This is a genomic window from Woronichinia naegeliana WA131 (assembly GCA_025370055.1).
Lineage (GTDB): Bacteria > Cyanobacteriota > Cyanobacteriia > Cyanobacteriales > Microcystaceae > Woronichinia > Woronichinia naegeliana.
In genome coordinates, this window is record CP073041.1 from 980,417 (window position 1) to 1,038,087 (window position 57,671).

At 40.9% G+C, this 57,671-nt stretch carries 44 protein-coding genes and 15 pseudogenes; 34 read left to right on the forward strand and 25 right to left on the reverse strand.

The annotated features are described in order from the left end of the window. Positions 1-119 precede the first annotated feature (119 nt). From KA717_05195 to KA717_05215, 5 genes and pseudogenes are all read left to right on the forward strand, one after another. Positions 120-1,394: a glycosyltransferase family 4 protein gene (locus tag KA717_05195; protein ID UXE62229.1), complete on the forward strand. Its 1,275-nt coding sequence runs from the start codon at positions 120-122 to the stop codon at positions 1,392-1,394. Positions 1,395-1,427: 33 nt separating this feature from the next. Beyond that, positions 1,428-2,120 carry an orotidine-5'-phosphate decarboxylase gene (gene pyrF / locus KA717_05200; GenBank protein UXE62230.1) on the forward strand — a complete coding sequence of 231 codons (693 nt, stop codon included), beginning with the start codon at positions 1,428-1,430 and terminating at the stop codon, positions 2,118-2,120. After that, positions 2,120-2,695, forward strand: a complete 576-nt coding sequence (locus KA717_05205) for a hypothetical protein (GenBank protein UXE62231.1) — start codon at positions 2,120-2,122, stop codon at positions 2,693-2,695. Before pyrF ends, KA717_05205 begins: the two co-directional genes overlap by 1 nt. Positions 2,696-2,873: 178 nt before the next feature. Further along, positions 2,874-4,211: pseudogene (locus KA717_05210) on the forward strand (IS5 family transposase). Between the two features lie 428 nt (positions 4,212-4,639). Further along, positions 4,640-5,017: a hypothetical protein gene (locus KA717_05215; protein ID UXE62232.1), complete on the forward strand. Its 378-nt coding sequence runs from the start codon at positions 4,640-4,642 to the stop codon at positions 5,015-5,017. A gap of 72 nt (positions 5,018-5,089) precedes the next feature. Here the strand turns inward: KA717_05215 and KA717_05220 are convergent, their stop codons facing one another. Continuing rightward, positions 5,090-5,404 (reverse strand): hypothetical protein, encoded by a 315-nt coding sequence (locus KA717_05220; GenBank protein ID UXE62233.1) that lies wholly within the window; start codon positions 5,402-5,404, stop codon positions 5,090-5,092. Here KA717_05220 and KA717_05225 point away from each other — a divergent pair. Beyond that, positions 5,395-6,676: pseudogene (locus KA717_05225) on the forward strand (ISKra4 family transposase). The gene KA717_05220 and the pseudogene KA717_05225 sit on opposite strands and share 10 nt — an antisense overlap. A gap of 159 nt (positions 6,677-6,835) precedes the next feature. Here KA717_05225 and KA717_05230 read toward each other — a convergent pair. Next, positions 6,836-7,186: pseudogene (locus KA717_05230) on the reverse strand (transposase). A gap of 238 nt (positions 7,187-7,424) precedes the next feature. Between KA717_05230 and KA717_05235 the strand changes: the two are divergent. After that, positions 7,425-8,706: pseudogene (locus KA717_05235) on the forward strand (ISKra4 family transposase). A 15-nt stretch (positions 8,707-8,721) separates the two neighbouring features. On the opposite strand, the gene KA717_05240 reads toward KA717_05235, so the two are convergent. Continuing rightward, positions 8,722-9,660 carry a transposase gene (locus KA717_05240; GenBank protein UXE62234.1) on the reverse strand — a complete coding sequence of 313 codons (939 nt, stop codon included), beginning with the start codon at positions 9,658-9,660 and terminating at the stop codon, positions 8,722-8,724. A 129-nt stretch (positions 9,661-9,789) separates the two neighbouring features. After that, on the reverse strand, positions 9,790-9,945 hold the full coding sequence (locus tag KA717_05245) for a hypothetical protein (GenBank protein UXE62235.1): 156 nt from the start codon (positions 9,943-9,945) through the stop codon (positions 9,790-9,792). 166 nt (positions 9,946-10,111) lie between these two features. Here KA717_05245 and KA717_05250 point away from each other — a divergent pair. The 4 genes and pseudogenes from KA717_05250 to KA717_05265 all read left to right on the forward strand — a co-directional run bounded on the left by KA717_05250 (position 10,112) and on the right by KA717_05265 (position 13,610). After that, positions 10,112-11,393 (forward strand): annotated as a pseudogene (locus KA717_05250) (ISKra4 family transposase). Between the two features lie 63 nt (positions 11,394-11,456). Further along, entirely contained in the window at positions 11,457-11,984 is a 528-nt protein-coding gene (locus tag KA717_05255; protein ID UXE62236.1) for a hypothetical protein, read from the forward strand. Between the two features lie 70 nt (positions 11,985-12,054). After that, positions 12,055-13,380 (forward strand): IS4 family transposase, encoded by a 1,326-nt coding sequence (locus KA717_05260; protein UXE64556.1) that lies wholly within the window; start codon positions 12,055-12,057, stop codon positions 13,378-13,380. Positions 13,381-13,391: 11 nt separating this feature from the next. Beyond that, positions 13,392-13,610: pseudogene (locus KA717_05265) on the forward strand (IS1 family transposase). Between the two features lie 742 nt (positions 13,611-14,352). Here the strand turns inward: KA717_05265 and KA717_05270 are convergent. Next, a pseudogene (locus tag KA717_05270) lies at positions 14,353-14,529 on the reverse strand (ISAs1 family transposase). 211 nt (positions 14,530-14,740) lie between these two features. On the opposite strand from KA717_05270, the gene KA717_05275 reads away from it, so the two are divergent. Further along, positions 14,741-16,168 (forward strand): transposase, encoded by a 1,428-nt coding sequence (locus KA717_05275; GenBank protein ID UXE62237.1) that lies wholly within the window; start codon positions 14,741-14,743, stop codon positions 16,166-16,168. A gap of 135 nt (positions 16,169-16,303) precedes the next feature. On the opposite strand, the gene KA717_05280 is transcribed toward KA717_05275, so the two are convergent. After that, the gene (locus tag KA717_05280) at positions 16,304-17,299 is read right to left on the reverse strand and encodes an ISAs1 family transposase (GenBank protein UXE62238.1); all 996 of its coding nucleotides are present in this window, start codon (positions 17,297-17,299) and stop codon (positions 16,304-16,306) included. 131 nt (positions 17,300-17,430) lie between these two features. On the opposite strand from KA717_05280, the pseudogene KA717_05285 reads away from it, so the two are divergent. Beyond that, positions 17,431-17,646, forward strand: a pseudogene (locus tag KA717_05285) (IS4 family transposase). Between the two features lie 122 nt (positions 17,647-17,768). Continuing rightward, a pseudogene (locus tag KA717_05290) lies at positions 17,769-19,105 on the forward strand (IS5 family transposase). A gap of 303 nt (positions 19,106-19,408) precedes the next feature. On the opposite strand, the gene KA717_05295 reads toward KA717_05290, so the two are convergent. Further along, a complete protein-coding gene (locus KA717_05295) occupies positions 19,409-20,059 on the reverse strand; it encodes a DUF6444 domain-containing protein (protein UXE62239.1) in 651 nt (216 codons plus the stop codon). A 261-nt stretch (positions 20,060-20,320) separates the two neighbouring features. Next, the gene (locus KA717_05300) at positions 20,321-20,833 is read right to left on the reverse strand and encodes a hypothetical protein (protein ID UXE62240.1); all 513 of its coding nucleotides are present in this window, start codon (positions 20,831-20,833) and stop codon (positions 20,321-20,323) included. 220 nt (positions 20,834-21,053) lie between these two features. On the opposite strand from KA717_05300, the gene groES reads away from it, so the two are divergent. The 4 genes from groES to KA717_05320 all read left to right on the forward strand — a co-directional run bounded on the left by groES (position 21,054) and on the right by KA717_05320 (position 25,521). After that, positions 21,054-21,365, forward strand: a complete 312-nt coding sequence (gene groES, locus KA717_05305) for a co-chaperone GroES (GenBank protein ID UXE62241.1) — start codon at positions 21,054-21,056, stop codon at positions 21,363-21,365. A 151-nt stretch (positions 21,366-21,516) separates the two neighbouring features. Continuing rightward, a complete protein-coding gene (groL, locus tag KA717_05310) occupies positions 21,517-23,145 on the forward strand; it encodes a chaperonin GroEL (protein ID UXE62242.1) in 1,629 nt (542 codons plus the stop codon). 192 nt (positions 23,146-23,337) lie between these two features. Further along, on the forward strand, positions 23,338-24,381 hold the full coding sequence (locus KA717_05315) for an IS630 family transposase (protein UXE62243.1): 1,044 nt from the start codon (positions 23,338-23,340) through the stop codon (positions 24,379-24,381). A 42-nt stretch (positions 24,382-24,423) separates the two neighbouring features. After that, on the forward strand, positions 24,424-25,521 hold the full coding sequence (locus tag KA717_05320) for a hypothetical protein (GenBank protein UXE62244.1): 1,098 nt from the start codon (positions 24,424-24,426) through the stop codon (positions 25,519-25,521). A gap of 12 nt (positions 25,522-25,533) precedes the next feature. Here the strand turns inward: KA717_05320 and KA717_05325 are convergent, their stop codons facing one another. Genes KA717_05325 through KA717_05335 form a run of 3 tightly spaced genes read right to left on the reverse strand, consistent with a single transcriptional unit; the run spans position 25,534 to position 28,077 of the window. Next, positions 25,534-26,724: an IS66 family transposase gene (locus tag KA717_05325; GenBank protein UXE62245.1), complete on the reverse strand. Its 1,191-nt coding sequence runs from the start codon at positions 26,722-26,724 to the stop codon at positions 25,534-25,536. Then, positions 26,684-27,865 carry an IS4 family transposase gene (locus KA717_05330; GenBank protein UXE62246.1) on the reverse strand — a complete coding sequence of 394 codons (1,182 nt, stop codon included), beginning with the start codon at positions 27,863-27,865 and terminating at the stop codon, positions 26,684-26,686. Before KA717_05330 ends, KA717_05325 begins: the two co-directional genes overlap by 41 nt. A 17-nt stretch (positions 27,866-27,882) precedes the next feature. Then, complete coding sequence (locus KA717_05335; GenBank protein ID UXE62247.1) at positions 27,883-28,077, reverse strand: transposase; 195 nt, start codon at positions 28,075-28,077, stop codon at positions 27,883-27,885. A 403-nt stretch (positions 28,078-28,480) separates the two neighbouring features. Between KA717_05335 and KA717_05340 the strand changes: the two are divergent. Continuing rightward, a pseudogene (locus KA717_05340) lies at positions 28,481-29,095 on the forward strand (transposase). 25 nt (positions 29,096-29,120) lie between these two features. Next, positions 29,121-29,438: a transposase gene (locus tag KA717_05345; protein ID UXE62248.1), complete on the forward strand. Its 318-nt coding sequence runs from the start codon at positions 29,121-29,123 to the stop codon at positions 29,436-29,438. 167 nt (positions 29,439-29,605) lie between these two features. Here the strand turns inward: KA717_05345 and KA717_05350 are convergent. After that, positions 29,606-30,887, reverse strand: a pseudogene (locus tag KA717_05350) (ISKra4 family transposase). Positions 30,888-30,962: 75 nt separating this feature from the next. Here KA717_05350 and KA717_05355 point away from each other — a divergent pair. From KA717_05355 to KA717_05370, 4 genes and pseudogenes are all read left to right on the forward strand, one after another. Continuing rightward, positions 30,963-31,658: pseudogene (locus KA717_05355) on the forward strand (IS3 family transposase). Positions 31,659-32,135: 477 nt separating this feature from the next. Further along, positions 32,136-32,582: an Hsp20/alpha crystallin family protein gene (locus tag KA717_05360; GenBank protein UXE62249.1), complete on the forward strand. Its 447-nt coding sequence runs from the start codon at positions 32,136-32,138 to the stop codon at positions 32,580-32,582. Between the two features lie 292 nt (positions 32,583-32,874). Beyond that, entirely contained in the window at positions 32,875-34,065 is a 1,191-nt protein-coding gene (locus tag KA717_05365; protein UXE62250.1) for an ISAs1 family transposase, read from the forward strand. Positions 34,066-34,166: 101 nt separating this feature from the next. Then, positions 34,167-35,210, forward strand: coding sequence for an IS630 family transposase (locus KA717_05370; GenBank protein UXE62251.1), 1,044 nt, complete (start codon positions 34,167-34,169; stop codon positions 35,208-35,210). A gap of 491 nt (positions 35,211-35,701) precedes the next feature. Here KA717_05370 and KA717_05375 read toward each other — a convergent pair. The 11 genes and pseudogenes from KA717_05375 to ntcA all read right to left on the reverse strand — a co-directional run bounded on the left by KA717_05375 (position 35,702) and on the right by ntcA (position 47,431). After that, positions 35,702-36,646, reverse strand: a pseudogene (locus KA717_05375) (IS5 family transposase). A 276-nt stretch (positions 36,647-36,922) separates the two neighbouring features. After that, positions 36,923-38,259, reverse strand: a pseudogene (locus tag KA717_05380) (IS5 family transposase). A 121-nt stretch (positions 38,260-38,380) separates the two neighbouring features. After that, positions 38,381-38,752, reverse strand: a pseudogene (locus KA717_05385) (transposase). Positions 38,753-39,108: 356 nt separating this feature from the next. Beyond that, the gene (locus KA717_05390) at positions 39,109-40,188 is read right to left on the reverse strand and encodes an IS1 family transposase (GenBank protein ID UXE62252.1); all 1,080 of its coding nucleotides are present in this window, start codon (positions 40,186-40,188) and stop codon (positions 39,109-39,111) included. 333 nt (positions 40,189-40,521) lie between these two features. Next, a complete protein-coding gene (locus KA717_05395) occupies positions 40,522-41,460 on the reverse strand; it encodes a GDP-L-fucose synthase (protein UXE64557.1) in 939 nt (312 codons plus the stop codon). A 37-nt stretch (positions 41,461-41,497) separates the two neighbouring features. After that, positions 41,498-42,586 (reverse strand): GDP-mannose 4,6-dehydratase, encoded by a 1,089-nt coding sequence (gene gmd / locus KA717_05400; GenBank protein UXE62253.1) that lies wholly within the window; start codon positions 42,584-42,586, stop codon positions 41,498-41,500. A gap of 196 nt (positions 42,587-42,782) precedes the next feature. Continuing rightward, positions 42,783-43,514 (reverse strand): sugar transferase, encoded by a 732-nt coding sequence (locus tag KA717_05405; protein ID UXE62254.1) that lies wholly within the window; start codon positions 43,512-43,514, stop codon positions 42,783-42,785. 106 nt (positions 43,515-43,620) lie between these two features. Continuing rightward, positions 43,621-44,751, reverse strand: coding sequence for a glycosyltransferase (locus KA717_05410; protein UXE62255.1), 1,131 nt, complete (start codon positions 44,749-44,751; stop codon positions 43,621-43,623). Positions 44,752-44,778: 27 nt separating this feature from the next. After that, positions 44,779-45,138 (reverse strand): single-stranded DNA-binding protein, encoded by a 360-nt coding sequence (locus KA717_05415; protein UXE62256.1) that lies wholly within the window; start codon positions 45,136-45,138, stop codon positions 44,779-44,781. Between the two features lie 132 nt (positions 45,139-45,270). Continuing rightward, the gene (locus KA717_05420; GenBank protein UXE62257.1) at positions 45,271-46,743 is read right to left on the reverse strand and encodes a DUF3084 domain-containing protein; all 1,473 of its coding nucleotides are present in this window, start codon (positions 46,741-46,743) and stop codon (positions 45,271-45,273) included. A gap of 10 nt (positions 46,744-46,753) precedes the next feature. Next, complete coding sequence (ntcA, locus tag KA717_05425; protein ID UXE62258.1) at positions 46,754-47,431, reverse strand: global nitrogen regulator NtcA; 678 nt, start codon at positions 47,429-47,431, stop codon at positions 46,754-46,756. Positions 47,432-47,619: 188 nt separating this feature from the next. On the opposite strand from ntcA, the gene dxs reads away from it, so the two are divergent. The 3 genes from dxs to KA717_05440 all read left to right on the forward strand — a co-directional run bounded on the left by dxs (position 47,620) and on the right by KA717_05440 (position 51,735). After that, positions 47,620-49,530: a 1-deoxy-D-xylulose-5-phosphate synthase gene (dxs, locus tag KA717_05430; protein UXE62259.1), complete on the forward strand. Its 1,911-nt coding sequence runs from the start codon at positions 47,620-47,622 to the stop codon at positions 49,528-49,530. A 164-nt stretch (positions 49,531-49,694) separates the two neighbouring features. Continuing rightward, positions 49,695-50,066, forward strand: coding sequence for a hypothetical protein (locus tag KA717_05435; GenBank protein UXE62260.1), 372 nt, complete (start codon positions 49,695-49,697; stop codon positions 50,064-50,066). A gap of 91 nt (positions 50,067-50,157) precedes the next feature. Then, positions 50,158-51,735, forward strand: coding sequence for a DUF4070 domain-containing protein (locus tag KA717_05440; protein UXE62261.1), 1,578 nt, complete (start codon positions 50,158-50,160; stop codon positions 51,733-51,735). Between the two features lie 373 nt (positions 51,736-52,108). Here the strand turns inward: KA717_05440 and KA717_05445 are convergent, their stop codons facing one another. After that, positions 52,109-53,587: a glycosyl hydrolase family 57 gene (locus tag KA717_05445; GenBank protein UXE62262.1), complete on the reverse strand. Its 1,479-nt coding sequence runs from the start codon at positions 53,585-53,587 to the stop codon at positions 52,109-52,111. A gap of 197 nt (positions 53,588-53,784) precedes the next feature. Continuing rightward, complete coding sequence (locus KA717_05450; GenBank protein UXE62263.1) at positions 53,785-54,087, reverse strand: DUF2499 domain-containing protein; 303 nt, start codon at positions 54,085-54,087, stop codon at positions 53,785-53,787. 343 nt (positions 54,088-54,430) lie between these two features. On the opposite strand from KA717_05450, the gene KA717_05455 reads away from it, so the two are divergent. The 7 genes from KA717_05455 to KA717_05485 all read left to right on the forward strand — a co-directional run bounded on the left by KA717_05455 (position 54,431) and on the right by KA717_05485 (position 57,288). After that, on the forward strand, positions 54,431-54,877 hold the full coding sequence (locus KA717_05455; protein UXE62264.1) for a hypothetical protein: 447 nt from the start codon (positions 54,431-54,433) through the stop codon (positions 54,875-54,877). Between the two features lie 200 nt (positions 54,878-55,077). Further along, entirely contained in the window at positions 55,078-55,425 is a 348-nt protein-coding gene (locus KA717_05460) for a rubredoxin (protein UXE62265.1), read from the forward strand. 79 nt (positions 55,426-55,504) lie between these two features. Continuing rightward, a complete protein-coding gene (locus KA717_05465; GenBank protein UXE62266.1) occupies positions 55,505-56,509 on the forward strand; it encodes a photosynthesis system II assembly factor Ycf48 in 1,005 nt (334 codons plus the stop codon). Between the two features lie 84 nt (positions 56,510-56,593). Then, a complete protein-coding gene (psbE, locus tag KA717_05470; GenBank protein ID UXE62267.1) occupies positions 56,594-56,839 on the forward strand; it encodes a cytochrome b559 subunit alpha in 246 nt (81 codons plus the stop codon). A 22-nt stretch (positions 56,840-56,861) separates the two neighbouring features. Beyond that, complete coding sequence (gene psbF / locus KA717_05475) at positions 56,862-56,996, forward strand: cytochrome b559 subunit beta (GenBank protein ID UXE62268.1); 135 nt, start codon at positions 56,862-56,864, stop codon at positions 56,994-56,996. Between the two features lie 12 nt (positions 56,997-57,008). Further along, a complete protein-coding gene (locus tag KA717_05480; protein UXE62269.1) occupies positions 57,009-57,128 on the forward strand; it encodes a photosystem II reaction center protein L in 120 nt (39 codons plus the stop codon). A 40-nt stretch (positions 57,129-57,168) separates the two neighbouring features. Further along, positions 57,169-57,288 (forward strand): photosystem II reaction center protein J, encoded by a 120-nt coding sequence (locus KA717_05485; protein ID UXE62270.1) that lies wholly within the window; start codon positions 57,169-57,171, stop codon positions 57,286-57,288. Positions 57,289-57,671 lie beyond the last annotated feature (383 nt).

The window sequence follows — 57,671 nt, forward strand, 5'->3', positions numbered from 1 at the left end:
GATTTAGGGGACTAGAAAAGGTTAAACAGAAAATCAAAAACTTGTGTGTACACAGTAGCTTGATAAGGGGGGTGTCCGTAAGACAGAGGGATCTTATCAATTTTAAGACCCACCTACTTATGTCTGCTAATCCTAATTTGAAGTTCACAAACGGCCACCCTATTTCCTCTCTTATTCAGAAAGGTAGAAGCAATCTAGTTAAAAAATTATCTAAAAGTCCTAAAATTTCAATCATTGTCAGTGATTTATCTAGCAAAGGAGCCGGACGTTGGGGAGGAGCCAGTCGCCCTTTTCTATTGAAACAAGCCTTAGAAAAATTAGGTTATCAGGTGAATTTAGTCGGTTTAGCCTATGATCACGGTTTGCCGCTAGAATTTCCTACTCATTTTGCCTATATTTCTCCCTGTGCTTACTATACTGGTGGCATCACTTTTTACCGAAAAATACAGGAGTTATTGCCCTACCTAGATGGTGATATTATCTATGCCATTAAAGTAAAGCCCAGTAGTTTTGGGATTGGCCTCATTCGGAAATATTTAAGCAAGCGACCCTTAATTCTAGATATTGATGATTGGGAAATGAGTTGGTATGGTGGAGATGCCTATCGATATATTAATCATTGGAAAGGGTTCGTTAATGATTTAATTTTACCCCAGGGCAGTTTAAAACATCCAGACCATCCTCTCTATTTACAGTATTTAGAAAAATGGATTAATCAGGCTGATCGCCTGACAGTGCATAGTCAATTTATCCAGAAGCGTTTTGGCGGTGTTTATCTTCCCAATGGCAAAGATATTGAGCATTTTAACCCTCATAATTATTCGCCAGAATTAAGCCGTCAAAAATATGATTTAACTTCTTATCGTTTACTGATGTTTCCGGGTGCGCCTCGTCCTTACAAGGGATTAGAAGATGTTTTGATGGCTTTGGAAATTCTCAATCAACCTGACCTGAGATTAGTGATTGTGGGAGGCAGTCCCTACGATGATTATGATCGGCAATTACATGCAAAGTGGGCTAAATGGTTGATCATTTTACCGAAATTGCCCATTGAAAAAATGCCAGAAATCGTCGCTGCGGCCCATATTATCGTTATTCCCCAACGGGATCATCCGGCAGCCTTGGCCCAATTTCCCCTCAAATTAACGGACGGGATGGCCATGGCCAAACCTATTCTTTCGACGATGGTTGGCGATATTCCTGCTATTTTAAGCAATGCGGGTTATTTAGTTCCACCCCAACAACCAGCAGCGATCGCTCAACAAATTGACTGGATTTTTAATCATTGGTCAGAAGCCGAAGAAAAAGGACAAATGGCTAGACAACGCTGTGTTGAACATTATAGTATTGAAGCGATGAGCGAAATTTTGGCAACTTTAATAACCCAATTGTAAGTCCTATTTTCTAGCGACAAACCGGTGAGTGTCATGAATTCAGACCGTATTATTGTTCCCCTAGATGTTCCGACCCTAGAAGCGGCGATCGCCTTGGTGGAACAATTACCCCAGGTCAGTTTTTGGAAAGTCGGACTAGAATTATTTGTCAGTACGGGGCCAGAAATTCTACAGATTTTGAAGGAACAGGACAAACGCATTTTTCTGGATTTAAAATTCCATGACATTCCTAACACAGTAATGAGTGCCTGTCGCTCGGCCAGTCAGTATGGAGTCGATTTATTGACCATCCATGCTACCGCCGGTCGGAGTGCTTTAAAACTAGCCGCAGAAGCCATGCACCAGAGCCAATCCCCCACAAAATTGGTGGCAATTACCCTATTAACCAGTCTCATTTCGCGAGATTTAGCCTTTGATCTGAAGGTTCCCCTCGAACTCCCCGATTATGTACTACAAATGGCCCTATTAGCTCAGGAATCAGGTATTCATGGAGCAGTGTGTTCTCCCCAAGAAGTCAACCAATTACGGGAAATTTGTGACCCTGATTTTCTGCTTATTTGTCCGGGGGTTCGTCCTAGTTGGTCAATCACAGGCGATCAACGTCGGGTTATGACTCCGGCAGAAGCGATCGCTGCGGGGGCGGATTATTTAGTCATTGGTCGTCCGATTACGGCGGCTCCTTCTCCTCAAGACGCTTGGGAAAAAATTTGTCAAGAAATCGCCTAATGTTGCCCGTTATCCAACCATTGGCCAAACGACGGGCCAAACGATGGTTAGGACTGGGAATTTTAGGGCTAGGAATTGGGATTGGACTGGTCTGGCCGTTAAGGGCCGAAGAGCCGTCTGTCAGCACTTGTTCCCAACCCTTAGAAACTTTGACAGCAAGGATGTTAACCGATCTACCGAGTTATGCCAATCGAGTCATCCAACGTTCCAAAAGCAGTCCAGGAGAAATGAGAGGTTATATTCTCTTAGCGGGTCAAGCGGAATTTGATCCCTTACCCCTAAGCTCATTACAATATCAACCCATTTTTCCGAATACTTTACACCAAGTTTTCTTTACCACCCTGGAACGCCATTATAACGACCAAAAAGCCTATCAACTCCAAAATTATTACTGGGCTTTTTTTACCCAGACTGATCAAGGTTGGCAGTTATTCATGCTCTATTCCCAGTTGGCTGCTCTCAGAAAAGACGATCCTCCCTTACCGCCCATAGAAGCTACCCAGGGTGCGATCGGACAAGCCATGCAACTGTGGTTACGAGATTGTCAAGCCGGTGCTAAGCTGTTGAGCATCTAAACTGCATTGACAGCGTTACCTTTGTTTTTTAGCTTCCGCCCCCAATTGATAACTAGGGCTTGCTGAAAAAAGCTGAAACCTTTACGGAGAAAAATAGTAGGCGAATTAAGAACCGCTAGAATGCACGAAAATAGGGTAGAATGCCTCAAAACCATTGCATTAAGAAGAGAGAAAGCAGATGTACCGAAAGCAACAGTACTCAATTGAAACACCAGAAAACTTGAAAAATCTGTTCGGCGGGCAGTTAGACGAAGAAAATCGTTGGATAGAAATGTCAAAAATGATTCTTTGGGAAGAATATGAGGAAGAATATGCAAAAAACTTCACAGAAAAAAAAGGAGCCCCAGCCAAATCATTTAGAATGGCATTAGGAGCATTAATTATCAAAGAAATTTCAGGAAAAAGTGACAGAGAAACAGTAGAACAAATAAAAGAGAACCCTTATTTACAGTACTTTATAGGAATGGAAAGCTATAGTAGCAAAGAAGCATTTAATGCGTCAATGATGGTTCATTTTCGTAAAAAAATAGGAATGGAATTAATAAATAAAATTAATAAAGAAATAGAAAAAAAAGCGACGGGTGTAGCGTCAGAAAAAAAAGAAAATGAAGGAAAGTTATTGTTAGATGCGACTTGTACACCAGCAGATATAAAATATCCAACGGATATAGGAATATTGAATGATGCCAGAGAAAAAACAGAAAAAATAATAGATAAGCTGTATGAAGAAATAAAAGAGAAAAGGAAAGAAAAGCCGAGGACTTATAGGGAAGTGGCAAGAAAAGAGTACTTAGCTATAGCAAAAAAACGTCGTGTGTCAAAAAAAGAAAGAAGAAAAGGAACAAAAAAACAACTAGGATATATAAAAAGAAACTTGTCTCATATAGAAAAAATGATAGAAGAGGGAGCAAAGTTAGAAAAACTAACGAAAAAAGAGCAAGAAGAGCTTGTAACGATAGGAAAAGTGTATGAGCAACAGTTAGAAATGTATGAAAAAAAGACAAATAAAGTAGAAAACAGAATTGTGAGTGTAAGCCAACCTCACGTGCGTCCAATAGTGCGTGGAAAAGCGGGAAAAGCAGTAGAGTTTGGAGCTAAAATATCGGCAAGTAATGTGAATGGCTTTGTCTTCTTAGACAAATTAAGTTGGGATAATTACAACGAATCGGGAGATTTACAAGCGCGAATAGAAGAATATAAAAGGGAAACAGGATGTTATCCGGAATCGGTTCATGTGGATAAAATCTATCGAACAAAAGCGAATCGAGCTTATTGTAAAGAAAGGGATATAAGAATGAGTGGTCCCCGATTGGGAAGACCGCCGAAAGAGGTGAGCAAAGAAAAAAAGAAAGAGGCACGCTCAGATGAAAGAGTGCGTAATGCCATTGAGGGTAAATTCGGACAGGGAAAGAGGAAATTTAGTCTTGGTCGAGTGATGGCCAAACTACCTGAGACCTCGGAAACGGTAATTGCGATGAACTTTTTGGTAATGAATCTTTCTACTCTACTTCAGAAGACAAAAAGTAAAAAGTTGTAGAGTCGTTTTTCTTGTGAAAAATGGTGTTAATTTTCCTCTCTTTTGTGAGGAGTGATTTGTGTTGACCTTTTTAGACAGAAAGGAACAATAGATTAAACAAAATCTGTATTTTGATTTGTTTCCATAAGGATAAGTTATCTATGCTTTTTCAGTCCATACTTCCCTAACCCACATTTCTTTCGTTTTTTGACTTTTTCAGCAAGCCCTAACTAGCTCTCCCTGATTTAGTAATCGGTTAAGCAGTTCTTCTAGTTCTTCTAGGAACTGGTATCGTCTGATCAAAGTTGGAAAAAGTTATGGTGTAAGGCTTTGAGAAAATAGAAAAATAGTTTAAGACTAGACATCGGCCCGTTTTTATTATACTATTATTATTGTCATTATATCAAAGAAGAAGGAAATAGAAAACAATGTCAATATTAAAGAAAAGCTCTATGGAAATCCTGAATGATGTTGGCTTGTGCCAAGAGAAAGAGGATGCCTTATTCAAGAAAAACTGTCCTCATTGCTATAGTGAAAAAGTAAAAATACATTCTCATTATCAAACGAAAGGTAACGGGGAACGTAAAATGTTCATTTGTCAAGAATGTAGTTCTTGTTTTGCTGAGACTTATGGTAGCGTAATCGCTGGCTTAGAAACCCCATTAAGTGAAATTGTAAAAGTATTAAAAGCCAGAATGGAAGGAATAGGATTAAATGCAGCAGCCCGAGTATTCGGCTACGCGAAAACAACAATATTGAATTGGGAAAAGAAATTATCAGGATTACAAGAGGGGTGCGACCTTTAGTTGATGAAGAAAAAGAAAAGTGTTAACATGACTGGACAGTGGGAAGTTTATGGATGCCAGATAAGGTAATGACTATGCGACGAAAGTAAGCATATCAGGGCTTGGGGAAGAGGCAAGTTTAGCGGTAAGGAATTTAGGCAAAAGCAGACTGGGTGGACTTTGAGGAAAAATCATTTGGGCTTGATGTTGAAGGGCTAGTTGAGCAATCCGTTCACTAGGGTAGCCATGGGATGGTAATGTCCGAAACCATCGAGGAAAATTAGCCCAAATCCCCTGGGGTAACTCTAAGGCGAGAATTTGAAGGGGTGTGACCTTTAGTTGATGAAGGAAAAGAAAAGTGTTAACATGGGATGAAAAGTGACAAAGAGGAAACAATGATGACAGCAAAACTAATTAATGTAGAGGGTTCAAAGATAAAAATAGAACTAACATTAGAACTCAGTCGTTCAATGTTGGATACAGAAATAAATATTCAAAAAGGCTTAAACGAAGTAGGTTGCATCGCCAGCAAAGAAGCCTTGAAATATTTAGATACAGATGGTTCACCCTTAAAAATCGGTGAAGAAATCTGGAAGAGTAAGGGAGAGCAACCGAAAGAATATCAAACACCTTATGGTGAGGTTATAGTGAATCGTCATGTATATCAGCGTTCACCTTTGAGGAAAAACGTATTGCCCCTTAGAAAGAGAAGCAAGGATAATCATAACATCAACGCCATTATTGGCAAAACAGGTATCCTCAAAAATGTCAGGGATGGCAGGCAAAGAGGTGAAAAATGATTTATTAGAAAATCATGGTAGAAAAGTAGCGCTATCCTATATCCAAAGATTGAGTGAAGCAGTAGGAAGTGTGGTACAGGCAAAAGAAGAAGCGTGGAGTTATGCCCCGCCCAAGGAGGATAGCCAAATTGCAACAGTGGGAATAGGATTAGATGGAACCTGTATGCTGATGTGTGAGGATGGCTACCGTGAAGCAATGGTGGGAACCGTTTCCCTATACGATAGTGAAGGCGAACGTCAACCTACAATCTATCTAGGTGCGGCACCAGAGTATGGAAAAAAGAGTTTTCTAGAAAGATTAGAAAGAGAAATTGAGCGAGCGAAAAACCGTTATCCAGAGGCAACATTGGTCGGGATAGCAGACGGGGCAGAATCAAATTGGAAGTTTTTAGAAAAGCAAACGGAAGAACAGATATTAGATTTCTATCATGCCTCTGGTTACTTAGGTGCCTTGGCAGAAGCGTTGCATCCGAATACCGTGTCAAAACAAAAAGAATGGTTGACTGAAAATTGTCGAGAACTCAAGCATGAAAAAGGAAAAGCAGGAGAACTGCTAAATCTGATGAAAGAAGTCAAAGAAGAAAAAAGTCATTCTAAGAATCTTACCGAGAAACTACAAGCGGCGATTACTTATTACGAGAATCATCAGCATCAAATGGATTATGCTGAATACATAGAGAAAAAGTATCCGATTGGTTCAGGTGTTACGGAAGCAGCTTGTAAGACGTTGGTCAAACAACGATTATGTTGTTCAGGGATGCGATGGAAGGAAAAAGGAGCAGGAATTATTTTGAGCCTACGAGCTTTGGTATTGACCAAGGAACGATGGAGTCAATTTTGGGCAAAACTTGATCAATATGGGTTCCCTGTAGAACCCTGATTACAACAGCTTTTATCAACTAAAGGTCGCACCCTTCTCGAGCAGGGTAAGTGAGAAAAGAAAATCGGACATGCGATACCCAAGAGTGCCGTTATGTCCGAAACTGGCTGATATAGAAAATCGATAGCCAGTGCTATCTATCAATTATGCAACTATACTTCAAACGTTCATAATCTGAGATTTATCAAAGCGTTGAAATCGTAAGGTGAGCAAAGAATCAAGCTCCTCCTTATATTTTACGTTAGCATCTTCAAGACATCCTGAAATTGCTGCAGAAAACTGCGTAAAATCTTCATAATATTTTGCGTATAAACACTTCTTTTTCACAAACTTCCACAGTCTTTCAATTAAATTCAAGTTAGGAGAATAAGGAGGTAAGTACAGTAACTCTATTCCTAATGATTCTGCCAACTCCTGCACAATTCGGCATTTTTGATAACGAGCATTGTCTAATACCAACGTAATCGGTATTAATAGTCCTAATTCTGCTATCTTTTCTAGGAGTTCACAGGGAGCATCTCACCTTTGCAATAAGTAGAAATACTTAACGAGGTAAATGAAAGAGTCAAAAAAGGTAATCATTTAAATAGGAACAGCGATGACGAAGGACTTGTGGTACATTGTCAGAATTCCAACTCGCACCAGTAATTTTAAGACGATGACCAATTTGTTTAGGGTGTGACCTTTAGTTGATGAAGGAAAAGAAAAGTGTTAACATGAGATGAAAAGTGACAAAGAGGAAACAATGATGACAGCAAAACTAATTAATGTAGAGGGTTCAAAGATAAAAATAGAACTAACATTAGAACTCAGTCGTTCAATGTTGGATACAGAAATAAATATTCAAAAAGGCTTAAACGAAGTAGGTTGCATCGCCAGCAAAGAAGCCTTGAAATATTTAGATACAGATGGTTCACCCTTAAAAATCGGTGAAGAAATCTGGAAGAGTAAGGGAGAGCAACCGAAAGAATATCAAACACCTTATGGTGAGGTTATAGTGAATCGTCATGTATATCAGCGTTCACCTTTGAGGAAAAACGTATTGCCCCTTAGAAAGAGAAGCAAGGATAATCATAACATCAACGCCATTATTGGCAAAACAGGTATCCTCAAAAATGTCAGGGATGGCAGGCAAAGAGGTGAAAAATGATTTATTAGAAAATCATGGTAGAAAAGTAGCGCTATCCTATATCCAAAGATTGAGTGAAGCAGTAGGAAGTGTGGTACAGGCAAAAGAAGAAGCGTGGAGTTATGCCCCGCCCAAGGAGGATAGCCAAATTGCAACAGTGGGAATAGGATTAGATGGAACCTGTATGCTGATGTGTGAGGATGGCTACCGTGAAGCAATGGTGGGAACCGTTTCCCTATACGATAGTGAAGGCGAACGTCAACCTACAATCTATCTAGGTGCGGCACCAGAGTATGGAAAAAAGAGTTTTCTAGAAAGATTAGAAAGAGAAATTGAGCGAGCGAAAAACCGTTATCCAGAGGCAACATTGGTCGGGATAGCAGACGGGGCAGAATCAAATTGGAAGTTTTTAGAAAAGCAAACGGAAGAACAGATATTAGATTTCTATCATGCCTCTGGTTACTTAGGTGCCTTGGCAGAAGCGTTGCATCCGAATACCGTGTCAAAACAAAAAGAATGGTTGACTGAAAATTGTCGAGAACTCAAGCATGAAAAAGGAAAAGCAGGAGAACTGCTAAATCTGATGAAAGAAGTCAAAGAAGAAAAAAGTCATTCTAAGAATCTTACCGAGAAACTACAAGCGGCGATTACTTATTACGAGAATCATCAGCATCAAATGGATTATGCTGAATACATAGAGAAAAAGTATCCGATTGGTTCAGGTGTTACGGAAGCAGCTTGTAAGACGTTGGTCAAACAACGATTATGTTGTTCAGGGATGCGATGGAAGGAAAAAGGAGCAGGAATTATTTTGAGCCTACGAGCTTTGGTATTGACCAAGGAACGATGGAGTCAATTTTGGGCAAAACTTGATCAATATGGGTTCCCTGTAGAACCCTGATTACAACAGCTTTTATCAACTAAAGGTCGCACCCATTTGAAGTAGCCCTAAAGCAATGGCATTAAGGTTAACAAAACGCTCAAAGGCTTCTACCTTGTTTAAAATCTGAGTCTGAACAGCTTGTGGATAGTCACTGAGGATAAGATTGCTGGGCCAGGTAGGTAAAGTAGGAAGACTCTTAAGCCAAAAACGATAGGCAAAGCTGCCCAAAAGATGGACTAATTGACGAAAAGTGACTTCAATCTTAAATCGGAGACCGTAAGCGGCAATAATCTCAGGTCCAGTCAAACAGAGATCAGTAGAAAGCAGAATCAGTCGTCGTCCGTTAGGCAATTGGGTCAGAACAAACTTGACGAGCTGATGGGGACTATCCCAGTGGAACTCAAAGCACTGATAAGAAACCGTGACTTGTTGACCATAGAGCCAGACTTTAGCTGTCGGAAAGTCCGCCGCCAGAGCGAACAGCTTTTCTAGTTTTATCGAACTCCCCCAAATCCGTGGTCGTCCTCTCCCCGTCAGCGTCGGCACGGAACAAAAGGGGGCATAGGCGACGGTGGAGCAACGCACTCTTGTGATTAGATGCAAGGCGTTCTGGCGAAAACTTTTGAGCACTGGTTCGCAAGCAAAATAAGCATCCAAAATTACATAACTCCCTGCCTCTGCGTAAGTAACACAAAGGTCAGCCATTTTTGTCACCAGGCTCGTCTTCACCTTTTTTTTGCCTTTTCCCTCCCCCTTCTCGGTTGCTTTGGACTTGATGCCATCGTCTAGCCGCAACACTAAGGGCAAGGCAAAGCAGGCTTTCCCTACTCCCACCAAAATACTCAAGGCATTGAAGTAATGACCCCTTATCCACTCTGGCTTGGACACATCTTCCGATTCTTGGTGTAGTCGTTTTACACCTGGCATCTTGCGTCCTTCTTTCCCCACTTTGATGCCATCACCCACATACACCCGTTTCCCTTTAATTCTGTATAGACTTTCATGCTGACTTAGCCACTTTGACCATTGTAAAGTTAGTCCTTCGACCCTAAACGCCTTGGAATCAAACCAATGTAGAGCCTGATTGTAGTAGCTCTCTGTTCAGCCAATGGCATTGACATAGCTAGTTATTGCGCTGGGTTGGCTGTTGAGCACTACTCCCCAGACTAACAGGATAAACCATTGGAACGTTGCTTCTCGGCTAAAGGCTGGACGGAGATTATTGAGGATTTGCTCTAGTCGCTGACATAGTTGCATAATTGATAGATAGCACTGGCTATCGATTTTCTTATATCAGCCAGTTTCGGACATAACGGCACTCTTTTGTATCGGATGTCCGATTTTCTTTTCTCCACTTACACGCCTCGAGAACTTCCCACTGTCCAGTTAACATGAGATGAAAAGTGACAAAGAGGAAACAATGATGACAGCAAAACTAATTAATGTAGAGGGTTCAAAGATAAAAATAGAACTAACATTAGAACTCAGTCGTTCAATGTTGGATACAGAAATAAATATTCAAAAAGGCTTAAACGAAGTAGGTTGCATCGCCAGCAAAGAAGCCTTGAAATATTTAGATACAGATGGTTCACCCTTAAAAATCGGTGAAGAAATCTGGAAGAGTAAGGGAGAGCAACCGAAAGAATATCAAACACCTTATGGTGAGGTTATAGTGAATCGTCATGTATATCAGCGTTCACCTTTGAGGAAAAACGTATTGCCCCTTAGAAAGAGAAGCAAGGATAATCATAACATCAACGCCATTATTGGCAAAACAGGTATCCTCAAAAATGTCAGGGATGGCAGGCAAAGAGGTGAAAAATGATTTATTAGAAAATCATGGTAGAAAAGTAGCGCTATCCTATATCCAAAGATTGAGTGAAGCAGTAGGAAGTGTGGTACAGGCAAAAGAAGAAGCGTGGAGTTATGCCCCGCCCAAGGAGGATAGCCAAATTGCAACAGTGGGAATAGGATTAGATGGAACCTGTATGCTGATGTGTGAGGATGGCTACCGTGAAGCAATGGTGGGAACCGTTTCCCTATACGATAGTGAAGGCGAACGTCAACCTACAATCTATCTAGGTGCGGCACCAGAGTATGGAAAAAAGAGTTTTCTAGAAAGATTAGAAAGAGAAATTGAGCGAGCGAAAAACCGTTATCCAGAGGCAACATTGGTCGGGATAGCAGACGGGGCAGAATCAAATTGGAAGTTTTTAGAAAAGCAAACGGAAGAACAGATATTAGATTTCTATCATGCCTCTGGTTACTTAGGTGCCTTGGCAGAAGCGTTGCATCCGAATACCGTGTCAAAACAAAAAGAATGGTTGACTGAAAATTGTCGAGAACTCAAGCATGAAAAAGGAAAAGCAGGAGAACTGCTAAATCTGATGAAAGAAGTCAAAGAAGAAAAAAGTCATTCTAAGAATCTTACCGAGAAACTACAAGCGGCGATTACTTATTACGAGAATCATCAGCATCAAATGGATTATGCTGAATACATAGAGAAAAAGTATCCGATTGGTTCAGGTGTTACGGAAGCAGCTTGTAAGACGTTGGTCAAACAACGATTATGTTGTTCAGGGATGCGATGGAAGGAAAAAGGAGCAGGAATTATTTTGAGCCTACGAGCTTTGGTATTGACCAAGGAACGATGGAGTCAATTTTGGGCAAAACTTGATCAATATGGGTTCCCTGTAGAACCCTGATTACAACAGCTTTTATCAACTAAAGGTCGCACCCTACAAGAGACATTATTTTTATACGCCTTAGTGAATGAATTTGTTAAATTAGTAATAGAAGGGGATGAACTATACACAAAAGTTGGAAAAAATAAAGAAGCAAGTGCCTCTGAGGGGTGGACAATCGTGCTCATGGACAGGGCTAGCCGCTTTATTTGGCATTTAAAATGTGGTCGAAAAGAGCAGAAATTATTTCTAGAAGCAATGATGACGGTAGCGGAATTATTTGAAAGGAGTGCAGAATCTCTCCAGTTATTTACAGATGGAGAAAAGCGATATAGTCAACTGCTATTTGATATTTGTCACGAAGTATTAAGGACTGGAAAGCGAGGTCGTCCCACCAAAGTATTACCGAAGGGTATGGTGGTAAGACTAAAAAATAAGAGTAGTAAACGTCGAGATTCTGAGGGTAAACTCAAGAAAGTAGAAACTCCGAAACCAGAACATCCTGAGACAACAGAAAAACCAGAAGAAAAGGACGTCTATGCCAACCACGTTGGGGCATTTAATAGTCATTGGTGTCAACTTAAGCCAAAATGCCTACTCACAAAAGATTAGCCTAAAAGCAGGCGGAAGTAAGAGTAGGCTGAAAAAAAGGTTAGTATATAAAAAAGTGAGCAAAAAACAAATGGCAAGACAACATCCTCGGAGAAAAGGAAACCCAGACTTACGTCGTAAGACAAATCAGCCAGGGGTAGAAATCCCTGAAATAACAAAAGAGTTGTTTGAATTACTAGAACCCACAATGTTTACACCATTAAAATATTTACAGGGAACTCATGAGAAAATGATGAGAGATAGGGTGCTAAATTTACCAGTAATGGTGGCATTAGTGTTAAGTATAGTGTATCGTCAAATAGCGGGTATAAGTGAAGCGGTAAGACTGTTAGAGGAAGAGGGATTGCTATGGGTAGCATCATTAAAAGTAAGCAAACAGGCAGTATCAAAAAGAATGATGAATGTGCCAGCCGAAATATTTGCAATATTACTAAAAGGAGTGTTAGAAAAAGCAGCCGAAAAAGGGAAGAAGCTCCAAGTAGGAGAAAAATGGGAAAAAATAAGAGAAAAGTTTAGTGCAGTGTGGATAGCAGATGGCTCAACGCTAGAGCAGATAAGGAAAAATATGAAAATAAGTAAAGAAGAAAAGAGTAAATTGGGGGGTAAAATAATGATGGTAGTGGAAGCCTTTACCCAAAGACCCGTTACTTTATGGTACACAGAAAATGATAAATCAAATGATAAAATATGGTGTGAAGAATTGGCAGCTAAATTACCAGAAAATGGTTTAATTCTCGTAGATATGGGATTTTTTAGCTTTGTGTGGTTTGATTTGTTAACAGAAGCTAAAAAGTTTTTTCTAACCAGATTTAGAGCGGGTACATCTTACAAAACCAAACAAGTATTGTCTCAAGGTAGTCATTACAGAGATGAGATTATCATTATGGGAAATTACCGTTCTAATCCTTGCAAGCATCCGGTGAGATTAGTCTCAGTATTATGGGGAACAATCTGGTATCAGTATTTAACAAATGTGTTGTCTCCCGAACAACTGTCCGCCGAAGAGGTCTGTGATTTATATCGAAGACGATGGACAATCGAAGAAGCCTTTTTATTAACGAAAAGACTTTTAGGACTAGCCTATTTATGGGTAGGGAATAAGAATGGTGTCCAAATCCAGATTATTTGCACTTTGATTTTCTATACGGTCTTAAATCAATTGGTAGGGGAAGTGGCGATTGCTCTAAATCAACCGAAAGAAAAAATCTCAGTAGAGATGGTGTTTCGGAGTCTATACTATGTAGCGAAGGCTATTGCTAGAGGAGAAAAGCCTGATACAGTAACCTATCTGGCTGAACGTGCTAAGTTATTTGGTTTGGTCAAAGCTGAGAGAAAGCGACATCGAGAAAAGGCCGCTCTCAATCAACAAATTTGGGAACCCATTCCTTTAAGTTGACACGGATGTTTAATAGTGCTATCCGACGCTATTTATCTGCCTTTCGTCGTCGTACAAATACTTATGCTAAATCTGTTGTGGGATTACAGCGAGTCCTAGATATTTTCTGGATGGTTCATAACTTTGTTCGCAACCATTTTACTACGAGAAAAGTTCCTGCTGTAGCTCTCGGTATAATTGAAAAAGGGTTTACTTGGGAGGACTTACTCCAAATTCGCCTGATTTCTTGAACCTCCCGTATTGCAACGTTTGTAGCTTCTAGCTAGACGATACCAGTGCCAAGTGGTCGAGGTATTTAATATTTAGGTTATTCATTTTTACTGTTGATTCTATCTAAGACAAGACTCCATTTTAGAACTTTATTGACATTTTTTATCCTTGCCCGAAATCAATGCACAAGTACCTATACTAGCTCGCGTGAACTAGTGCTCCTCTTCGACAACCTGCGGAATGTGGGTTGGAATCTACTCACTTTACTGATGACAAACGTCTTCGTAAGCTTTTCAGGGTAATCGCATATTAGTAGAGTGGAATCAAAAAAGAAATCTAGCTTAAAAATAGACTATATCAAAAACTAAAAAGAGAAGAAAATCAACTTAAACTCTAAAAGATTAAGTAATTTCGCTAATTCATAATTGTTGGTGTCAATATTTTGCCAATCCTCCTATTTGGGGCTTGCTGAATAAGGATGAAATCCTTGCTATACAATACTTTCAGGCATTTTACAAACGATCAGATGCAAGGTTATGGCATTTGGAGGCTCAAAATCCATGCACTTTGCTGGAAAAATGTGAGGTAAAACTGGAAACTGAGCTCTGAAGTCACCATTTTTCGCGCCCTGTGGCATCTAGGTTCGTTTTGTGGACTTTTTCAGCAAGCCCTATTTGAAGCTAAATATACTCATGAATATCACTCCCGTGAACTAGCTGCTAAAACCTGTAGAAGAAAATTGTTGTCCATCGCCGCCAAATAACGCTTCATCTTCAAGCTTTTTTGAGATGGCTCATGTTTAAGCAAATTAATACTTAAACGACGGAGCAAGCCCAAATTATCAGCCGCATTACCTTGACGCACTCGACTCGCATCCTCATTAAAAGTGACATCTAAAACCCAATGCAGACTATTTTCAATACTCCAGTGAGAACGAATCACATGGCTACAGCAATTCTAAATTTGCGCTGTAGCAAGGGTTTCAGGTTTTAGTTCGCGTAATACGGGGGAAAATTCAACGGGCTGGACAGTGGGAAGTTCTCGAGCAGGGTAAGTGAGAAAAGAAAATCGGACATGCGATACCCAAGAGTGCCGTTATGTCCGAAACTGGCTGATATAGAAAATCGATAGCCAGTGCTATCTATCAATTATGCAACTATGTCAGCGACTAGAGCAAATCCTAGAGAATCTCCGTCCCGCCTTTAGCCGAGAAGCAACGTACCAATGGTTTATCCTATTAGCCTGGGGAGTAGTGCTCAACAGCCAACCGAGCGCAATAACAAGCTATGTCAATGCCTTAGGGTTAACAGAGAGCTACTACCATCAGGCACTACATTGGTTTGAATCCAAGGCATTTAACGTCAAAGGACTGACCTTGGGATGGTCGAAGTGGGTAAGTCAGCATGAAAATCTATATCGAATCAAGGAAAAACGAGTGTATGTGGGGGATGGAATCAAAGTGGGGAAAGAAGGGCGCAAGATGCCAGGGGTAAAACGACTACACCAAGAATCCGGAAATGTGGCGAAGCCAGAATGGATAAGGGGGCATTACTTCAATGCCTTGAGTGTTTTGGTGGGAGCAGGAAAAGCCTGCTTTGCCTTGCCCTTAGTGTTGCGGCTAGACGATGGCATCAAGTCCAAAGCAACGGCAAAGGAAGGGAAAAAAGGCAGCAAAAAAGAGAAGACTACTCTAGTCACGAAAATGGGGGAGCTTTGCACTACCTACGCAGAGGCGGGAAGCTATGTGATTTTGGATGCTTACTTCGCTTGTGGAGCAGTGCTCAAAAGTTTTCGCCAAAATGCCTTGCATCTCATCACCCGAGTGCGTTGCTCTACAGTGGCATATGCTCCCTTTTCTTCCGTTCCGACCTTGAGGGGGAAAGGACGACCACGGCTTTGGGGGAGTTCAATAAAACTAGAAAGCCTGTTTGCTCTTGTGGAGGATTTTCCCACCGCTAAAGTCTGGCTCTATGGTCAACAAGTCTCCGTTTCTTATCAGTGCTTTGAGTTCCACTGGGATAGTCCCCATCAGCTCGTTAAGTTTGTCCTCACCCAATTGCCCAACGGACAAAGACTGATTCTGCTTTCTACTGACCTCTGTTTGACTGGACCTGAGATTATTGCCGCTTACGGTCTCCGATTTAAGATTGAAGTCACTTTTCGTCAATTAATCCATCTTTTGGGCGGCTTTGCCTATCGTTTTTGGCTTAAGGCTCTTCCTACTTTACCGACCTGGCCTAGCAATCTTATCCTCCCTGACTATCCCCAAACTGTTCAGACTCAGATTTTAAACAAAGTAGAAGCCTTTGAGCGTTTTGTTAATCTTCATGTCATTGTTCTCGGCTTACTTCAAATTCTTTCCTTAGAGTTACCCCAGGGGATTTGGGCTAATTTCCCTCGCTGGTTTCGGACTCTACCCTCCCATGGCTATCCTAGTGAACGCATTGCTCAACTAGCCATCCAACATCAAGCCCCAATGATTTTTCCTCAAAGTCCACCTAGTCTGCTTTTGCCTAAATTCCTTGCCGCTAAACTTGACCCTTTTCCAAGTCCTGATAGACTTACTTTGGCCGCATAGTCATTACCTTCTCTGCCATCCATAAACTTCCCACTGTCCAGTCAACGGGATTAACAAGTTCATTTTACGAGTCTTCAAGCTTTTAGGCACAATAGTACACCTAGGATTGCCCCAAAAACCCCTTTTAAATGTTCTTTAAATCCCTAAAAGGCTTGCTGTGTCTAAAACTGAGAATTGCTGCACATGGCTATGACGTTCGGCATCCGTAGGAAGACTGCTAATATAATAGTGAAACGTCTCTGTTGTTTTATGACCGAATTGAGTTTTACTTTTAACCATCACAACAGTTGCTAAACCGACCCACTGATTTTGGCGATGCAATGCGGAAAGCTGATTGATTGACACTGTCCAGACTTGACGAGTTTCTAAACGGTAATGTCCTTTTTCTGTCTTCTCATGATAACTGTATTCAATTCCTTGCCAGTTCTGAGCGACCGCTTGTTTAAACCAATCCCTAACTTGTTTATTAAGTTTGCCCTGATTTCCTTTGAGAGCCAATACATAGTCACCTTCACCTTGCTTTATTTGTTTTGCGATTTCTGTCTGCGTTCCCATTGCATCTAGGGTTACTACTGCCCCCTTGATGTTAAGTAACTTCAGTAACAAGGGGACTGCTTTTATTTCATTAGATTTACTATCTACTTTCTTTTGCGCTAACATCAGTCCCCGCTCACTACTCCACGCACTTATGCTGTGTAACGCATTTAGTCCTTTTTCCCTATCATAAGAACCTCTTTTCGTTTTTCCATCTATCTGTATCAGCTCTATGTCCATTTTCTCCGTTAGACTGCTTATCCAGCTCAGAAAACTTTTTTCTAGTTCTTCTGTTTCCAACATTCCAAATACTCTTCCAAAGGTATCGTGAGAGGGAATTCCCTTTGGTAACTCTAGAAACATTTCTAGCCATTCTCGTTTGGCTTTGCCATAGGCTTCAATTGCTACGAAGCCATCTGCCCCTGACAATACTGCCAATATTCCTATGGTGACAATTGCTGTTAAGTTATGGTCTTGCCTTCTCCCTGTTCTCGGTTCTTTTAGGCACTGAAAATGTTTCAGTATGCTTCTTTTGATAATTTTGACTTCTTTTTCTTGTTGTGGGGTTAGAACTCTTGCGCCGAAGCCTTTTGCCATCTTTGACCTCACTCACTTACTTTTTTTAAATAATAGCCTTTTCTTCTCTTAGATGACTGCTTCTTTTTTACACTATATTTCTCTCTTTTTGTCTGTATTTTTTGTAACAAATAAGATGCGATTACCCTGGTAAGCTTTTTGCTTTACTGACATTAGCTTTGGTTTGGTCTCTTAAGACTGGTCTTGAAATTCATCAACTTCATCCTATCCCTCTGAAAAAACATGGTCGTCGAGCCAAGAGCCTTTTTCGACTTGGTTTTGATCATCTTCGTCATCTTGTTCTTAATCCTTCTTCACTTAATTTTCGCTTTTTTCTTGACTCCCTACATTTTTTGTCCTGTACTTAGGGCTTGCTGAAAAAAGCTGAAACCTTTACGGAGAAAAATAGTAGGCGAATTAAGAACCGCTAGAATGCACGAAAATAGGGTGGAATGCCTCAAAACCATTGCATTAAGAAGAGAGAAAGCAGATGTACCGAAAGCAACAGTACTCAATTGAAACACCAGAAAACTTGAAAAATCTGTTCGGCGGGCAGTTAGACGAAGAAAATCGTTGGATAGAAATGTCAAAAATGATTCCCTGGGAAGAATATGAGGAAGAATATGCAAAAAACTTCACAGAAAAAAAAGGAGCCCCAGCCAAATCATTTAGAATGGCATTAGGAGCATTAATTATCAAAGAAATTTCAGGAAAAAGTGACAGAGAAACAGTAGAACAAATAAAAGAGAACCCTTATTTACAGTACTTTATAGGAATGGAAAGCTATAGTAGCAAAGAAGCATTTAATGCGTCAATGATGGTTCATTTTCGTAAAAAAATAGGAATGGAATTAATAAATAAAATTAATAAAGAAATAGAAAAAAAGCGACGGGTGTAGCGTCAGAAAAAAAAGAAAATGAAGGAAAGTTATTGTTAGATGCGACTTGTACACCAGCAGATATAAAATATCCAACGGATATAGGAATATTGAATGATGCCAGAGAAAAAACAGAAAAAATAATAGATAAGCTGTATGAAGAAATAAAAGAGAAAAGGAAAGAAAAGCCGAGGACTTATAGGGAAGTGGCAAGAAAAGAGTACTTAGCCATAGCAAAAAAACGTCGTGTGTCAAAAAAAGAAAGAAGAAAAGGAACAAAAAAACAACTAGGATATATAAAAAGAAACTTGTCTCATATAGAAAAAATGATAGAAGAGGGAGCAAAGTTAGAAAAACTAACGAAAAAAGAGCAAGAAGAGCTTGTAACGATAGGAAAAGTGTATGAGCAACAGTTAGAAATGTATGAAAAAAAGACAAATAAAGTAGAAAACAGAATTGTGAGTGTAAGCCAACCTCTCGTGCGTCCAATAGTGCGTGGAAAAGCGGGAAAAGCAGTAGAGTTTGGAGCTAAAATATCGGCAAGTAATGTGAATGGCTTTGTCTTCTTAGACAAATTAAGTTGGGATAATTACAACGAATCGGGAGATTTACAAGCGCGAATAGAAGAATATAAAAGGGAAACAGGATGTTATCCGGAATCGGTTCATGTGGATAAAATCTATCGAACAAAAGCGAATCGAGCTTATTGTAAAGAAAGGGATATAAGAATGAGTGGTCCCCGATTGGGAAGACCGCCGAAAGAGGTGAGCAAAGAAAAAAAGAAAGAGGCACGCTCAGATGAAAGAGTGCGTAATGCCATTGAGGGTAAATTCGGACAGGGAAAGAGGAAATTTAGTCTTGGTCGAGTGATGGCCAAACTACCTGAGACCTCGGAAACGGTAATTGCGATGAACTTTTTGGTAATGAATCTTTCTACTCTACTTCAGAAGACAAAAAAGAAAACAAAAAGTAAAAAGTTGTAGAGTCGTTTTTCTTGTGAAAAATGGTGTTAATTTTCCTCTCTTTTGTGAGGAGTGATTTGTGTTGACCTTTTTAGACAGAAAGGAACAATAGATTAAACAAAATCTGTATTTTGATTTGTTTCCATAAGGATAAGTTATCTATGCTTTTTCAGTCCATACTTCCCTAACCCACATTTCTTTCGTTTTTTGACTTTTTCAGCAAGCCCTACATAAACTTTGGCTTCCTCTACAGCTATTGATACGGCCTCACTGCCCTGATTTCTCAAACGACTAACTGTTCCTAATCCTATTTTCAATCCAAAATAATCCGACAGGGCTGACACTACCATACGGTGAGAATGACGATACATCCCACTCATCAATGACACTCTTAGCTACTACTCTTTCCCCATAACCACTCCTTTCTACTTCTGGGGGTAATATCGCTCTCGTTTTTTGTCCACAATTATCACAAACTCTTTCATGTAGCCTATGTTCTACTATTTCTAGAACGATGGGCGGTATCTCTACTATTTGATGACGATAGGGGTTTGGGTCTATTCCCCTTAGTTTTTCACCGCAACACTTACAGCTATCAGGATGGTGTTCGATAATTTCCTTACACTTTTCTTCTGAATACAAAAAGCGGCTATGACCTTTATGACCTATTTGCCCTCCTCTCTTTTTTCCACCCAGTTTCTTTTTTTTCTTGGGAATTTCAACATTTAGCGGCTCTGACGTAGGAGGGTTATTTGAGTTTTGAGAATTCTGATTGACTTTTTCGCTAATCTTTTCGTTTGTTTCCTGCAATTCTTTGAGGTGTTTTTCTAGTTGCTCTATCTTCTCGAATAATTTTACCACCAGATTTCTGACGCTGACTGGGGTTTGCTCCCAATCATTTTCGTCAATTTCGGCTGTCTCTAGTAGCTGTTTTTCTTCCATGACTTTTAGATTATCAGATTTTGTCCCCCTGAACGATTACAAGTAAAAAGTTGTAGAGTCGTTTTTCTTGTGAAAAATGGTGTTAATTTTCCTCTCTTTTGTGAGGAGTGATTTGTGTTGACCTTTTTAGACAGAAAGGAACAATAGATTAAACAAAATCTGTATTTTGATTTGTTTCCATAAGGATAAGTTATCTATGCTTTTTCAGTCCATACTTCCCTAACCCACATTTCTTTCGTTTTTTGACTTTTTCAGCAAGCCCTACTTAGGGGCTTCATTTGTCACCAAAACATCAATTTCTAAGGTTTTTTCTGCCGAATGTCTTTTCAAACGTTGAGCAACTTGATGAACCGGAATCCCTTTTTTTAAGAACAGTGTTTCACAAGCTGGAGCAACCATATTTTCCACAAACCTGCCCCATTTTCCCCCTAGATCGCCAATTTGCTTGTTAACCTGGCTAATTTCTTTATTAACCCGGCTAATTTCTTTGTTTACCTGCTCGCCAAGTTGCCTTACTTCCAGATTCACAGCATGGATTTCCTGACTGACCTCGCGGATTCTGCGATCTGTTTCCAGACCTTGCTCTTTCAGCAGTCGTTCGGTCTCCTTAAAACGTAGATCGTTTTCTTGTTTGCGCTGTTCAGCTTCCTTGATGTGTTCCTGTAGAAGACGCTGGGTTTCCCGTTGCGAAGCCGTTAACTCTGCCTGAGACTCTGACTGAGACATCGCCAGTCTCTCCAGGATTTGCAATACATCCTCTACCGTCGTTGTCATAGTACGATTTTCCTCTTACCTTTCTGACCGTTATTTGATTCTAATCCAAGTCTTGAGTGAGCCAAGAAAGGCTAAAACCCCTAAGTTCGGGAAACCACACTTAAAGGGGTGTTGCGCTGGCCATGCTAAATTGGCTACATTAGCACTCGTGAGGTGAGAGTGCTAAATCTCAATTCTCTCAACCCCTCTTATTTTATCTTCATCAGGAGGATGATTATTCATGGCAGCTATCAGCATTACCTTTTCTACCGTTAAACCCTTGGCCGATCGCGTTTTCGTCAAAGTCAGTGCCGCCGAAGAAAAAACGGCTGGTGGTATCTATTTACCCGATAACGCCAAAGAAAAACCCCAGGTGGGTGAAGTCGTAGCTGTTGGCCCTGGCAAACGCAATGATGATGGTAGCCGTTCTCCCTTAGAAGTGGGTGTGGGCGATAAAGTTCTTTATTCTAAGTATGCAGGAACCGACATCAAAGTTGATGGCAATGACTATGTTCTCTTAGCGGAAAAAGATATTCTGGCTTCTGTTCAATAAGCAAACCGTTAAACGAAACTTCGGCGTGCAAGGTAGTTGAACCTACCGGAACTCAGTCTAAGGTTCACGGCAACAAGATCTGAACCTTCTTCTTGACTGAAACGCTTTATTCCTTATCCTTTCAATTTGACCAAAAGAGGTACTATTTCCTATGGCTAAGTCCATCATTTATAACGATGAAGCTCGTCGCGCCCTGGAACGGGGTATTGATATTCTGGCAGAAGCGGTTGCTGTCACCCTTGGCCCCAAAGGTCGGAATGTTGTATTAGAGAAAAAATTTGGTGCGCCCCAAATCATTAACGATGGGATCACCATTGCTAAAGAAATTGAATTAGACGACCACATTGAAAATACAGGTGTCTCCCTGATTCGTCAGGCTGCTTCTAAAACCAATGATGTCGCTGGAGATGGAACCACCACTGCAACGGTTCTGGCCCATGCCATTGTTAAAGAAGGTTTGCGTAATGTCGCCGCCGGTGCTAACCCAATCTCCATTAAACGCGGTATCGACAAAGCCACTGAATTTTTAGTAGCTCGTATTGCTGAACACGCTAAACCTGTTGAAGATTCCAAAGCGATCGCCCAGGTAGGTGCTATCTCTGCGGGTAACGACGAAGAAGTTGGCCAAATGATCGCCAATGCTATGGATAAAGTGGGCAAAGAGGGCGTTATTTCCCTCGAAGAAGGCAAGTCCATGACCACCGAGTTGGAAATCACCGAAGGGATGCGTTTCGACAAGGGTTATATTTCTCCCTATTTCGTCACCGATCCCGAACGCATGGAAGTCGTTATGGATGATCCCCTTATCCTCATCACCGACAAAAAAATCAACCTAGTTCAAGACTTAGTGCCCGTTCTCGAACAGGTTGCCCGTCAAGGTAAGCCCCTGATCATTATTGCTGAAGATATCGAAAAAGAAGCTCTGGCTACTCTCGTGGTTAACCGTTTGCGTGGTGTGTTGAATGTAGCGGCTGTTAAAGCTCCTGGATTCGGCGATCGTCGTAAAGCCATGCTCGAAGATATTGCTGTTCTTACCGGTGGTCAAGTGATCAGCGAAGATGCCGGTCTGAAACTGGAAACCACCAAGGTTGAAAGTCTAGGTAAAGCCCGTCGCATCACCATCACCAAAGACAACACCACCATTGTTGCCGAAGGTAATGAAGCTGGCGTTAAAGCCCGTGTTGAACAAATCCGTCGTCAAATCGAAGAAACCGAATCTTCCTACGACAAAGAAAAACTGCAAGAACGTCTGGCTAAATTGGCTGGCGGTGTAGCAGTTATCAAAGTGGGTGCAGCTACCGAAACGGAAATGAAAGACCGTAAACTGCGCTTAGAAGATGCGATCAACGCAACCAAAGCGGCGGTGGAAGAAGGTATCGTTCCTGGTGGTGGTACAACCTACGCTCACCTAGCTCCTCAACTGGAAGAATGGGCAAATGCCAACCTGAAAAATGAAGAATTAACAGGTGGTTTAATCGTGGCTCGTGCCTTACCTGCTCCTTTAAAACGGATTGCTGAAAACGCGGGTCAAAACGGTGCTGTTGTAGCTGAACGAGTCAAAGAAAAAGACTTCAATGTTGGTTTTAACGCTGCTAACAACGAATATACCGACATGATTGCTGCTGGTATTGTTGACCCTGCTAAAGTTACTCGTTCTGCTTTACAAAATGCAGCTTCGATCGCAGGTATGGTGTTAACAACCGAGTGTATTGTCGTGGACAAACCTGAGAAAGAAAAAGCTCCTGCGGGTGGCCCAGGTGGTGGCGACTACGACTACTAAGGTCAATTAACCAATAATACTTTTCTCAACTTTTAAACTGGGGGCTTCGGCCCCTTTTTTATCTGCTTCAAGAGAGAAATTAATATTTGGTGATTCTGATTTTTTGTTATACTGAACACGGTCACAAGTTGCGAATTTTAAAAATAAGAGATAATATAGTAAAAATAGAAAAAGTAGTCAAGAGGCTGAGAAATGATTAAGTTAGAATTTACGGAAGAAGACAAAAGACTGTTGTCTTACGGTCGGTTTAATCACCCGCATCCTAGAGTACAGCTAAAGATGGAAGTTTTATGGTTAAAAAGTCAGGGATTATCTCATCAAAAAATTGCTCAATTCGCAGGAGTTTCAGTAAATACGGTGACAAGCTATATCCGTGATTATCAAGAGGGCGGGATAGAAAAACTAAAAGAAATAAAATTTAATCGCCCGAAAAGTGAGTTAACAGAGCATCAAGGGACAATTGAGGCATATTTTGAGTCAAATCCACCAGCAAGAATAAATGAAGCAGTAAAAAGAATAGAAGAATTAACGGGAATAAAAAGAAGTCCAACGCAAGTCAGAAAATTTTTAAAGTCAATAGGAATGAGGTGTCTAAAGGTGGGAACAATTCCATCAAAAGCAGATGTAGAAGCTCAGGATAGCTATAGAGAAAAAGAGCTAGAACCAAGGCTAGAAGAGGCAAAAGCAGGAAAAAGGGCAGTTTTCTTTGTAGATGCCTCTCATTTTGTAATGGGAGCATTTGTAAATTTTATATGGTGCTTCAAGAGGATTTTTATTAAGTCACCATCAGGGAGAAAACGTTTTAATGTGTTAGGAGCATTAAATGCAATTACCCATGAAGTAATTATGGTAACGAACAGTTCTTATATTACGGGAACTCAGGTTTGTGAACTCCTAGAAAAGATAGCAGAATTAGGACTATTAATACCGATTACGTTGGTATTAGACAATGCTCGTTATCAAAAATGCCGAATTGTGCAGGAGTTGGCAGAATCATTAGGAATAGAGTTACTGTACTTACCTCCTTATTCTCCTAACTTGAATTTAATTGAAAGACTGTGGAAGTTTGTGAAGAAAAAGTGTTTATACGCAAAATATTATGAAGATTTTACGCAGTTTTCTGCAGCAATTTCAGGATGTCTTGAGGATGCTAACGTAAAATATAAGGAGGAGCTTGATTCTTTGCTCACCTTACGATTTCAACGCTTTGATAAATCTCAGATTATGAACGTTTGAAGTATATACTAAAAGTATAAAATTTTAAGCCAAGACAGATTCATGAAAACGGAAAAATCTTATAAATTAGAAATCCATCTTGATGAGATTTTTGATAATCAACCAATCTCTTTAGAAGATTTGACAGGCAAGGTAGAACTAGCCTTAACTAATTACCTTGAAAATATTAAGCTAGACATAACTACAGTCAACGATAATAATAAAGTTTTACATCACCGAATTTCTCTTGAAGGTTGTCTTCAAGACGTAGATGAGTGTCACGATAGACTTCAAGAAGCAAATATTCTCCGCAAAGAGCCATTAAATTTTTATCGTTATATTGATGAAGCTGGAGAGCAAATTCGCTATCTAGCTTATCCAATTTTGGCAGAGATAGAGCAGAAAATTCGAGGCTTTATAAGTCGAGCAATTGTTGATATTTGGGGATTTAATTGGTGGAATAGTCATCCGCCAGAAAAAATAGCTCAAAAAACTGAAGAGATTTATGCACGAAATAATAAGCACTCTCTACTGCATCCTTTAGAATGTACAACATTTGAGAGTTTGATTGCTATCGTTACTGCAAAGCTTCCTAACTGGCAAAATGATCAGACTCTTACTGTTAATGACTTGTCTAAATTATTAGAGGAATGTAGTTCTGTTGAAGACATTAAAAATTGCTTACAAGAAAAAACAAAAGAGCATTCCTATTGGGATAATGTTTTTTCTCAATATTTTGAAGATGTTGAGAAATGGAAGAAACTCGAAAAAGATTTGAAGGGCTTGATTATTCGGGAACGAAATAAAGTAATGCATCATAGACCGATGAGCTTTAGTATGATTCGTATTTTGTCAAAAAAACGTGATGAAATTATTAAATTAATTGACTCGGCTAAACCTGAATTATCCGATGAACAACGAGTTGAGGTAAAACAGGAAATTCAAGAAATAGAAACATCAAGAAGTCGAACTTACAACAACTCATCTTCTTTAGATTTAGAAGAGTTAAGGAAAATTCTACTATCATCACCTTTCTCTAGTCATTCACAAGAATTGATAGAATTACTGTCTAATAAACCTTCGATTTTTTCGATTAACCAACAAGATTTACTAAGGAATTTACCTAATTCTGCAACTCTTTATCATACTAACGATTTGTAACTGTCCAATAGCCTACAAAAAAATCAAGGGTCTAGGATTTGAGACGGCGGGCTCCTGAACAACAGGAATTAGAGAAGGAGGCTGCTCCCCTAGTCGAGCCGCTAGACATGATTGCGTCAGAAAATCTAAGACAGAACGCCCTTGTAATTTCAACGAATGATTGACTGTCAGCATTCTCGACACAAACTCACTCCCCGCTTGAGACTGAGAACCAAAGCTGAGGTTACGCCAAATTACGGCTGGTCGCAAAGCTCGTTGTGCTGAATTATTCGTCGGTTCCACCCCCTCTCTATAGACAAACGTCCAGAGAGCCGCCTCCACTTTCAGCAACTTTCGACAGGTACGGACTGTTTTCGCGAGGGGCGATTTTTCGCGCCAACCAATTTCGATAGCCGCCGCCGACATTAATTCTTGGTGCATTCCCCATCTGAGCAATTCTACTGCTTCGATAAATAACTCCTTCGACAGCGTGCCGTCTCTGACTTTGTGCCACCAATGAAACAGGCGATAGCCTCTCGCTAGTAATGCTGTACCGATTTCTTGTGATGCCCCTGTTCTTTCTGCCATCGCCTGAAAGTCTCTCAGCACATGAGACCAACATAGTTGTCGCAATTCTGGCTTCACCCAACTGTAGCTGCCATAACGGTCACTGCCTAAGTAGCCCGTGAATGTCTCGCCGATTAACTGTTTGGCCACTTCTTGGCTACGACTCAAGGTGGCTAGAAATAGGCTTATCCATGGGGTCACCAGCACCCACAGCCATGCTTTCTTCTCTGTTGGGTTGTTGCCATCCCGATTTTGCTGGCTAAATCCCCTCTCATCACAGTTCACCACCAGTTGTTGCTTGGCATATTCTTTCGCTTCTTCATTGGCGGCGGCTATGGCTTCACTTACTTCTTGCCTGATGTTGTTGATTGTCCCTCTCCCTATCTCTATGCCAAATACCTCTCTCAGCAGCCCTTGTATCTGACGATGGCTTTGTCTTGCTTCGACACTTAGCACTCCCACTAAGGCGGCTAATCTTGCCCCATAGCTTTTCTCGGTCACTCCTGCTGGCAATTTCCCTCGGCTTTTTGACCCGCAGTGTTCGCATTCTAGGCTATGCAGTCTGTATTCTGTTACTTGGGGCTTGAGGACGGGAAGTTCTACCTGACTTTTCCCGTTAAGTGCGGATTGCAAGCTGCCAGCCTTGGCAAAGGTCATGCAACTTCAACCAACCGCGCCAAAGGACTTGGATACCGAGAGGAGTTTTACGACGATGTTCAAGATAACCACCAAGAAAAGCAACAGACTCGACAGCCCAAGCAACAGTCAAAATAGGGGGAAGTTTTTGAGAGGCGGCTGCTTTTAACACCTGAAGTTGAAGAGGATTAAGAATTTCAATCGCGAGAGCATCGGGCTGGGTACGATGAAGATAAGTAACGTGTAAAAGTTCAACAGCAATGACACTTAAAAAACCCAAAAGAGTTTTCATTCCATCAGAGGCAAGTCGATAACGCTCACTCTGACAACCAGACTTAAGGACTTTATGAAATTCTTCAACCCGCCATCGGTAGGTGTACCAACGAAGAATAGTGACAGCCATCTCAATAGTCTCAACAACTTCTGTAGTCAGAAGCATCCAAGATAAAGGAGTTTCGCCTTCGGGACAATCGATTTCTGTCGCATAAACAGCATAGACATTCAACGGGTCACGATTATCAAAACGATAGGGAGTTCGTAGATTAACTGAGCAAAATCGGACGGCAAGCTTAACCTTCCGTGCTTTTCTTTTTCCTGTACTCGGAATCTCGATTTCTTGATGAAAACGAATCGGTTCTGATTCCAAATGTTGCCAAAGTCGTTCACTATTTTTGTCTAAACTACGATTATGAGACGCTCTGACCAGCACTCCTGTATGCTTGAGTTGACGCACTGAGTCAAAGACTTCTGAAACATCTCCTTCTCTGTCAAATACATGAATTACCCTCGTTGAACTTTCTACCTGTTTCTCACAGGTGTTTAGAGCCTCTACCCATTTGTAGGATTCTTTTTCCTCAAATGGTCTTTGACGAGCTGCTTTTCTTTGTTCTTTCTGTCTTTCTTTTTTCTGCTTCGCCGTTTCATCTGTTGGGGGCTTTTCTTTTACCTCCCTATTCCACAGTTTTTGCCATAATAAACCTAATACTTGTCCTTTTTCTGGCTCAATTGCTAAAGCACTATGCAGTATTAATCCATTCCCTCCTTTTCCAGTCGGCCCATACCCTTCCCTTTTTTCCTTGATATTGCGATAATCTAAGAAGGTCGTATCTCCGACTGATAGCATTATCTTATATTCTTCTACGGCTACGGCGGCAGTTGTCATTTCACAGTGCGGCTCTATTATCTTGACAAAGTCTGTTTTCGGATTCCCAAAAATTCATAGGCCCTCTTTAACTCGTTTCCTCCCTTAAACACTTCTGATAAGGCTTTTCCAAACCCCTCACTTAACTTTTTCCCAATCGAGAAGGCACGATTGTTTAGCCTCTCGTCTCCCAATTCACAACTGGCAAAGTTTTTTGTCCACCATTCCAACATTTTTTGACCTGCCCTTTAAGATTTTCTCCATTTTACAGTCTCATACTCCCTTCATCCTTTGTTTTTGAAATTTGAACGATAAGCGGGATGATGGCTTCAGAATATTTTTTTCCTGTCAAGAGAATCATTACTCAAACCCTTGCCAGATAAAGCCTCTAGAAGTTTGCATTGCTGGATTTTGGACTTAACGGGAAAAGTCAGATAAACTTCCCACTGTCCAGTTATGGATTTGTTAACTTTGATAATATGCGAAGTCGCTTTTTAGCTTGCTTTTCGTGATAAGTTTTGATTATAACTCTTTATTCAGGAGAGCCAATTAATCGGGTTCGAGTAGTCAGAAGAGCAAGATGGGTATTATGCTCAGTTCTGCTTTGACGCTGACCGCAAAGAACAAGGGGAATATACCGGTAATGTTGTTGGTTTGGATTTGGGATTAAAATATTTCACCAAAGACCAAAACGATAATGCCGTAATCTATCCCCAGTTCTTAAGAAAATCTGAGCGTAAACTCAAAAAGGCTCAGAAACGATTAAGCAAAAAATTCGTGAAAGGGGCTAAACCCCAATCCAATAACTACCATAAAGCACGAAAAAGACTGGGTAAAACCCATCTTAAAATTCAACGCCAACGGCAAGATTGGGCAATTAAGCAAGCCCGAAACGTGGTGGCATCTAACGATATCGTGGTGTATGAAGATTTAAAGGTGTCGAATATGGTCAAGAATCATCACTTGGCTAAGTCAATTTCTGATGCTAGTTGGTATCAATTCACCCAGTGGTTAGACTACTACGGAAAAATCTGGGACAAGGCGGTTGTGGCGGTTTCGCCCAACTACACTTCTCAGGACTGCTCTAATTGTGGTCATCGGGCGAAAAAGTCATTGAGTACCAGAACTCATTCTTGTCCCAATTGTGGAATGGAGATTTGTCGTGATACAAATGCGGCAATTAACATCCTTAAAAAAGGGATGGGGATTTTGGGAAGTGAGGTGGCCCCCCAAAACTGGACAGTAGTGTAAGCTCTAAATCGAAATCAGGAGAGCTATGAGCAACAAGAAAAAACAGTATGGAGCCCAGTTCAAAGCCAAAGTCGCCTTAGAAGCAATTCGAGGAGAGAAAACGGTATCTGAATTAGCCAGTCAATATGAAATTCATCCAACAATGATTAATGGATGGAAACGAAAAGTATTAGACGAAGCTAGTCAAATCTTTGAAACAGAAAACCAAGGAAAAGAAATCAAAGAAAATGCTGAAACTCAGATAAATGAGCTATATCGGCAAATAGGAAAGCTAAAAGTCGAGCGAGATTTTTTAGTGGACAGGTCGGTACAATTGGGGCTACCGACCGAAAAACCTTGGTAGACCCCAAACATTCTGAATTGTGCATTCAACGTCAATGTGAATAATTAGGAATAAATCGTTCGAGTTATTATTACGAACCAAAGGAAATTAGTTCCGAAGAATTGACACTATTGAGACTGTTGGATGTTGGATGGGGTGCGACCTTTAGTTGATAAAAGCTGTTGTAATCAGGGTTCTACAGGGAACCCATATTGATCAAGTTTTGCCCAAAATTGACTCCATCGTTCCTTGGTCAATACCAAAGCTCGTAGGCTCAAAATAATTCCTGCTCCTTTTTCCTTCCATCGCATCCCTGAACAACATAATCGTTGTTTGACCAACGTCTTACAAGCTGCTTCCGTAACACCTGAACCAATCGGATACTTTTTCTCTATGTATTCAGCATAATCCATTTGATGCTGATGATTCTCGTAATAAGTAATCGCCGCTTGTAGTTTCTCGGTAAGATTCTTAGAATGACTTTTTTCTTCTTTGACTTCTTTCATCAGATTTAGCAGTTCTCCTGCTTTTCCTTTTTCATGCTTGAGTTCTCGACAATTTTCAGTCAACCATTCTTTTTGTTTTGACACGGTATTCGGATGCAACGCTTCTGCCAAGGCACCTAAGTAACCAGAGGCATGATAGAAATCTAATATCTGTTCTTCCGTTTGCTTTTCTAAAAACTTCCAATTTGATTCTGCCCCGTCTGCTATCCCGACCAATGTTGCCTCTGGATAACGGTTTTTCGCTCGCTCAATTTCTCTTTCTAATCTTTCTAGAAAACTCTTTTTTCCATACTCTGGTGCCGCACCTAGATAGATTGTAGGTTGACGTTCGCCTTCACTATCGTATAGGGAAACGGTTCCCACCATTGCTTCACGGTAGCCATCCTCACACATCAGCATACAGGTTCCATCTAATCCTATTCCCACTGTTGCAATTTGGCTATCCTCCTTGGGCGGGGCATAACTCCACGCTTCTTCTTTTGCCTGTACCACACTTCCTACTGCTTCACTCAATCTTTGGATATAGGATAGCGCTACTTTTCTACCATGATTTTCTAATAAATCATTTTTCACCTCTTTGCCTGCCATCCCTGACATTTTTGAGGATACCTGTTTTGCCAATAATGGCGTTGATGTTATGATTATCCTTGCTTCTCTTTCTAAGGGGCAATACGTTTTTCCTCAAAGGTGAACGCTGATATACATGACGATTCACTATAACCTCACCATAAGGTGTTTGATATTCTTTCGGTTGCTCTCCCTTACTCTTCCAGATTTCTTCACCGATTTTTAAGGGTGAACCATCTGTATCTAAATATTTCAAGGCTTCTTTGCTGGCGATGCAACCTACTTCGTTTAAGCCTTTTTGAATATTTATTTCTGTATCCAACATTGAACGACTGAGTTCTAATGTTAGTTCTATTTTTATCTTTGAACCCTCTACATTAATTAGTTTTGCTGTCATCATTGTTTCCTCTTTGTCACTTTTCATCTCATGTTAACACTTTTCTTTTCCTTCATCAACTAAAGGTCGCACCCGTTGGATGAACAATATATGAAAACACCATTTTATGGGAGCAGAAAGATGACAGTATACCTCAACACATTAGGTTATGAGGTAAATCGAAAAAGAGTGATACGATTGATGAATCAAATGGGAATACAAGCAATTTACCCCAAGAAAAGAACAACGTTGCGAAACCCTGAGCATCAAATTTATCCTTACTTATTACGAGACTTAAGCATTGAAAAAGCCAATCAAGTTTGGTGTACCGACATCACCTATTTGCCAATAGGAAAAGGACACTTTTATCTAGTAGCAATTATGGATTGGTTGAGTCGTAAGGTCTTGTCATGGAGGATTAGCAACACTATGGATGTTTATTTTTGTAAGTCAGCATTGGAGGAAGCATTGTCAATTTATGGCAAACCAGACATCTTTAATAGTGATCAAGGAAGCCAATTTACCTCGAAGGAATTTACAGGATGTTTAAAGCAAGAAAAAATCCAAATTAGTATGGACGGAAGGGGACGTTGCTATGACAATATTTTTATTGAAAGATTGTGGCGTTCTCTAAAATACGAGTTAATTTACATTTATTCTTTTGAGGATGGAAAACACTTGACAGAAGAGGTAAAAAAATGGTTTAATTTCTATAACAAAGAGCGATTCCATCAAGCTTTAGAATATCAGATACCAGACCAAGTCTACTGGACAAGTTTGAATTTGGCTTGAGAGGACGTTTTTAGTTAGGGAGTCCGTTAACTTCAGAGCTTTACTCCCCGCTATTTTTGTTCAGTCTATTGGGGCCACCTCAAAGGTCATGGCAAAACAGTACCTTTGGGCAAAAGGAATCTGCCTCGGAAGAGGGAAAGCATAGGGAGAGAACCACCTCTATCATTGAAGGGAAACCAATAATCGTAAGTGGATCTCTGTGAACTATGAATAAGAATCCCCCGTCGTTCACGCAGGGGAGTATGTCAACCTAATCTTGTGAATCTGTTCGTCTCATGGCTAGTAAAGTGTGATGGCTTGAGGATTCTGTTAGGGCGGAAATCCCCCTCTACCAAGGGCGTAAAACCGAATTCAGAGTGAAGAAAGACTGGCCTATTGTAGGGAATGAAAGGAAACGAAGAAACAATAAAAACCGGATACTTTCAAATGTTCCTTATCCTTAATTACTCCTAAATCCCCCCTATGGAGGTTACTAGTATGACACTCATTCGTTGGCAATCTTTCCGAGGTATCGATGAGCTACAACGGGAAATGAATCGCGTTTTTGATACCTTAGTTCCGAGCACTAACTTATCAACGGAAATCAATTGGCCCAGTTTTGTTCCGGGGGCAGAATTAACAGAAACCCCTGAAACGGTTCATCTAAAACTAGAAGTTCCTGGCTTAGATGGCAAAGATATTAATATTGAAGTGACAGCCGATTCCGTGACCATAAGCGGTGAACGTAAATCGGAAACGAAAACCGAGGAGCAAGGGGTAACACGGACAGAATTCCGCTATGGTCAGTTTCATCGGGTTATTCCTCTGCCCGTCAAGGTGCAAAATACGGAAGCCAAGGCAGAATACAAGGATGGCATTTTAAACCTAGATTTGCCTAAAGCTGAACCTGAAAAAAACCGTGTTGTCAAATTAAATCTTGGCTAAAAGTCTTTAATTCTCCATCTTTTTCCCTCTTCCAGAGGGATTTTTTATGGCAAGATAACAATGTGAAAGGCAACGCTAATGAGACTCCGACCCTTGCCAACGATAACCGTCTTGTTCACTCGAATGCCATTGGTCTTCTGATAAATTCTCCAAAGTATCAATGCAGGGTAATCGCATCTTATTTGTTACAAAAAATACAGACAAAAAGAGAGAAATATAGTGTAAAAAAGAAGCAGTCATCTAAGAGAAGAAAAGGCTATTATTTAAAAAAAGTAAGTGAGTGAGGTCAAAGATGGCAAAAGGCTTCGGCGCAAGAGTTCTAACCCCACAACAAGAAAAAGAAGTCAAAATTATCAAAAGAAGCATACTGAAACATTTTCAGTGCCTAAAAGAACCGAGAACAGGGAGAAGGCAAGACCATAACTTAACAGCAATTGTCACCATAGGAATATTGGCAGTATTGTCAGGGGCAGATGGCTTCGTAGCAATTGAAGCCTATGGCAAAGCCAAACGAGAATGGCTAGAAATGTTTCTAGAGTTACCAAAGGGAATTCCCTCTCACGATACCTTTGGAAGAGTATTTGGAATGTTGGAAACAGAAGAACTAGAAAAAAGTTTTCTGAGCTGGATAAGCAGTCTAACGGAGAAAATGGACATAGAGCTGATACAGATAGATGGAAAAACGAAAAGAGGTTCTTATGATAGGGAAAAAGGACTAAATGCGTTACACAGCATAAGTGCGTGGAGTAGTGAGCGGGGACTGATGTTAGCGCAAAAGAAAGTAGATAGTAAATCTAATGAAATAAAAGCAGTCCCCTTGTTACTGAAGTTACTTAACATCAAGGGGGCAGTAGTAACCCTAGATGCAATGGGAACGCAGACAGAAATCGCAAAACAAATAAAGCAAGGTGAAGGTGACTATGTATTGGCTCTCAAAGGAAATCAGGGCAAACTTAATAAACAAGTTAGGGATTGGTTTAAACAAGCGGTCGCTCAGAACTGGCAAGGAATTGAATACAGTTATCATGAGAAGACAGAAAAAGGACATTACCGTTTAGAAACTCGTCAAGTCTGGACAGTGTCAATCAATCAGCTTTCCGCATTGCATCGCCAAAATCAGTGGGTCGGTTTAGCAACTGTTGTGATGGTTAAAAGTAAAACTCAATTCGGTCATAAAACAACAGAGACGTTTCGCTATTATATTAGCAGTCTTCCTACGGATGCCGAACGTCATAGCCATGTGATTCGTTCTCACTGGAGTATTGAAAATAGTCTGCATTGGGTTTTAGATGTCACTTTTAATGAGGATGCGAGTCGAGTGCGTCAAGGTAATGCGACTGATAATTTGGGCTTGCTCCGTCGTTTAAGTATTAATTTGCTTAAACATGAGCCATCTCAAGAAAGCTTGAAGATGAAGCGTTATTTGGCGGCGATGGACAACAATTTTCTTCTACAGGTTTTAGCAGCTAGTTCACGGGAGTGATATTCATGAGTATATTTACACTGAACACGGTCACAAGTTGCGAATTCTAAAAATAAGAGATAATATAGTAAAAATAGAAAAAGTAGTCAAGAGGCTGAGAAATGATTAAGTTAGAATTTACGGAAGAAGACAAAAGACTGTTGTCTTACGGTCGGTTTAATCACCCGCATCCTAGAGTGCAGCTAAAGATGGAAGTTTTATGGCTAAAAAGTCAGGGATTGTCTCATCAAAAAATTGCTCAATTCGCAGGAGTTTCAGTAAATACGGTGACAAGCTATATCCGTGATTATCAAGAGGGCGGGATAGAAAAACTAAAAGAAATAAAATTTAATCGCCCGAAAAGTGAGTTAACAGAGCATCAAGGGACAATTGAGGCATATTTTGAGTCAAATCCACCAGCAACAATAAATGAAGCAGTAAAAAGAATAGAAGAATTAACGGGAATAAAAAGAAGTCCAACGCAAGTCAGAAAATTTTTAAAGTCAATAGGAATGAGGTGTCTAAAGGTGGGAACAATTCCATCAAAAGCAGATGTAGAAGCTCAGGATAGCTATAGAGAAAAAGAGCTAGAACCAAGGCTAGAAGAGGCAAAAGCAGGAAAAAGGGCAGTTTTCTTTGTAGATGCCTCTCATTTTGTAATGGGAGCATTTGTAAATTTTATATGGTGCTTCAAGAGGATTTTTATTAAGTCACCATCAGGGAGAAAACGTTTTAATGTGTTAGGAGCATTAAATGCAATTACCCATGAAGTAATTATGGTAACGAACAGTTCTTATATTACGGGAACTCAGGTTTGTGAACTCCTAGAAAAGATAGCAGAATTAGGACTATTAATACCGATTACGTTGGTATTAGACAATGCTCGTTATCAAAAATGCCGAATTGTGCAGGAGTTGGCAGAATCATTAGGAATAGAGTTACTGTACTTACCTCCTTATTCTCCTAACTTGAATTTAATTGAAAGACTGTGGAAGTTTGTGAAGAAGAAGTGTTTATACGCAAAATATTATGAAGATTTTACGCAGTTTTCTGCAGCAATTTCAGGATGTCTTGAGGATGCTAACGTAAAATATAAGGAGGAGCTTGATTCTTTGCTCACCTTACGATTTCAACGCTTTGATAAATCTCAGATTATGAACGTTTGAAGTATAGCTTCAAATAGGGCTTGCTGAAAAAGTCCACAAAACGAACCTAGATGCCACAGGGCGCGAAAAATGGTGACTTCAGAGCTCAGTTTCCAGTTTTACCTCACATTTTTCCAGCAAAGTGCATGGATTTTGAGCCTCCAAATGCCATAACATTGCATCTGATCGTTTGTAAAATGCCTGAAAGTATTGTCTAGCAAGGATTTCATCCTTATTCAGCAAGCCCCAAATAGGAGGATTGGCAAAATATTGACACCAACAATTATGAATTAGCGAAATTACTTAGGGCTTGCTGAAAAAGTCAAAAAACGAAAGAAATGTGGGTTAGGGAAGTATGGACTGAAAAAGCATAGATAACTTATCCTTATGGAAACAAATCAAAATACAGATTTTGTTTAATCTATTGTTCCTTTCTGTCTAAAAAGGTCAACACAAATCACTCCTCACAAAAGAGAGGAAAATTAACACCATTTTTCACAAGAAAAACGACTCTACAACTTTTTACTTTTTGTCTTCTGAAGTAGAGTAGAAAGATTCATTACCAAAAAGTTCATCGCAATTACCGTTTCCGAGGTCTCAGGTAGTTTGGCCATCACTCGACCAAGACTAAATTTCCTCTTTCCCTGTCCGAATTTACCCTCAATGGCATTACGCACTCTTTCATCTGAGCGTGCCTCTTTCTTTTTTTCTTTGCTCACCTCTTTCGGCGGTCTTCCCAATCGGGGACCACTCATTCTTATATCCCTTTCTTTACAATAAGCTCGATTCGCTTTTGTTCGATAGATTTTATCCACATGAACCGATTCCGGATAACATCCTGTTTCCCTTTTATATTCTTCTATTCGCGCTTGTAAATCTCCCGATTCGTTGTAATTATCCCAACTTAATTTGTCTAAGAAGACAAAGCCATTCACATTACTTGCCGATATTTTAGCTCCAAACTCTACTGCTTTTCCCGCTTTTCCACGCACTATTGGACGCACGAGAGGTTGGCTTACACTCACAATTCTGTTTTCTACTTTATTTGTCTTTTTTTCATACATTTCTAACTGTTGCTCATACACTTTTCCTATCGTTACAAGCTCTTCTTGCTCTTTTTTCGTTAGTTTTTCTAACTTTGCTCCCTCTTCTATCATTTTTTCTATATGAGACAAGTTTCTTTTTATATATCCTAGTTGTTTTTTTGTTCCTTTTCTTCTTTCTTTTTTTGACACACGACGTTTTTTTGCTATGGCTAAGTACTCTTTTCTTGCCACTTCCCTATAAGTCCTCGGCTTTTCTTTCCTTTTCTCTTTTATTTCTTCATACAGCTTATCTATTATTTTTTCTGTTTTTTCTCTGGCATCATTCAATATTCCTATATCCGTTGGATATTTTATATCTGCTGGTGTACAAGTCGCATCTAACAATAACTTTCCTTCATTTTCTTTTTTTTCTGACGCTACACCCGTCGCTTTTTTTCTATTTCTTTATTAATTTTATTTAGGGCTTGCTGAAAAAGTCAAAAAACGAAAGAAATGTGGGTTAGGGAAGTATGGACTGAAAAAGCATAGATAACTTATCCTTATGGAAACAAATCAAAATACAGATTTTGTTTAATCTATTGTTCCTTTCTGTCTAAAAAGGTCAACACAAATCACTCCTCACAAAAGAGAGGAAAATTAACACCATTTTTCACAAGAAAAACGACTCTACAACTTTTTACTTTTTGTCTTCTGAAGTAGAGTAGAAAGATTCATTACCAAAAAGTTCATCGCAATTACCGTTTCCGAGGTCTCAGGTAGTTTGGCCATCACTCGACCAAGACTAAATTTCCTCTTTCCCTGTCCGAATTTACCCTCAATGGCATTACGCACTCTTTCATCTGAGCGTGCCTCTTTCTTTTTTTCTTTGCTCACCTCTTTCGGCGGTCTTCCCAATCGGGGACCACTCATTCTTATATCCCTTTCTTTACAATAAGCTCGATTCGCTTTTGTTCGATAGATTTTATCCACATGAACCGATTCCGGATAACATCCTGTTTCCCTTTTATATTCTTCTATTCGCGCTTGTAAATCTCCCGATTCGTTGTAATTATCCCAACTTAATTTGTCTAAGAAGACAAAGCCATTCACATTACTTGCCGATATTTTAGCTCCAAACTCTACTGCTTTTCCCGCTTTTCCACGCACTATTGGACGCACGTGAGGTTGGCTTACACTCACAATTCTGTTTTCTACTTTATTTGTCTTTTTTTCATACATTTCTAACTGTTGCTCATACACTTTTCCTATCGTTACAAGCTCTTCTTGCTCTTTTTTCGTTAGTTTTTCTAACTTTGCTCCCTCTTCTATCATTTTTTCTATATGAGACAAGTTTCTTTTTATATATCCTAGTTGTTTTTTTGTTCCTTTTCTTCTTTCTTTTTTTGACACACGACGTTTTTTTGCTATGGCTAAGTACTCTTTTCTTGCCACTTCCCTATAAGTCCTCGGCTTTTCTTTCCTTTTCTCTTTTATTTCTTCATACAGCTTATCTATTATTTTTTCTGTTTTTTCTCTGGCATCATTCAATATTCCTATATCCGTTGGATATTTTATATCTGCTGGTGTACAAGTCGCATCTAACAATAACTTTCCTTCATTTTCTTTTTTTCTGACGCTACACCCGTCGCTTTTTTTTCTATTTCTTTATTAATTTTATTTATTAATTCCATTCCTATTTTTTTACGAAAATGAACCATCATTGACGCATTAAATGCTTCTTTGCTACTATAGCTTTCCATTCCTATAAAGTACTGTAAATAAGGGTTCTCTTTTATTTGTTCTACTGTTTCTCTGTCACTTTTTCCTGAAATTTCTTTGATAATTAATGCTCCTAATGCCATTCTAAATGATTTGGCTGGGGCTCCTTTTTTTTCTGTGAAGTTTTTTGCATATTCTTCCTCATATTCTTCCCAGGGAATCATTTTTGACATTTCTATCCAACGATTTTCTTCGTCTAACTGCCCGCCGAACAGATTTTTCAAGTTTTCTGGTGTTTCAATTGAGTACTGTTGCTTTCGGTACATCTGCTTTCTCTCTTCTTAATGCAATGGTTTTGAGGCATTCTACCCTATTTTCGTGCATTCTAGCGGTTCTTAATTCGCCTACTATTTTTCTCCGTAAAGGTTTCAGCTTTTTTCAGCAAGCCCTATTTATTAATTCCATTCCTATTTTTTTACGAAAATGAACCATCATTGACGCATTAAATGCTTCTTTGCTACTATAGCTTTCCATTCCTATAAAGTACTGTAAATAAGGGTTCTCTTTTATTTGTTCTACTGTTTCTCTGTCACTTTTTCCTGAAATTTCTTTGATAATTAATGCTCCTAATGCCATTCTAAATGATTTGGCTGGGGCTCCTTTTTTTTCTGTGAAGTTTTTTGCATATTCTTCCTCATATTCTTCCCAGGGAATCATTTTTGACATTTCTATCCAACGATTTTCTTCGTCTAACTGCCCGCCGAACAGATTTTTCAAGTTTTCTGGTGTTTCAATTGAGTACTGTTGCTTTCGGTACATCTGCTTTCTCTCTTCTTAATGCAATGGTTTTGAGGCATTCTACCCTATTTTCGTGCATTCTAGCGGTTCTTAATTCGCCTACTATTTTTCTCCGTAAAGGTTTCAGCTTTTTTCAGCAAGCCCTACTTAATCTTTTAGAGTTTAAGTTGATTTTCTTCTCTTTTTAGTTTTTGATATAGTCTATTTTTAAGCTAGATTTCTTTTTTGATTCCACTCTACTAATATGCGATTACCCTGAGTATCAATGGCTTCTTTGAGAGCTATTTTAGAACTTTGTTTACATTTTTTATCCTTGCCTGAAGTTAAGGCACTGGTATCGTCTAGCTAGAAGCTACAAACGTTGCAATACGGGAGGTTCAAGAAATCAGGCGAATTTGGAGTAAGTCCTCCCAAGTTAACCCTTTTTCAATTATACCGAGAGCTACAGCAGGAACTTCTCTAGTCGTAAAATGGCTGCGAACAAAGTTATGAACCATCCAGAAAATATCTAGGACTCGCTGTAATCCCACAACAGATTTAGCATAAGTATTTGTACGACGACGAAAGGCGGCTAAATAGCGTCGGATAGCACTATTAAATGCCTCAACGTGGTTGGCATGGATGTCCTTTTCTTCTGGTTTTTCTGTTGTCTCTGGATGTTCTGGTTTCGGAGTTTCTACTTTCTTTAGTTTACCCTCAGAATCTCGACGTTTACTACTCTTATTTTTTAGTCTTACCACAAGACCCTTCGGTAATACTTTGGTGGGACGACCTCGCTTTCCAGTCCTTAATACTTCGTGACAAATATTAAATAGCAGTTGACTATATCGCTTTTCTCCATCTGTAAATAACTGGAGAGATTCTGCACTCCTTTCAAATAATTCCGCTACCGTCATCATTGCTTCTAGAAATAATTTCTGCTCTTTTCGACCACATTTTAAATGCCAAATAAAGCGGCTAGCCCTGTCCATGAGCACGATTGTCCACCCCTCAGAGGCACTTGCTTCTTTATTTTTTCCAACTTTTGTGTATAGTTCATCCCCTTCTATTACTAATTTAACAAATTCATTCACTAAGGCGTATAAAAATAATGTCTCTTGTAATCCTGATAATTTCTTTTCCCAATTCAATATTGTTGTTTTCGCGTAGCCGAATACTCGGGCTGCTGCATTTAATCCTATTCCTTCCATTCTGGCTTTTAATACTTTTACAATTTCACTTAATGGGGTTTCTAAGCCAGCGATTACGCTACCATAAGTCTCAGCAAAACAAGAACTACATTCTTGACAAATGAACATTTTACGTTCCCCGTTACCTTTCGTTTGATAATGAGAATGTATTTTTACTTTTTCACTATAGCAATGAGGGCAGTTTTTCTGAAATAAGGCTTCCTCTTTCTCTTGGGGTAAGCCAATATCACTTAGGAGGTCAATTGAGCTTTTATTCAATGTTGACATTGCTTTCTGTTTTCCCTTTCTTTAATATAATGACAATAATAATAGTATAACAAAAACGGGAATATGTCCAGTCGTAAGTTATTTTCTATTTTCTCAAACTCTTACACCATAACTTTTTCTAGCTTTGATCACACGATACCAGTACCGAAGTTAATGCACAGCTATTCACACTAGCTCGCATGAGCTATCCCGCTTCTTCGACAACCTGCGGAATGTGGGTTCTTAACATTACTTTTAATTTATTTTGCTGACAGCAAACCCAGGAATTGTATTGAGTTCTCCCTGGGTATTCTTATTCCGTCTTATTGTCTAAGAGCCAGTGCTAATCATGTTTTAACTAGCATGATTTTTATACCAATCAATGGTATTTTTTAAGCCTTGACGTAGATCGATTTGGGCTGTAAATTCAAAGGCAGCTTTTGCCTTACTGGTATCCAAGCAACGACGGGGTTGACCATTCGGTTGATCGGTTTCCCAGACAATTTCCCCCTCAAAATTCATTAATTCGCAGATCAATTCAACCAGATCTTTGATAGAAATTTCATAATTGGTTCCTAAATTAATCGGATCGGACTGATCGTAAAACTGGGTTCCCATCACAATACCCCGTGCCGCATCGGTTGAGTATAAAAACTCGCGGGTCGGACTGCCATCTCCCCAAACGGCTAGGGTTTTATCACCTCGTTGTTGTGCTTCATAAACTTTGCGAATTAAAGCTGGAATGACATGGGAACTACGGGGATCAAAATTATCTTCTGGGCCATAGAGATTAACGGGTAACAGATAAATACCATTAAAACCGTATTGTAGGCGGTAGGACTCTAATTGTACCAAAAGAGCTTTTTTCGCAATGCCGTAGGGAGCATTTGTTTCTTCGGGATAACCATTCCAGAGATCTTCTTCTTTGAAGGGAACAGGGGTAAATTTGGGATAGGCACAGATCGTCCCGACACAGACAAACTTTTCCACACCCGCTTCCTGGGCCGCATGGATAATCTGGGTTCCCATCATTAAATTATCGTAGAATAACTCGGCTGGCTTTTCCCGATTCAGGCCAATACCACCGACATGGGCTGCTAGATGGATAATAATATCCTGTTCTTTAACAACGGCCTGACAATTTTCCCAGCGTCGTAAATCCTGATCGCGCGATCGCGGCACAGTAATTTTTTCGGGTTCAGCCCCTGCTTGACACAATTGGTCAACCACTTGTTTGCCTAAAAAGCCAGCTCCTCCTGTTACCACAATCCGTTTATTACTTAAGGTTGTCACCATTTTTCTATCCTCATAACTGGGTTAACCGAATGCTTTAGTCAACCATTATGCTGGTTGGTTGACGAACGAAGGCATTATCTTGGGAAAGGAGAAATTTTTCTCGCTCTGTTTGGTTAGGAGAGGTTAAACCTAATACTGATAAATCTGCTTCTACCATGAGACGCACTAACTCCTCAAAGGTGACAGAGTAATCCCAATGCAGAGTCTGTTTGGCCTTCGTGGGATCACCAATCAAAAGGTCAACTTCGGCAGGGCGCAAATATCGTTCATCAAAGGCAACATAGTCTTCCCAGTTAAGGTTAACGTATTGGAAGGCAACATCTAAAAATTGACGAATCGAATAGGTTTCCCCCGTGGCAATGACATAGTCATCTGGTTCACTATGTTGAAGCATTAACCACATGGCACGAACATAGTCCTTCGCATAGCCCCAGTCCCGCTTAGAATCAAGATTGCCTAAATACAATTTTTTCTGGGTTCCAGCGACAATGCGAGCGATCGCCCTGGTAATTTTACGGGTGACAAAGGTTTCTCCGCGTCGTGGCGATTCATGGTTAAACAAAATGCCATTACAGGCAAACAGATCATAGGATTCGCGGTAATTAACCGTTTGCCAATGGGCATACACCTTAGCACAGGCGTAGGGACTGCGAGGATAGAACGGCGTTGTTTCTTTTTGCGGAATTTCCTGTACTTTACCAAACATTTCCGAAGAACCGGCTTGATAAAATCGGACTTCAATACCGGTTCGTTGTTGATAATCCCGAATCGCTTCGAGTAATCGTAGGGTTCCCATACCCACTGCATCAGCCGTATATTCTGGCGAGTCAAAACTGACCCTCACATGGGACTGGGCTCCTAAATTATAAATTTCCTCAGGTTTAACCTGCTCCAGAATACGACGTAAAGTTGTTCCATCGGTTAAATCCCCGTAATGAAGAAATAATCGCGCCTCTGGATTATGGGAGTCAGTATAAATATGGTCAATTCGATCTGTGTTAAAGGTCGAAGTACGGCGAATAATACCATGAACAACATAACCTTTTTCGATCAGCAATTCGCTTAGATAGGAACCATCTTGACCTGTAATGCCTGTAATTAAGGCAACTTTCCCATTAGACATCAGTACACAATCCTGTAATTTATTTTATTGACGAATTTGTCTCCATCTAAGATATCAGACTCTAGCAATTTAGAAAGCCGTCTGCTCACAAAGAGGGTATGTAGTTCAATAAAAAAAAACTCCTGTCTTTAAGGTTGAGCAAGAGATTTTTCAGGGAAAGTACTATAAAATAAACGGCGATCACCTAAATAGAACCTTAATAGGCTCCGTTATTATTGGGGAAGATCACCACCCCAAAGGTCTTGATAATAATCCAGAGATCCAGGAGTAGATTGCGGTAGTTTACGTAATAAACATCAATTTGTACCCGTTGAGGGTAGGGAATATCATTGCGACCAGAGACTTGCCACAGACCTGTTAGACCCGGTTGGATACTCAATACCTTATTAATACGATTACTGTATTTGTGTAACTCTTCAGGAACTAGGGGACGGGGGCCGACTAAACTCATATCTCCTATCAGCACATTCCAGAACTGGGGAAACTCATCTAAGCTGGTAAGACGCAAAAACTTACCAATCCAGGTGATACGGGGATCATCCCGAAGTTTAAAGTTTTTCTCAAATTCTTCCCTGGTACGGGGACAATCTGCCATTAGGGATTCCAAAACTTCATCAGCATTGGTGACCATTGTCCTAAACTTAATACAGTTGAACAATTTGTGATCCTTGCCAACCCGTTGCTGAACATAAAAAACGGAACCCGGTGAACTCGTCGCAATTAGAAGGGCAAGAACCAGGTAGAGAGGCGAGAAAATAATCAATACAGAAAGTGAAAAGACAATATCAAAAGCTCGTTTCGCGATCGCCCCGTCTAGGGCTTGCAGCCAGGAAGCTTGATATCTTCTTTGGGAAAACGTAGGAGAAAACCCACGTCTCATCAAAGCTTGAACAGCCTTGACAGAGATAAGTTGGCTATTAGCAGTCATCGTACTCCTTCACATCACATCACACCACACTGTCCCAATGATAAAGCTAGATAAGCCGAATTAGACTGATCCAGACTAAAAAAAGAGACTTTTTTGTTGCTGAACCCTAGACAAAAAATGTCTGACAACATTCCTCTAGGAACCTCTGATAAGACGTTGCAAAGATTGCTTGAGAAAATTTTGCCGCCTGTTGACGACAAGGCTCTGGGTTAAATTGATGCTGAAGTTGAGAAAAAGTTTCAACTGTCTGCACCAAGGAAGCCGGATTTTGCGCTGCAAAGAACAGCCCTGTCCCCTCTTCAGGATTTTGACGCAAATCGATGACAGTTTCAAGGGCACCACCACCACCATAGGCAATAACTGGAGTTCCACAGGCCTGGGCCTCAACTAAGGCAATGCCAAAGTCCTCACAGGCTCCATACACAAAAGCTTTTGCTCGTCCCATATAACTTTCGACCACCGTATTGGGTTGACTCCCTAACAATTGAATGTTGGGTTTGGCGATCGCCTGTAGTTTAGCCAGATCTGGGCCATCGCCAATCACCACCAGAGGAAGCCCCAATTGGTTAAAGGCAAGCACAATTAATTGAATGTGTTTATAGCTTACTAAACGGGAGACTGTTAGATAAAAATCCTCCTTTTGAGTTTGATAGGAAAATCGCTCAATATTAACCGGCGGATAAATGACTTTGGCCTCTCGACGATAACACCGCCAAATCCGTCTAGCCGTATGACGAGAATTGGCAATAAAATAATCCACTCGATTGGCCGAAATTACATCCCAAAGTCTGAGGCGATGCAGCAGATAACGAGTCAAAATGCCAGGCAAACCTTGACCCATCGCACTGTGATTGAGATAGTCAAAGGTGAGATCCCAGGCATAGCGCATAGGAGTGTGGCAATAACAGAGATGGAGTTGGTGAGGGCTAGTTAATACACCTTTGGCCACCGCATGGGATGAGGAAAGAATAACGTCATAGTTGCCCAAGTCTAGTTGTTCGATCGCTAAGGGTAACAGAGGTAAATATTTCTGTACACCATTGACCGCCAGGGGAAAGTTTTGTAAAAAAGTTGTGCCAATTTTGCGGTTAAATAAATAGCTCTTGGGATTGGTCGATTCAAAGTCAATTAAAGCGTAAAGATCCGCTTCCACTTGCTCTAAAATCGCCTGAACTACTAACTCCGATCCCCCCGTTGCTTTTGGGGTTAACCATTCATGCACAAGGGCATATTTCATAAGCGTTGCTTGGCAGTTAATCTTTGCTTAAAATTCACCCTCACTGTATCCCATCGAAGCTTCGTTATCTCGTTTAGAACCTAGTAAGTCAAGACGTTCTACACGAATAATCGGTTTAGATTTTTTAGCTCCAGTAGTGCGATCACTCCATTCTTCAATTTTAAGAGACCCTTGAACACCGATTAAATTCCCCTTTTTAACGTAACTGGCCGCAATTTCTGCCGTTTTCCCCCAAATTTCTAGTTCAAACCAATCAGGCTCATCGGATTTTTTACCGATACGATTAACGGCAAGGGTTAAACTGCATTTCATACTGCCTGATTCAAAATAGCGCACTTCTGGATCTCTTCCTGCCCGTCCCACAAGATTAACAACATTAACGCTCATAGATTATGCCTCTATATATTTGTTCAGGTTTTAAGGTTTAATTTTAGGTGATTTTAAGCCAAAAGCCATCCTCTATAATCAAGAATCTTCGGCGATCGCCTGGATGAAGTTGATTTTACTGAAACGCTGAAATTAGGTTCCAAAAATGATCTCTCCATTTTTCAGCGCAATTAAGCGCAATTTTAATGGGCCAACCGTAAACGTATCATTAGTTGTTACCACACGAATTTCATCAGGACGTTGATTAGTGCTACTAATATCCTCAATAAATTTAATCAAGGTTTTAATACGGCCATCCTCCACTTGAATACTGCCTAAAACCCCTTCTCTTCTGGCTCGAAATTGGGCGGCTGAGAGTAAATAATCGAGTCGTTTTTGAATATCTTCTTCTGTAAAATTAGACGATTCCATCGAAATTGTAGCAATATTTTCATCTTCTTTAAAAATGAGTTTATTGGGAGCAACATCAGCGAACACCCGAATATCATTTTCTCCCTGAACGTAGTTACCCGCCGAGATAATTCGTATAACATAATCTTCGCCATCTTTCAGTTGTTCACTGAGTTGATCTACCTGGGCCTTGGTAATTTTAACAATGGGTTCACTAGGCGCGGGTTGATTGGCAGGACGGGTTGCTTGGAGAGCGACTTTATTAGCCTGTCGTAGAAGTTCATCCACCGCTTGATTGATGGCATTCGGATTCATGATCCGCACGGCTCCAAAGGCTAGGACTTGACCCCGCAAGAGTGCGATTTTTCGTTCTCGTAAATCTTGATAGTTTTGATAATATTGTTCTAAGACCTGAACTTCTCGATTCAGAAAGCTCAATTCATTTTCTAAATTTTTCAGTTTATTTTCCCGCAATTTAATATTACGATCCTGAAGCGCGATCGCCTGGTCTAACTGGTCAATATGAGCATCACGTTGGTTAATATCCGCTTGTAACTGTTGACGTTGGGCTTCCAGGGTAGCAAACCTTTCTTTGAGAGCTTGTAACCGTTCTTGACGTTGAAACAAAATTTTATCCTGTTCAGCAATCTTTTGTTGACGTTTACTTAACTCTTGATCTCGTAATTTAACCTGGGCTTGTAACTTATTCATCTCCAAGACCAGTTGTTGTTTTTGCCTAACAATTTGTTCTCGTTCCTGAAGGAGATTTTGAACATCCTTTTGCAGTTTTCTAGCATCAGCAGAGGTTTGCTTCAGCTTGGCTAAAGCACGATTATAATTAGCATTAATTTCTTTACTGAGTTTTTGGACTTCAACCTGTTTTGTCTTAGCTGCCTTGAGACGTTTTTCAATGCTGTCTTTTTCCACCGCCGCTTGCTGCAATTCTGACTGAGCCTGACGCAATTGTTTCAAAATATCATCAAGCTTAAAAATGCCTTCTCGTAAAGATTTACTAAAGGAGAATAAAATGCCCAGGGTCGAAGCCGAAATCAGAATTCCGGTTAAAACTGTCAAAACGACTGCTGTTTGTCGAGGACGAAGATTAAAGAGGCGTAGTTTTGCCTTGCCAACTTTGCTACCTAAATTATCCCCTAATGCCGCAATGATACCACCCAGCACTAATATGGCTGCCACCAAAATATATGCACTGGTCATAAAAGCTATTTCAGGTAAATTGTTGGCTAAGGGCTACCGGATTATGAACGGTGATTTTCTTTTTGACAATAGAAATCATATTACCTTCCCTTAAATCTCCCAATAGACGGGTAACGGTAACTCTGGTAGAGCCAATGGCTTCGGCGATCGCCTGGTGAGATAATTTGAGATCAATGCGAATTCCTTCGGCCGTCGGTACACCGAAATCCCGACAGAGAATCAATAAAAAACTGACAAGACGCGATCCCATATCTCTATGGGCCAAGGTTTCGATCATCATTTCCGTTTGCAGAATGCGGGAGGAAAGACCCTGAAGCATCAGCATAGCCAGATCGGGATGTTCCTTAAGGGCCTGTTCTACCTGTTCAATCGGAGCCGAGAGTAATTCGACCGGAGTAAAAGCCACCGCATGATAAAAGCGATCGGAGCGTTGGCCCGTTATCAAAGAGAGAACACCAAAAACACTATTTTCTCGTAGAAGCGCGACTGTAATTTCTTCCCCAGCTTCATAAACACGGGATAATTTCACGGCTCCCTTGAGGAGAAAATAGACCCGCTCTGCTGGGTCGCCTGGAAAAAAAATCGTTTTGCTGCGTTCAAAAGTTTCTACCACTGGGGGAAAAGACTCATTTCCCAAACGGCGAAAGACAGCAGTGAGTGGTTTATCTTGGGTTAGCGACGGATCCATCGATATTAGTCTAAGACAGGGAGAAGGGTCTGAGTCCCTATTCTGTAACATGATGTCTTAAAAAGTAAAGGTGTTTTAGGGATTTGTTGCGATCGCACAACCGACTCTTCCCATTCACCTCACCCTAATTTTCCTGTCAATATCGATTTATGATAGAAAACAGTGAACAAAGATCAAGAAAACCCCCTATGCACATTAGTGAACTGACTCACCCTAACCAGTTACAAGGGCTTTCCCTCCGTCAACTGGCAGAGATTGCCCGTCAGATACGGGAAAAGCATTTACAAACCGTTGCAACCAGTGGTGGACATCTCGGACCCGGTTTAGGGGTGGTCGAACTCACCGTTGCCCTTTACTCAACCCTCGATTTAGATCACGACAAAGTGCTCTGGGACGTAGGCCATCAAGCCTATCCCCACAAAATGCTAACGGGCCGTTATGACCGTTTCCATACCTTGCGCCAGAAAGATGGTATTGCCGGTTATCTCAAACGTTGTGAAAGTAAATTTGATCACTTTGGGGCTGGTCATGCTTCCACCAGTATTTCGGCTGGCTTAGGCATGGCTTTGGCGAGAGATGCCAAGGGTGAAAATTTTAAAGTGGTTGCTATCATTGGCGATGGAGCTTTGACGGGTGGAATGGCCCTGGAAGCCATTAACCATGCAGGACATTTACCTAACACCAATTTGATGGTTATCCTCAATGATAACGAGATGTCTATTTCTCCAAATGTGGGGGCCATTTCCCGTTATCTCAATAAAGTTCGTCTCAATCCTACGGTTCAAAATTTAGCCGACAATTTAGAAGAGCAATTTAAACATCTACCCTTCCTGGGTGATGCCCTTACGCCGGAAATGGAGCGCATGAAGGAAGGCATGAAACGGTTAGCCGTTCCTAAGGTCGGGGCAGTTATCGAAGAATTAGGCTTTAAATATTTTGGCCCCATTGATGGTCATAACTTACAGGAATTAATTGATACTTTTAAACAAGCCCATAAAGTCCATGGCCCTGTTTTTGTCCATGTGGCAACCATTAAGGGAAAAGGTTATGATTTAGCCGAAAAAGACCAGGTTGGCTACCATGCCCAAAGTCCTTTTAATTTAGCGACAGGGAAAGCCTATCCGCCCAGTAAACCCAAACCGCCGGGTTACTCTAAAGTATTTGCCCATACGCTGACCAAGTTAGCGGAAGAAAACCCCAAAATTATTGGCATTACGGCAGCCATGGCTACGGGGACAGGCTTAGACAAGCTGCAAGCTAAACTACCAAAACAGTATATTGATGTCGGTATTGCGGAACAACACGCTGTCACCCTAGCGGCTGGGTTGGCTTGCGAAGGAATGCGTCCGGTGGTGGCCATTTATTCCACTTTCCTACAACGGGGCTACGACCAAATCATCCATGATGTGTGTATTCAAAAGTTACCCGTCTTTTTCTGTTTGGATCGGGCGGGAGTGGTCGGAGCCGATGGCCCTACTCACCAAGGCATGTACGATATTGCCTACCTACGCTGTATTCCCAATCTCGTGATTATGGCTCCCAAGGATGAGGCAGAATTGCAACGAATGTTAGTGACTGGCGTTAACTATACTGAAAGCGCGATCGCTATGCGTTATCCTAGGGGGAATGGTATAGGAGTTCCTCTCATGGAAGAAGGCTGGGAAGCCCTAGAGATCGGCAAGGGGGAAATTCTACGCAGTGGTGATGATGTTTTACTGTTGGGCTATGGTTCAATGCTCTATTCGGCTCTGCAAACGGCAGAAATTTTGAGTGAGCATGGGATTGAAGCTACCGTCGTTAATGCCCGCTTTGTTAAACCCTTGGATACCGAGTTAATTCTGCCCTTAGCCAAACGCATTGGTAAAGTCGTCACCCTCGAAGAAGGTTGCTTAATCGGCGGTTTTGGCTCTGCTGTTGTGGAAGCTCTGGCGGACAATAATATTCTGGTTCCCGTCAAACGTTTAGGGGTTCCTGATATTTTGGTGGATCACGCTGAACCTAACGAATCTTTTGCCAGTTTAGGTTTAACGACTCCCCAAATCGCTGAACAGATTCTACAGACCTTTTTCAATAGTAAAATGCCCGTTGCGGTCGGTTAAGTATTTCTCCTTAGTATTTAGTAACTTTATTTCCCCTGGTTTTAAATAACAGGGGCTTTTTTTACGGCCCTAACGATAACGTTATTCTGACCACGACCAATGTCCTGAAGGAAGCCTGGTTTGGTCGTAATGAGTACTATGGATACGGCGGCGGGGCCAGTTCTGTGATGGTGATGGCCTTTAGCGGAAGTGGAGATCTTGGTTCAGTCACGATCGCTTTACCCGATACCTTTCCTTATACAGGGAACCTTCTTCCTCCCAATCAATCCATTGGTAATGGACTCCCTGACCCGATGGTACGAATGGATACTAGTCATTTTTCAAGTTTAGTGGGGATTACGGGCGATCGCATTAGTCGTGTGGAAATCGGTTCCTCGAGCGACAATTGGGTTGCAGATGATTTAACCTTTGAGACTCCCATACCTGAACCGCTCACAGTTTTGGGGGCAATTTTGGGGTCAATGGCCGCGATCGCCTTTGCAACACCTTTTGAACGAAAATTGGCCCAAGACAGAAATGAACAAAAAGACAGTTAGGGACCAGCAAGATAGTCTCAATCCTCATCAATTCTCATAAATCTATCTTTTTTACGTTAAATTAACCTTATCCTTAACTTTCCCCGATAGTATGCGAACTTTACTGATCTACCCCTTGTTTCCCCCTACCTTCTGGTCTTACGAAAAGATTTTGGAATTAGTTAATCGCAAAGTGTTACTCCCGCCCCTGGGACTGATTACCGTGGCAGCAATTCTTCCCCAAAACTGGGAATTTAAACTAGTTGATCGTAATATTCGCTCCGTTACCGAAGAAGAATGGGCTTGGGCTGAGGTGGTGATCCTATCCGGCATGATCGTACAACGGGGAGATTTATTAGATCTTGTTCGGGAAGCAAAACGACGCAATAAGCTAGTGGCGGTGGGTGGCCCCTATGCAACCTCTGTACCGGAAGAAGTGCAAGCGGCAGGCGTGGATTTTCTGGTCTTGGATGAAGGGGAATTGACTCTACCCAGATTTGTTGAAGCGATCGAACGGGGAGAAACCCAGGGTATTTTCCGTGCCACTGAAAAACCAGATGTCACCATTACTCCTGTCCCTCGCTATGACCTCTTGGAATTAGCTGCCTATGATTCCATGTCAGTACAGTTTTCACGGGGTTGTCCCTTCCAATGTGAGTTTTGCGATATTATTGTTCTCTATGGTCGTAAACCTCGCACCAAGGCTCCTGAGCAATTACTCAAGGAATTGGATTATCTCTACGAACTAGGCTGGCGACGTAGCATTTTCATGGTGGATGATAACTTCATTGGCAATAAACGTAACGTTAAATTATTTCTTAAAGAACTCAAAATCTGGCAAGCTGAGAAACAATACCCTTTCCGTTTCAATACGGAAGCTTCTGTGGATTTAGCGGATGATCCGGAATTAATGAATTTAATGCTGGAATGCAATTTCGATGCAGTATTTTTAGGCATTGAGACCCCTGACGAAGATAGTTTAGAATTTACGAAAAAATACCAAAATACCCGCAGTTCTTTAGCCGATTCGGTAGATCGCATTATGGCTGCTGGTTTACGCCCCATGGCAGGCTTTATTATCGGTTTTGATAACGAGAAAAAAGGGGCGGGGGAAAGGATTATTCGCTTTGTAGAAACGGCGGCGATCCCCACTGCCATGTTTGGAATGTTACAGGCGTTACCCCATACGGCTCTTTGGCATCGTCTAGAAAAAGAAGGGCGTTTACGGGATATCGGCAAACAGGATATTAACCAAAGTAGTTTGATGAATTTTGTGCCGACTCGTCCTTTAGAAGATATTGCCCAGGAATACATTGAAACCTTCTGGGAACTCTATGAACCGAAGCGTTATATTGATCGCGTTTACCGTTGTTTTCTGAAGCTAGGTCAACCAAAATGTAAGGCTCCTGCTAAATTTCCCAGTGGGGAAGATCTTCGAGCCTTAGGCATTGTGATCTGGCGACAGGGAATTAAACGAGATACCCGTTGGAAATTTTGGCATCATCTCTTTGGTATTTTGAAAAATAATCCGGCTCTCTGGGAATATTATTTAATTATGTGTGCCCATAATGAGCATTTTCTCTACTATCGTCAAATTGTGCGGGATAAAATTGAGATTCAGGTTGAGGAATATTTAGCACAACAAACTCAGGTATCAGTGAAGGCAAAGGAGGGTGTTTTGGTTAGCTAGTTTTTAAATGATCAAATGCGTTCTAATTGATTTTTTATCCCCCCTAATTCATCGGCAGTGGTATCGTCCGGCGGGAGACGAAAAGACTTACAGTTAGAGGGGTTCAACAAAGCACACGAATTTGAAGTAACTCCTCCTTTTTTAGTGGGCTTAAACTCCCATTCAAAATTATGATTTTGACTAAATTCTACTTTTTTCGGCGTTTTTCAGCGATCACCTAGATTGTGAAGCGTCAAATAATGCTAGAGAGCAGCTTAACGGATATGAAGTCGTGTCATGTAGAGAGACACAATATACTCAGAAAAATCCCTCATTTTTCAGAGGGAATTACTAGAGTCGAGATTAACTAAAAAGTGAGCTAAAGAGTGGGGAACTATTTCGTAATCGCTTCACCTCGACGATAAAGTTCACGGGCATAGTCTGTCCAGGTTCCTTGTCCCCAATAGCGGAAACAACTGGTTTCTACCAGCATAGTATAAAGTAGGGCTTCTTGATAATCAGGACGTTGCGTAATATCTTTATTCTTTTGTACCAGGTCATCATATTTTTGGTGAAATAGAGCACTGAGTTGATTCATCGGCTCTAGCACATTTTCATAGCCCTGTACCCAACTCAGATTATCTGTCCAGGAGGCTCCATCCATATGAAAGCGATAATCTATTTGTTGCAGTTCGGCGATCGCTTTTTCTACCGCTTCAGGAGTAGCATGATTAACGTCAACCCGTTGCCAGATTTTATGTTGTTGAACGGCCTGAATTTCTGGATAGTCTTGAGGATTAGCCCCCGCCGCCTCAATTAATTCTAAATATTCTGTGCCATTTAAAGGAACTGTGCCTGTTTTGCCGCCCCCTTGAGCACCAATTTCTTGATTAATGCGAATATAATCGCGGGGAAATTCATTCATCATCACCCCACCATTTTCACCATCAGCAATTTGAGTCACCAAAGAAGGAATAGAAACCTGCCCCACTGACTGTTTACCTAGTCCTTTCGCCTCAAAATAGGGCTGCATTTGAGCAACTAATTTGGTGTCGGAACCTTGGGTTTTAATCAGAGCCGTAATACTCACTACTTCGCCCTGGGAATTGCGGGCAACTAAACGATTCGGAATATATTTTTGTGACTGCCAAAGCCCTGAGCTATCCAACCGTTCGACGGAATGTTCCTGCACCATTAGCCACCGATAACCGCATTCTTTTAAGGCTTTAATATATTCATACAAGGTGTCAGGATGATTGGGTAGGTGCATTTCTGGTGGCGAAAAACCCTTAACTCGTTTTAGGGCATCATAGCCAAAAATAGCCGCAAAATGATGTTGCCAGGCAAGAATTTGTAGTTTGAGATCGGGAATCGGAGTAGAAGGCACTACGGCATGACTCCACATCGTTCCTAGCCATTCCACGTAGGGTTGATATTGAGGGTTACAGGCTAAATTTTTTAAATTATCTAAAATATCATTGCGTCCCATTTGCTGAAACCCCCAGAACAAATTGCCGGAATAATCCAACATAATGCGGGGATTGCAGCCTTCTTGAAGTAGTTGGGGAATGATTTCACCTAAACGACGATAACACCAGGCAAAGGGATCAGCGTTATGATTATCGCCTTCGCCTGGATGTTCATACATATATTGTAAATTACTAATTAATTCTCCATTGCGACCGGCTGGAATGGTCGGTTGGTGCATATGAAGCGCACAGGCAAATCCGGCATTAATATCTTCTAAGCGTAGATTGGTTGAACCTAAAAAAATGGGGTCATTATGATTAACAAGTTCCAAAATTTTAGCTTCTTCACCGGCGATCGCGGGTAGGGCGGTTTGTAAGTGAGGAGCATTTAGCGTAGCAACCATAGATATTTTCCTTGGGTTGGACGGTCATGATTGATGGCCATGAACCATTGAGTGAACTATTTTGATAATAACACTCGATGGAGATCCTTCTAGCTCAGGTAAAAAGTGAAAATGTCAAGGAGATATAATATTTTCTGATCGATGATTTGAGTAAGTATTTTTCCCTAGAGAATTGTCAAGAAATCTATTAAGAAATATCAAGAAGAATAACGACTAGAACGCCAAATCCACCAACCAGAGAAACACAGTGTACAGTTCCCCAGTACTGTTGTTGTGGCTTGGGTCGTGACTAACCAATCTAAACTGGGTAAATTATCGAAAAAGTGCCAAACACAGGCACACATAGCACTAATTAAGGCCGGTAACATCCCCCAGGAAAGAACACGCCAATAATAATTTCCTGTGACTTCACCATATTTCCAGACCAGAGCGATCGCGGCTATCCACTCAATCACACTAGCAACATGAATGATCCAGGTGGGAATGGAAAGAGCGTGCATGGTTAAAATCTCCGCAATGGGCTAACACAAGTCTGATTCTGTTTAATTTACAACAACTCGGTAGAATAGAGCAAACAGGCTCAGCAATTCTAAATTTGCCCTGTAGCAAGGGTTTCAGGTTTTAGTTCGCGTAATACGGGGTAAAATTCAACGGGATTAACAAGTTCATTTTACGAGTCTTCCGGCTTTTAGGTGTAATAGTACACCTAGAATTGCCCAAAAACCCCCTTTAAAATGTTCTTTAAATCCCTCAAAGGTTAAAACTGAGAATTGCTGTGATCGGTGGTTAATTCCCCAAAAAATTGTTAATATTTATTTACATTCAGCCAGGAGACCTGACGCTATGACGGTTGACAATAATCTTCCCCAAGACAATTCTTCAGTTGAGGTGGTTGCGGAGAACTCTGCCCTGGTTCCCTCAGATTCGCAATCAGGACAAGAACTTCAGACGGAGGGTGCCGTTGTTTTGCCTACCATTGAAACAGAAAGCTTAAAAGCAGAAACCAAAGCTCTCCTCGAAGCCATTCAAACCAAAGCCTTTAACGAAGCCCAGAAAGCCGGTGAGTTTGCCCGTGAGAACTATCTAGAAGCTGTCCGTAAAGCCAGGGAACAGGTGGAAAATCTTAATCTCTTCGATCCCGATCGCATCGAAAGTGCCATTCAACAACTCCAGTCCGATGTGGAAAAAGATTGGGAAAATGTCGTCAAGCAGGCCAACGACTTCGGCGATCGCCTAGGGGAAGCGGCTAAAACAGCCTGGGAAATTTTGACCCAACCCAAAGCGAAATAATTTGCTTGGCTCTCTTTGATTAAGATAGGTAAAGGGAAATTCATTTTTTTCCCATAACTTCGCCAAAAAATCCTCGCAACACCTCATCTTGGTAGGCTTGGGCGGCTTTTTCTCAAAGGCAATAGTCCCGAAAGCTGATAATGGGGTGTTTTTGTGTGATAATTTGTTACAGACATTTTCAGATTTGCTTAAGTTAAGCAATGAGCGATCGCAAACCCGAAAAAACCCTAGCCGAACAAGCCTCGCCTAATTACGAATGCCGTGCCTGTGGCTACATTTATGTACCTGCAAAAGGCGATCAAAAAGGAAATATTCCCCCTGGGACTCCCTTTGAGGCATTACCGGATCCTTGGCGTTGTCCTGTATGTGGTGTGCCAAAACGTCAGTTTATGAATACTGGCTCTGGCGATGCCCCCTCTGGCTTTGAGGAAAATCTTAACTATGGACTTGGGTTTAACCGCCTCACTTCCGATCAGAAAAATCTGCTGATTTTTGGCGGACTTCTCCTCGGCATTATCTTTTTTCTGAGTCTTTATGGCTTAAATTAATGCTGATTTGTATCTTAACGGTATTCTCTCCAGACCATTGGACTGGAAGTATTAATTCTGAGTGCCTTAGCAGATGTTTATGAATTTCTTAAGGCAAAAACTGAAACAAATTGTTATCTTATTTGCCATTTCTGTTTTTTGTATTAGCTGTAGTAAAATTCCGGCCCTAGAGTATAACCCCTGGTCAGTCATTGCCTTGGAAACGGATTCCACCTTTGCCGATATCGCCTTCACTGACGATGAACAGCATGGCTGGTTAGTCGGAACCAAGGAAACGATTTTTGAAACAACGGATGGGGGAACTATCTGGCAACAGCGTCTTCTCAATCTGGAAAACGAGAAAGCTAGTTTTACCGCCGTTAGCTTTAATGGTCAAGAAGGTTGGATTACGGGTAAGCCATCGATCCTTCTCCATACTCAAGATGGAGGCACAACCTGGACTCGTATTCCCTTAAGTGAGAAACTGCCTGGTGCGCCTTACCGTATTATTGCCCTAGGGCCCCAAACTGCTGAAATGATTACCGATCTGGGGGCAATCTATAAAACCAGCAATGGTGGTAAAAACTGGAAAGCTCTGGTAGAAGGGGCCGTTGGTGTTGCTCGTACTATTGAGCGATCGCAGGATGGTCGCTATGTGGCAGTATCAGCCAGAGGAAATTTTTATTCCACCTGGGAACCGGGGCAAACAGAATGGACACCTCACAACCGTAACTCTTCCCGCCGTTTACAAAAAATGGGCTACGGTCAAGATGGTCGTCTCTGGTTACTGGCACGAGGTGGACAACTGCAATTCAGCGATGATCCTGCTGCGGAAGTTTGGGGAGACGTGGTTTCTCCTTTAGCGAAAAGTAGCTGGGGACTCCTAGATCTTTCCTATCGAACGCCTGAAGAAGTTTGGGTTGCAGGGGGAAGTGGCAATCTTTTGGTCAGTCAGGATAATGGTATTACCTGGCAAAAAGACCAAGCCCTAGAGGATGTACCGGCCAATCTTTACCGTGTCGTCTTCATTAAGCCGGATAAAGGCTTTGTTTTGGGGCAAAATGGTATTCTACTGAAATATAATCCCACAGTAGAAGCGGCCTAACTTTAGGCCAATTCCTTGAACGGCTGAGTCCGTTCCATTAAATAGTAAACTAAGATTTATGCTTTTCTTTGGAGGAGAACATTCATGTCTGGTACCACTGGCGAACGCCCATTCACCGATATTGTCACCAGTATTCGTTACTGGGTTATTCATAGCATTACCATTCCTATGCTATTCATTGCTGGCTGGTTATTTGTCAGTACTGGTTTAGCCTACGATGTTTTTGGCACCCCCCGTCCTGATGATTATTTCACTCAAACCCGTCAAGAGCTTCCTATTATTCGTGAACGCTATGATGCGGGCAATGAAATCAATCAATTTAATCAGTAGTTAACACAATAGGTAATAAATAATGGCTACTAACAATCCTAATCAACCCGTTACATATCCCATTTTTACTGTGCGCTGGTTAGCCGTTCATACCTTAGCGGTTCCGACTGTTTTCTTTATCGGTGCGATCGCTGCTATGCAATTTATTCAACGCTAGGAGTTAACTAACATGGACAGAAACATAAATCCCAATCGGCAACCTGTAGAGTTAAACCGTACTTCCCTCTTTTTAGGGTTACTTCTGATCGCAGTTTTAGGAATTCTTTTCTCTAGCTATTTCTTTAACTAAACTATTTCTTTCATTATTGGGTATTACTAGGAGGGCATTCATGTTTGCAGAAGGTAGAATTCCTTTGTGGATCGTTGGCGTTGTCGCTGGTTTAGGCGTGATTGCCGTTGTTGGGCTATTCTTTTATGGAGCCTACGCTGGTTTGGGATCTTCTATGTAATTGAGATCTAACCTAAAATAAATTCAACCTTATATCGCCATTGAAAAAACCGTCAGTTGCCCTTGGTCGCTGGCGGCTTTTTATTATGTTAGTCTGGGGCCATAAAGCCCACATTCCGTACTAAAAACAAGGACAAAGAAAATAAGAAAAACTCTCATGACAACAGATAATATCTTGTTGTAAATTTTTCGTTGATTATGTCTAATGTTATCACGGAAGTCTTATGATCTCTTTTCCCAGGAAAAGCTATCAACGAATTATTTACAGGTAGTTATTTCTTCTGTTTTTTCTCTGGCTTCATTCAATATTCCTATATCCGTTGGATATTTGGCGTTGCTTAATCAGGGTATGAAATAGAATTTTGCATACATCTAGAAACCAGT

Excerpts from the sequence above, each read along its gene's own strand:
- KA717_05325 (UXE62245.1), bottom strand. The coding sequence starts at position 26,724 with ATGACCTTTGCCAAGGCTGGCAGCTTGCAATCCGCACTTAACGGGAAA.
- KA717_05195 (UXE62229.1), top strand. The coding sequence starts at position 120 with ATGTCTGCTAATCCTAATTTGAAGTTCACAAACGGCCACCCTATTTCC.
- psbE (UXE62267.1), top strand. The coding sequence starts at position 56,594 with ATGTCTGGTACCACTGGCGAACGCCCATTCACCGATATTGTCACCAGT.
- KA717_05445 (UXE62262.1), bottom strand. The coding sequence starts at position 53,587 with ATGGTTGCTACGCTAAATGCTCCTCACTTACAAACCGCCCTACCCGCG.
- KA717_05420 (UXE62257.1), bottom strand. The coding sequence starts at position 46,743 with ATGACCAGTGCATATATTTTGGTGGCAGCCATATTAGTGCTGGGTGGT.
- KA717_05205 (UXE62231.1), top strand. The coding sequence starts at position 2,120 with ATGTTGCCCGTTATCCAACCATTGGCCAAACGACGGGCCAAACGATGG.
- KA717_05465 (UXE62266.1), top strand. The coding sequence starts at position 55,505 with ATGAATTTCTTAAGGCAAAAACTGAAACAAATTGTTATCTTATTTGCC.
- KA717_05390 (UXE62252.1), bottom strand. The coding sequence starts at position 40,188 with ATGTCAACATTGAATAAAAGCTCAATTGACCTCCTAAGTGATATTGGC.
- KA717_05245 (UXE62235.1), bottom strand. The coding sequence starts at position 9,945 with ATGCAACTATGTCAGCGACTAGAGCAAATCCTCAATAATCTCCGTCCA.
- psbF (UXE62268.1), top strand. The coding sequence starts at position 56,862 with ATGGCTACTAACAATCCTAATCAACCCGTTACATATCCCATTTTTACT.
- KA717_05450 (UXE62263.1), bottom strand. The coding sequence starts at position 54,087 with ATGCACGCTCTTTCCATTCCCACCTGGATCATTCATGTTGCTAGTGTG.
- KA717_05300 (UXE62240.1), bottom strand. The coding sequence starts at position 20,833 with ATGACAACGACGGTAGAGGATGTATTGCAAATCCTGGAGAGACTGGCG.
- groES (UXE62241.1), top strand. The coding sequence starts at position 21,054 with ATGGCAGCTATCAGCATTACCTTTTCTACCGTTAAACCCTTGGCCGAT.
- KA717_05370 (UXE62251.1), top strand. The coding sequence starts at position 34,167 with ATGATTAAGTTAGAATTTACGGAAGAAGACAAAAGACTGTTGTCTTAC.
- KA717_05410 (UXE62255.1), bottom strand. The coding sequence starts at position 44,751 with ATGAAATATGCCCTTGTGCATGAATGGTTAACCCCAAAAGCAACGGGG.
- KA717_05480 (UXE62269.1), top strand. The coding sequence starts at position 57,009 with ATGGACAGAAACATAAATCCCAATCGGCAACCTGTAGAGTTAAACCGT.
- KA717_05335 (UXE62247.1), bottom strand. The coding sequence starts at position 28,077 with ATGTTGGAATGGTGGACAAAAAACTTTGCCAGTTGTGAATTGGGAGAC.
- KA717_05360 (UXE62249.1), top strand. The coding sequence starts at position 32,136 with ATGACACTCATTCGTTGGCAATCTTTCCGAGGTATCGATGAGCTACAA.
- KA717_05460 (UXE62265.1), top strand. The coding sequence starts at position 55,078 with ATGAGCGATCGCAAACCCGAAAAAACCCTAGCCGAACAAGCCTCGCCT.
- KA717_05295 (UXE62239.1), bottom strand. The coding sequence starts at position 20,059 with ATGGAAGAAAAACAGCTACTAGAGACAGCCGAAATTGACGAAAATGAT.
- KA717_05405 (UXE62254.1), bottom strand. The coding sequence starts at position 43,514 with ATGACTGCTAATAGCCAACTTATCTCTGTCAAGGCTGTTCAAGCTTTG.
- pyrF (UXE62230.1), top strand. The coding sequence starts at position 1,428 with ATGAATTCAGACCGTATTATTGTTCCCCTAGATGTTCCGACCCTAGAA.
- KA717_05455 (UXE62264.1), top strand. The coding sequence starts at position 54,431 with ATGACGGTTGACAATAATCTTCCCCAAGACAATTCTTCAGTTGAGGTG.
- KA717_05215 (UXE62232.1), top strand. The coding sequence starts at position 4,640 with ATGTCAATATTAAAGAAAAGCTCTATGGAAATCCTGAATGATGTTGGC.
- KA717_05415 (UXE62256.1), bottom strand. The coding sequence starts at position 45,138 with ATGAGCGTTAATGTTGTTAATCTTGTGGGACGGGCAGGAAGAGATCCA.
- ntcA (UXE62258.1), bottom strand. The coding sequence starts at position 47,431 with ATGGATCCGTCGCTAACCCAAGATAAACCACTCACTGCTGTCTTTCGC.
- KA717_05345 (UXE62248.1), top strand. The coding sequence starts at position 29,121 with ATGAGCAACAAGAAAAAACAGTATGGAGCCCAGTTCAAAGCCAAAGTC.
- groL (UXE62242.1), top strand. The coding sequence starts at position 21,517 with ATGGCTAAGTCCATCATTTATAACGATGAAGCTCGTCGCGCCCTGGAA.
- gmd (UXE62253.1), bottom strand. The coding sequence starts at position 42,586 with ATGTCTAATGGGAAAGTTGCCTTAATTACAGGCATTACAGGTCAAGAT.
- KA717_05365 (UXE62250.1), top strand. The coding sequence starts at position 32,875 with ATGGCAAAAGGCTTCGGCGCAAGAGTTCTAACCCCACAACAAGAAAAA.
- KA717_05485 (UXE62270.1), top strand. The coding sequence starts at position 57,169 with ATGTTTGCAGAAGGTAGAATTCCTTTGTGGATCGTTGGCGTTGTCGCT.
- KA717_05275 (UXE62237.1), top strand. The coding sequence starts at position 14,741 with ATGCAACTATGTCAGCGACTAGAGCAAATCCTAGAGAATCTCCGTCCC.
- KA717_05260 (UXE64556.1), top strand. The coding sequence starts at position 12,055 with ATGGCAAGACAACATCCTCGGAGAAAAGGAAACCCAGACTTACGTCGT.
- KA717_05330 (UXE62246.1), bottom strand. The coding sequence starts at position 27,865 with ATGACAACTGCCGCCGTAGCCGTAGAAGAATATAAGATAATGCTATCA.
- dxs (UXE62259.1), top strand. The coding sequence starts at position 47,620 with ATGCACATTAGTGAACTGACTCACCCTAACCAGTTACAAGGGCTTTCC.
- KA717_05315 (UXE62243.1), top strand. The coding sequence starts at position 23,338 with ATGATTAAGTTAGAATTTACGGAAGAAGACAAAAGACTGTTGTCTTAC.
- KA717_05440 (UXE62261.1), top strand. The coding sequence starts at position 50,158 with ATGCGAACTTTACTGATCTACCCCTTGTTTCCCCCTACCTTCTGGTCT.
- KA717_05280 (UXE62238.1), bottom strand. The coding sequence starts at position 17,299 with ATGGCAAAAGGCTTCGGCGCAAGAGTTCTAACCCCACAACAAGAAAAA.
- KA717_05320 (UXE62244.1), top strand. The coding sequence starts at position 24,424 with ATGAAAACGGAAAAATCTTATAAATTAGAAATCCATCTTGATGAGATT.